Source organism: uncultured Kordia sp., from assembly GCF_947489565.1.
In the GTDB taxonomy this organism is placed as follows: domain Bacteria; phylum Bacteroidota; class Bacteroidia; order Flavobacteriales; family Flavobacteriaceae; genus Kordia.
Map to the genome: position 1 here is coordinate 173,015 of NZ_CANLEA010000006.1, position 57,671 is coordinate 230,685.

49 protein-coding genes and 1 tRNA gene (1 of these 50 cut by a window edge) are annotated in these 57,671 nt (G+C 34.7%); 30 read left to right on the plus strand and 20 right to left on the minus strand.

Annotated elements, in window-relative coordinates:
* Together Q0845_RS09960 and pruA are read right to left on the minus strand one after the other, a co-directional pair.
* Nucleotides 1–1,776, minus strand: partial view of a T9SS type A sorting domain-containing protein gene (locus Q0845_RS09960; RefSeq protein ID WP_298512370.1) — the 5' portion only. Its footprint begins 642 nt before the window's first position; only the first 1,776 of its 2,418 coding nucleotides appear in the window; it begins with the start codon at nt 1,774–1,776; the stop codon falls past the left edge of the window.
* Between the two features lie 163 nt (nt 1,777–1,939).
* Complete coding sequence (pruA, locus tag Q0845_RS09965; protein ID WP_298512372.1) at nt 1,940–3,565, minus strand: L-glutamate gamma-semialdehyde dehydrogenase; 1,626 nt, start codon at nt 3,563–3,565, stop codon at nt 1,940–1,942.
* A gap of 210 nt (nt 3,566–3,775) precedes the next feature.
* On the opposite strand from pruA, the gene Q0845_RS09970 reads away from it, so the two are divergent.
* Both Q0845_RS09970 and Q0845_RS09975 read left to right on the plus strand, forming a co-directional pair.
* Nucleotides 3,776–4,504 (plus strand): NRDE family protein, encoded by a 729-nt coding sequence (locus Q0845_RS09970; protein WP_298512374.1) that lies wholly within the window; start codon nt 3,776–3,778, stop codon nt 4,502–4,504.
* Nucleotides 4,497–5,510 carry a DUF6695 family protein gene (locus Q0845_RS09975; protein ID WP_298512376.1) on the plus strand — a complete coding sequence of 338 codons (1,014 nt, stop codon included), beginning with the start codon at nt 4,497–4,499 and terminating at the stop codon, nt 5,508–5,510. The genes Q0845_RS09970 and Q0845_RS09975 overlap by 8 nt, the downstream gene beginning before the upstream one ends.
* Nucleotides 5,511–5,531: 21 nt before the next feature.
* Here the strand turns inward: Q0845_RS09975 and Q0845_RS09980 are convergent, their stop codons facing one another.
* Nucleotides 5,532–6,116, minus strand: a complete 585-nt coding sequence (locus Q0845_RS09980) for a hypothetical protein (RefSeq protein ID WP_298512378.1) — start codon at nt 6,114–6,116, stop codon at nt 5,532–5,534.
* An 89-nt stretch (nt 6,117–6,205) separates the two neighbouring features.
* Between Q0845_RS09980 and Q0845_RS09985 the strand changes: the two genes are divergently transcribed.
* A complete protein-coding gene (locus Q0845_RS09985; RefSeq protein WP_298512380.1) occupies nt 6,206–7,186 on the plus strand; it encodes a hypothetical protein in 981 nt (326 codons plus the stop codon).
* On the opposite strand, the gene Q0845_RS09990 is transcribed toward Q0845_RS09985, so the two are convergent.
* From Q0845_RS09990 to Q0845_RS10010, 6 genes are all read right to left on the minus strand, one after another.
* Nucleotides 7,147–7,665, minus strand: a complete 519-nt coding sequence (locus Q0845_RS09990) for a hypothetical protein (protein ID WP_298512383.1) — start codon at nt 7,663–7,665, stop codon at nt 7,147–7,149. The genes Q0845_RS09985 and Q0845_RS09990 overlap by 40 nt on opposite strands.
* A gap of 216 nt (nt 7,666–7,881) precedes the next feature.
* Nucleotides 7,882–8,145, minus strand: a complete 264-nt coding sequence (locus Q0845_RS27900) for a helix-turn-helix transcriptional regulator (protein WP_367180655.1) — start codon at nt 8,143–8,145, stop codon at nt 7,882–7,884.
* A 48-nt stretch (nt 8,146–8,193) separates the two neighbouring features.
* Entirely contained in the window at nt 8,194–8,538 is a 345-nt protein-coding gene (locus Q0845_RS09995; protein ID WP_298512385.1) for a hypothetical protein, read from the minus strand.
* A 98-nt stretch (nt 8,539–8,636) separates the two neighbouring features.
* Nucleotides 8,637–9,479, minus strand: a complete 843-nt coding sequence (locus tag Q0845_RS10000; protein WP_298512388.1) for a hypothetical protein — start codon at nt 9,477–9,479, stop codon at nt 8,637–8,639.
* Nucleotides 9,480–9,741: 262 nt separating this feature from the next.
* Entirely contained in the window at nt 9,742–10,128 is a 387-nt protein-coding gene (apaG, locus tag Q0845_RS10005) for a Co2+/Mg2+ efflux protein ApaG (RefSeq protein WP_298512391.1), read from the minus strand.
* Nucleotides 10,129–10,265: 137 nt separating this feature from the next.
* Nucleotides 10,266–11,525: a DUF5103 domain-containing protein gene (locus Q0845_RS10010; protein WP_298512393.1), complete on the minus strand. Its 1,260-nt coding sequence runs from the start codon at nt 11,523–11,525 to the stop codon at nt 10,266–10,268.
* 192 nt (nt 11,526–11,717) lie between these two features.
* Between Q0845_RS10010 and Q0845_RS10015 the strand changes: the two genes are divergently transcribed.
* From Q0845_RS10015 to Q0845_RS10095, 17 genes are all read left to right on the plus strand, one after another.
* Nucleotides 11,718–13,067 (plus strand): Na(+)-translocating NADH-quinone reductase subunit A, encoded by a 1,350-nt coding sequence (locus tag Q0845_RS10015; protein ID WP_298512395.1) that lies wholly within the window; start codon nt 11,718–11,720, stop codon nt 13,065–13,067.
* 4 nt (nt 13,068–13,071) lie between these two features.
* Nucleotides 13,072–14,280 (plus strand): NADH:ubiquinone reductase (Na(+)-transporting) subunit B, encoded by a 1,209-nt coding sequence (locus Q0845_RS10020; protein ID WP_298512398.1) that lies wholly within the window; start codon nt 13,072–13,074, stop codon nt 14,278–14,280.
* 2 nt (nt 14,281–14,282) lie between these two features.
* Nucleotides 14,283–15,068, plus strand: a complete 786-nt coding sequence (locus Q0845_RS10025) for a Na(+)-translocating NADH-quinone reductase subunit C (RefSeq protein ID WP_298512401.1) — start codon at nt 14,283–14,285, stop codon at nt 15,066–15,068.
* 10 nt (nt 15,069–15,078) lie between these two features.
* Complete coding sequence (locus Q0845_RS10030; RefSeq protein ID WP_298512404.1) at nt 15,079–15,711, plus strand: NADH:ubiquinone reductase (Na(+)-transporting) subunit D; 633 nt, start codon at nt 15,079–15,081, stop codon at nt 15,709–15,711.
* Between the two features lie 75 nt (nt 15,712–15,786).
* Nucleotides 15,787–16,506, plus strand: a complete 720-nt coding sequence (nqrE, locus tag Q0845_RS10035; protein ID WP_298512406.1) for an NADH:ubiquinone reductase (Na(+)-transporting) subunit E — start codon at nt 15,787–15,789, stop codon at nt 16,504–16,506.
* A 1-nt stretch (nt 16,507) separates the two neighbouring features.
* Nucleotides 16,508–17,818 (plus strand): NADH:ubiquinone reductase (Na(+)-transporting) subunit F, encoded by a 1,311-nt coding sequence (gene nqrF, locus Q0845_RS10040; protein ID WP_298512408.1) that lies wholly within the window; start codon nt 16,508–16,510, stop codon nt 17,816–17,818.
* 133 nt (nt 17,819–17,951) lie between these two features.
* Nucleotides 17,952–20,720, plus strand: coding sequence for a prolyl oligopeptidase family serine peptidase (locus tag Q0845_RS10045; protein WP_298512410.1), 2,769 nt, complete (start codon nt 17,952–17,954; stop codon nt 20,718–20,720).
* Between the two features lie 221 nt (nt 20,721–20,941).
* Nucleotides 20,942–21,304 (plus strand): Na(+)-translocating NADH-quinone reductase subunit F, encoded by a 363-nt coding sequence (locus Q0845_RS10050; RefSeq protein WP_298512412.1) that lies wholly within the window; start codon nt 20,942–20,944, stop codon nt 21,302–21,304.
* Between the two features lie 85 nt (nt 21,305–21,389).
* On the plus strand, nt 21,390–22,343 hold the full coding sequence (locus tag Q0845_RS10055; protein ID WP_298512413.1) for an FAD:protein FMN transferase: 954 nt from the start codon (nt 21,390–21,392) through the stop codon (nt 22,341–22,343).
* Between the two features lie 110 nt (nt 22,344–22,453).
* On the plus strand, nt 22,454–22,726 hold the full coding sequence (locus Q0845_RS10060) for a hypothetical protein (RefSeq protein WP_298512415.1): 273 nt from the start codon (nt 22,454–22,456) through the stop codon (nt 22,724–22,726).
* Nucleotides 22,727–22,899: 173 nt separating this feature from the next.
* Nucleotides 22,900–25,839, plus strand: a complete 2,940-nt coding sequence (locus tag Q0845_RS10065; RefSeq protein ID WP_298512417.1) for a histidine kinase — start codon at nt 22,900–22,902, stop codon at nt 25,837–25,839.
* Nucleotides 25,839–26,591: a LytTR family DNA-binding domain-containing protein gene (locus tag Q0845_RS10070; RefSeq protein ID WP_298512419.1), complete on the plus strand. Its 753-nt coding sequence runs from the start codon at nt 25,839–25,841 to the stop codon at nt 26,589–26,591. Before Q0845_RS10065 ends, Q0845_RS10070 begins: the two co-directional genes overlap by 1 nt.
* A 172-nt stretch (nt 26,592–26,763) precedes the next feature.
* Nucleotides 26,764–31,257, plus strand: a complete 4,494-nt coding sequence (locus Q0845_RS10075) for a choice-of-anchor Q domain-containing protein (protein WP_298512421.1) — start codon at nt 26,764–26,766, stop codon at nt 31,255–31,257.
* Between the two features lie 4 nt (nt 31,258–31,261).
* Nucleotides 31,262–32,080, plus strand: a complete 819-nt coding sequence (locus Q0845_RS10080; protein ID WP_298512423.1) for a T9SS type A sorting domain-containing protein — start codon at nt 31,262–31,264, stop codon at nt 32,078–32,080.
* A 328-nt stretch (nt 32,081–32,408) separates the two neighbouring features.
* On the plus strand, nt 32,409–32,729 hold the full coding sequence (locus tag Q0845_RS10085) for a hypothetical protein (RefSeq protein ID WP_298512425.1): 321 nt from the start codon (nt 32,409–32,411) through the stop codon (nt 32,727–32,729).
* Between the two features lie 356 nt (nt 32,730–33,085).
* Nucleotides 33,086–34,204: a hypothetical protein gene (locus Q0845_RS10090; RefSeq protein WP_298512427.1), complete on the plus strand. Its 1,119-nt coding sequence runs from the start codon at nt 33,086–33,088 to the stop codon at nt 34,202–34,204.
* Between the two features lie 182 nt (nt 34,205–34,386).
* The gene (locus tag Q0845_RS10095; protein ID WP_298512429.1) at nt 34,387–37,419 is read left to right on the plus strand and encodes a BspA family leucine-rich repeat surface protein; all 3,033 of its coding nucleotides are present in this window, start codon (nt 34,387–34,389) and stop codon (nt 37,417–37,419) included.
* A gap of 468 nt (nt 37,420–37,887) precedes the next feature.
* On the opposite strand, the gene Q0845_RS10100 is transcribed toward Q0845_RS10095, so the two are convergent.
* From Q0845_RS10100 to gpmI, 5 genes are read right to left on the minus strand one after another with little or no spacing between them, the layout of a single operon-like run.
* Entirely contained in the window at nt 37,888–38,652 is a 765-nt protein-coding gene (locus Q0845_RS10100) for a class I SAM-dependent methyltransferase (protein ID WP_298512431.1), read from the minus strand.
* A gap of 12 nt (nt 38,653–38,664) precedes the next feature.
* Entirely contained in the window at nt 38,665–39,471 is an 807-nt protein-coding gene (gene map / locus Q0845_RS10105; RefSeq protein WP_298512433.1) for a type I methionyl aminopeptidase, read from the minus strand.
* On the minus strand, nt 39,468–39,878 hold the full coding sequence (locus tag Q0845_RS10110) for a BT0820 family HAD-type phosphatase (RefSeq protein ID WP_298512435.1): 411 nt from the start codon (nt 39,876–39,878) through the stop codon (nt 39,468–39,470). Before Q0845_RS10110 ends, map begins: the two co-directional genes overlap by 4 nt.
* A gap of 44 nt (nt 39,879–39,922) precedes the next feature.
* Complete coding sequence (locus tag Q0845_RS10115) at nt 39,923–40,492, minus strand: thioredoxin family protein (RefSeq protein WP_298512437.1); 570 nt, start codon at nt 40,490–40,492, stop codon at nt 39,923–39,925.
* A complete protein-coding gene (gene gpmI / locus Q0845_RS10120) occupies nt 40,492–42,009 on the minus strand; it encodes a 2,3-bisphosphoglycerate-independent phosphoglycerate mutase (RefSeq protein ID WP_298512439.1) in 1,518 nt (505 codons plus the stop codon). The genes Q0845_RS10115 and gpmI overlap by 1 nt, the downstream gene beginning before the upstream one ends.
* A 345-nt stretch (nt 42,010–42,354) precedes the next feature.
* Here gpmI and Q0845_RS10125 point away from each other — a divergent pair, with 345 nt between their 5' ends.
* Nucleotides 42,355–42,750, plus strand: a complete 396-nt coding sequence (locus tag Q0845_RS10125; RefSeq protein WP_298512441.1) for an ankyrin repeat domain-containing protein — start codon at nt 42,355–42,357, stop codon at nt 42,748–42,750.
* 77 nt (nt 42,751–42,827) lie between these two features.
* Here the strand turns inward: Q0845_RS10125 and Q0845_RS10130 are convergent, their stop codons facing one another.
* The 5 genes from Q0845_RS10130 to Q0845_RS10150 form a co-directional block, all read right to left on the minus strand.
* Nucleotides 42,828–42,995 carry a hypothetical protein gene (locus Q0845_RS10130; RefSeq protein WP_298512444.1) on the minus strand — a complete coding sequence of 56 codons (168 nt, stop codon included), beginning with the start codon at nt 42,993–42,995 and terminating at the stop codon, nt 42,828–42,830.
* A gap of 286 nt (nt 42,996–43,281) precedes the next feature.
* On the minus strand, nt 43,282–44,040 hold the full coding sequence (locus tag Q0845_RS10135; protein ID WP_298512446.1) for a M48 family metalloprotease: 759 nt from the start codon (nt 44,038–44,040) through the stop codon (nt 43,282–43,284).
* Nucleotides 44,041–44,060: 20 nt separating this feature from the next.
* Nucleotides 44,061–44,771, minus strand: coding sequence for a M15 family metallopeptidase (locus Q0845_RS10140; protein WP_298512448.1), 711 nt, complete (start codon nt 44,769–44,771; stop codon nt 44,061–44,063).
* 10 nt (nt 44,772–44,781) lie between these two features.
* Nucleotides 44,782–45,750, minus strand: a complete 969-nt coding sequence (locus Q0845_RS10145) for a hypothetical protein (RefSeq protein WP_298512450.1) — start codon at nt 45,748–45,750, stop codon at nt 44,782–44,784.
* Nucleotides 45,751–45,836: 86 nt separating this feature from the next.
* Nucleotides 45,837–46,286 carry a GNAT family N-acetyltransferase gene (locus tag Q0845_RS10150; RefSeq protein ID WP_298512452.1) on the minus strand — a complete coding sequence of 150 codons (450 nt, stop codon included), beginning with the start codon at nt 46,284–46,286 and terminating at the stop codon, nt 45,837–45,839.
* A gap of 73 nt (nt 46,287–46,359) precedes the next feature.
* Between Q0845_RS10150 and Q0845_RS10155 the strand changes: the two genes are divergently transcribed.
* Together Q0845_RS10155 and Q0845_RS10160 are read left to right on the plus strand one after the other, a co-directional pair.
* A complete protein-coding gene (locus Q0845_RS10155; protein WP_367180656.1) occupies nt 46,360–46,803 on the plus strand; it encodes a GNAT family N-acetyltransferase in 444 nt (147 codons plus the stop codon).
* A 51-nt stretch (nt 46,804–46,854) separates the two neighbouring features.
* Nucleotides 46,855–46,927: transfer RNA gene (locus tag Q0845_RS10160), tRNA-Gly, on the plus strand.
* A 125-nt stretch (nt 46,928–47,052) separates the two neighbouring features.
* On the opposite strand, the gene pepE is transcribed toward Q0845_RS10160, so the two are convergent.
* Complete coding sequence (gene pepE / locus Q0845_RS10165) at nt 47,053–47,754, minus strand: dipeptidase PepE (RefSeq protein ID WP_298512454.1); 702 nt, start codon at nt 47,752–47,754, stop codon at nt 47,053–47,055.
* Nucleotides 47,755–47,909: 155 nt separating this feature from the next.
* Between pepE and Q0845_RS10170 the strand changes: the two genes are divergently transcribed.
* The 7 genes from Q0845_RS10170 to Q0845_RS10200 all read left to right on the plus strand — a co-directional run bounded on the left by Q0845_RS10170 (nt 47,910) and on the right by Q0845_RS10200 (nt 57,518).
* A complete protein-coding gene (locus Q0845_RS10170) occupies nt 47,910–48,674 on the plus strand; it encodes a carboxypeptidase-like regulatory domain-containing protein (RefSeq protein WP_298512456.1) in 765 nt (254 codons plus the stop codon).
* An 81-nt stretch (nt 48,675–48,755) separates the two neighbouring features.
* Nucleotides 48,756–49,256, plus strand: a complete 501-nt coding sequence (locus Q0845_RS10175) for a DUF6702 family protein (protein ID WP_298512458.1) — start codon at nt 48,756–48,758, stop codon at nt 49,254–49,256.
* A 62-nt stretch (nt 49,257–49,318) separates the two neighbouring features.
* A complete protein-coding gene (locus tag Q0845_RS10180; RefSeq protein WP_298512460.1) occupies nt 49,319–51,595 on the plus strand; it encodes a M1 family metallopeptidase in 2,277 nt (758 codons plus the stop codon).
* 100 nt (nt 51,596–51,695) lie between these two features.
* A complete protein-coding gene (locus Q0845_RS10185) occupies nt 51,696–51,968 on the plus strand; it encodes a twin-arginine translocase TatA/TatE family subunit (RefSeq protein WP_290678006.1) in 273 nt (90 codons plus the stop codon).
* Nucleotides 51,968–52,531, plus strand: coding sequence for a phosphatase PAP2 family protein (locus Q0845_RS10190; protein ID WP_298512464.1), 564 nt, complete (start codon nt 51,968–51,970; stop codon nt 52,529–52,531). Before Q0845_RS10185 ends, Q0845_RS10190 begins: the two co-directional genes overlap by 1 nt.
* 37 nt (nt 52,532–52,568) lie before the next feature.
* Complete coding sequence (locus Q0845_RS10195; RefSeq protein ID WP_298512467.1) at nt 52,569–54,083, plus strand: S8 family serine peptidase; 1,515 nt, start codon at nt 52,569–52,571, stop codon at nt 54,081–54,083.
* 273 nt (nt 54,084–54,356) lie between these two features.
* On the plus strand, nt 54,357–57,518 hold the full coding sequence (locus Q0845_RS10200) for a GEVED domain-containing protein (RefSeq protein ID WP_298512470.1): 3,162 nt from the start codon (nt 54,357–54,359) through the stop codon (nt 57,516–57,518).
* Nucleotides 57,519–57,671 lie beyond the last annotated feature (153 nt).

Consider the following 57,671-nt stretch of genomic DNA (forward strand, 5'->3'; position numbering starts at 1 on the left):
AATCCAAATATTGCTTACTTCATCATTTACATTTGCATCGTGCGTATACCAAACCTTTAAATGTGCATCAGTGAGTAATGCAACGCCATTTATAGTTACATCCAAAACTTGTCTTCCAGGTAACACATTTGCTCCGTTTTTATCTTGATAATAAGCTCCATTTCCACTTCCATTAATGATGGAAATTTTACGTAAACTTTCTGGGTAACCGGAAGTTGTGAGCCCATTAATGCGATTAAAAAATAATCCACTAAAAGGATGTGCTGTAGGCAATACAATACTATTATCAAACTCTGCAATTTGACCACTTTGTAAATGCGCTTCCATATGATCGGTTAGCATTTGTCTGGCTGCTGGCGATTTTAACATGCCATCTACAATTGGACGTAGAGATTCTACGCTAAAATCTCCTACCCAAGTATCCAATCCGTAAGCGAGATAGTTGAACAAATGTTGAAATCCAATCGGAACATTCGCGCCCAAATGAGGAGAATCAAACGAAATCCACAAGCGAGTATCATGATCTAAAGTTGGTGCATTCTCCATATAATTTAAAGCATATCTCGAAATCAACCCGCCCATGCTTGGACCAATAATCACATTTTGTTCAGTGCCTACTTTTTGACTGTTTATAGTGTTAATGAGTTCTACTAAAATCATAGCATTGCGCTCAATATAATCGGCGCCACCATCAACCAATGTACTTCCAGCAGGATAATCATTTTCGTCAATAATCATGTCGTTATTAGTATCAGTGACATCGCTGAGTAGTTGTAATGTATTATCCGCCAATCGTAAATATTGCGGTAGGTTTAAAACAATGACATCAAAGTTTTCTTCAGCTCTAATTCTATCGGCTAAATTTTGCGTCATTCCGTTGTTGTCTGTATAGGTAAGTAAGTCATAAACATCGCTAATGCCTCTTGTGTCAGAAGGATCAAAACCATCAATCACAATAATTGGTTTAATAATGTCGGTATTGCCAGCGCCTAAAAAGACTTGATATTCGCCCAAGCCTGCAAAACTGGTAGCGCCAGTATAAATTGACAAATCGGGACTTATAGAAGCTTGAATTCCTTGAGAGTTTTCTGGATTCTCAGCTTGTGAGTTTCCATGAACAATAAGTTGTGCACTCGTAATTTTCTGTTCACCAGAAGTCAAACGTACTTTAAATTGGAGTTGCTTTTTTCCTGCTGAATTGTAATTGATCAATATCGGGGCATCAAAGTCAATCAATTGAAAACCGTCTCCATTGTCAAAATCAATAAAAAACTGAGCAAAATTTTCGATAGCTTCTGTATTGAATAAATTACGATCCACATAAAAAGTAGTAAACATACCATGTTTATGAGTACTCAATGGTGAAATAATAAGTTCCTCTTTTTTGGTAAAGACAGTTTCAGAAGCACTTTGACGCACTTTATAGGTGTTACCTTCTAAAATGACATCGTTGTTTGTAATGGCTTCCGGATTTACCATTTCATATTCAGCATACAATCCTCCAATTTTGATGGTTTCATTGTACGAAGTAATGCGCATGTTGTTTTCTATGGATAGAAAAGGTGTCGTTTTTCCGGCATGCGATAACTCTTTTGCGGCTTGCAACAAACTATGCATGCTTTGATAGTCCGCATGATTTTTTAAAACAGAAAAAGGCGCGGTTTCTGTAACGAGTGTTTCGGTTTGTTTAGGAATGGAATTTAATTCTACATAATTACTATTTACTTGCGCCAAAAGACAGAGCGGAAATAGAAATACAAGTAACTTCAACTTCATATATTTTGATTTAGGGGTTAAAAAAACGCAGAAAATTAACATAATTATTGTTAAATATGAATTTTTAGACCTCTAAATATTAGAATTAAGTAAAATTGACTGTTGTTTGAAACAAAAAAAGCTGAAGTCAAACTTCAGCTTTTCTAATATGATGTGTGATTAATTATCCTAAAAATGGATATCTGTAATCTGTTGGTGTTACGAATGTTTCCTTGATCAATCTTGGAGAAACCCAACGCAATAAGTTTTGTGCAGAACCTGCTTTGTCATTTGTTCCAGAAGCTCTAGCGCCTCCAAATGGCTGCTGCCCTACAACGGCTCCAGTTGGTTTGTCGTTTACGTAGAAGTTTCCAGCGCAGTTTTCCAATGCTTTCGTAGCTTCATCAATTGCATAACGATCTCCAGAAAATACAGCTCCAGTTAATGCGTACTCAGAAGTTCCATCAACTAATTGTAATGTTTCTGTCCAATCAGCATCTTCATATACATATATAGTTACTACAGGACCAAATAATTCAGTTTCCATAGTTGTATATTTTGGATCTGTAGTTACAATCACTGTTGGCTCAATAAAGTATCCTTTTGATTTGTCATAGTTTCCACCAGCAAATACTTCTGCATTTGCGTCAGCTTTCGCTTGATCGATATAAGAAGCTAATTTGTGAAATGAACCTTCGTGAATTACCGCAGTAATAAAATTGCTTAAATCGCCAGGAGAACCCATTTTGAAAGAAGCAATATCTTCTTTTACATAGTTTAATACTTCATTAGCGATTGACTTTGGTAAGTATACTCTTGAAGCAGCACTACATTTTTGACCTTGGAATTCAAAAGCTCCACGCGAAATTCCTGTAGCAACTTGCTTAGGATTTGCACTTGGATGCGCAACGATGAAATCTTTTCCTCCAGTTTCACCTACAATTTTTGGATAAGTTTTATAAGTGTGAATATTGTTTCCGATTTTCTTCCAAAGTTCTTTAAATACATATGTAGAACCTGTAAAGTGAACTCCTGCAAAATCAGGACTTTCTAAAATAGTATCTGTAATCATTACTGGATCACCATACACAACGTTAATTACGCCATCTGGTACACCAGCTTCTTTAAAGATATCTACAATTACTTTTGCTGAGAAAATTTGACTATCACTTGGTTTCCAAACAACAGTATTTCCCATCATCGCTGCACTTGCAGGTAAGTTGGCTGCGATAGCTGTGAAGTTAAAAGGTGTAATTGCATAAATAAAACCTTCTAGTGGTCTGTATTCAACACGATTCCAAATTCCTTCCGCAGAATCTGGTTGCTCTTCATAAATCTGAGACATGAATTCTACGTTAAAACGTAAAAAGTCAATCAGTTCACAAGCGGCATCAATTTCTGCTTGGTGCACTGTTTTCGATTGTGCAATCATAGTAGCAGCATTGATTTTTGCTCTGTATGGTCCAGCGATTAATTCAGCAGCTTTTAAAAAGATTGCTGCACGTTGTTCCCATGTCAATTGCGCCCACTTTTTTCTAGCTTCTAAAGCACTCTCAATTGCTTGAGTTACGTGACTCTTTTCGGCTAAATGGTAGGTTCCAACCACATGTTTGTGATCGTGTGGAGGAGACATTGTATTAGTGTTTCCTGTTTTTATTTCGTCACTTCCAATATACATTGGCACATCTACATTTCCATTAAAATATGCTTCGTATTGAGCAGTAACAGCAGCTCTTTCTGGAGTTCCAGGAGCGTATGACTTTACTGGCTCATTGATGGCTGTCGGAACTTGAAAAAATCCTTTTCCCATAGGTGTTATATTTAATAGTGTTTTGATTAGAATTTTAAGCTGCAAAGATACAAAAAAAAAGCACCTTCGCATTGAAAACCATTTTTGATATTTTTATGGTTTCGTAAATATTTGTGAGTTATCTTATTTGAAATTATACTATTGATAGTTTATACTGCTATCTGATGAAAATTTTGTAAGTTGTCAACCTAAAGACAGACCAAAGCTACTATGTGTACAGTTAGTTTTTTTTATAAAGGAAATGATGAGTTTGTGCTCACTTCCAATCGTGATGAATCGCCCAACAGGGAAACAAAAAAACCTGAAATTTATCAGGCTTCTAATACAAAATTAGTGTTTCCAAAAGATGTTGTTGGTGGTGGAACTTGGATTGGAATGAGCGACCAAAAACGAGTGGTTTGCCTGTTAAATGGTGGTTTTGAAAAACACAGACGCTTGCCAAAATATCGTCACAGTCGTGGAATTGTGGTGAATGACTTTTTAACGACTTCAAATATTGAAGAAACAGTTGTAGACTATAATCTTGATATGATTGAACCTTTTACGGTTGTGATTGTCGATTGGAATACATCATTACAACTTTTTGAACTGGTTTGGGATGGTACACAAAAACATTTTCAAAAACTACCGTTGTCTACACCGCATATTTGGTCTTCTTCAACCTTGTATACGCAACCGATGAAGGAATTGCGTCGCGATTGGTTTGCAAAGTTTCAGCAAAAAGAAAATTTGAATGCGACTTCTTTGCTTCAATTTCATAAAACAGCTGGTATTGGCGATCCAAATGTGGATGTGATTATGGATAGAGTTGTGGTGAAAACAATTAGCATCACACAAATAGAAAAAACAAATGATGCGCTGGCAATGCATTATCACGATTTCACAAAAGATGCCGAAAGTATTATTGAATTCAATCCGGTAGAAGTATTGCATGAATAATTCTGGAATAATATTAGTCCTTGCATATCCTGATACCATTGTAAGAACTTCTGAAGAATGGTATTCTCCCTATTTGCGATATATGGGAATGGGCACCAAAAACTATATCCGTGCAGGTCATGCGGCTTTAGTCCTCATTGAAAAATCTACAGGAAAACTTGATTATTATGATTTTGGACGTTATGTGACGAAGCTGTCTTACGGACGTGTGCGTTCTAAAGAGCGCGATCGTGAATTGGATTTTCCGCTAAAAGCGATACTACGCAATGGCGAAATAGTCAATTTGGATGAATTGTTACATTTCTTAGGAAACAATCCAAAATTAACACACGGTGAAGGAAAAATGGTGGCTTCTGTCTGTGATCAAATCGATTATGAAATTGCCAATCAGTATATTCAATATTGTTTGCGTCAAGGTTCGTTCAATTATGCAGCTTTTGTGAAAAATGCTTCCAATTGTGCACGATTTGTGACCGATACTTTAATTGCATCAGTGACCAATCCGAAAATAAAAAAACGACTTAAAAAATCGAAAAGATTTACGCCAAGTACCGTTAGTAACGTAGTTTTAGCAAGTACTACTAAAAATAGTTACGAGGTTTTGGGCGATGATATTCGTGTTTTCAATTCGACTTCACGCAAAGAAACGGTGCGTTGTTTTTTAGATCGTTTAAAAGAACATCAACCTAATTTACAAGGAAATATTGAGCCTAAAAAACTTTCTACACTTTCAGAAAATGCACAATGGCTTTCAGGAATTGGTTCTGGAGTCTGGTTTGAAATCTTTGGATTACCCGCACAACCTTTTTGTTACCGAATTCGACGCATTTCTCCTTATGGAACGATAGATGTAGATGGTGTTTTTAAAGTCAACGATCCGCAATTTGATTTAGCACAATCATATAAATTTGTGTACGATTCTAATTGTGCTTTTTGTTCTATTCTTCAGCGTGAAAAGGTGTATTATTTTACGTTTTTGGAAGATTACAAGTTATCTATTGAATAATTTAATGCGTTTGAATATGTTTTATAGTGACGGATTTATTCTTTTGTAAAAATGAAAACGGTTGAAACCTCTACTTGCTACAAAAAAAATGAAAGAGCCAAAGCTGTCATGAGCGTAATTTAATAAAAGATCATCATTTTTTGAGATGCCAATGCGCATTTTGTCACTTGTAATGCCTCCTACAAGAAGCGGAATGCCTTTTACTTTTACATGTTTATTTTTTAAATGAAGAAAACCGTTTGATCTCAATTTCATTTTGATTGTTCTTTCAGAAACAAATACGTCATTACGTTTAAAGGTAAAAGATATTTTGTCTTTTGATACAATTTTTACTTCTACAGTATGTTTAATTGGGTTTAATGATAGTCTTGTGCCTAAAATATAATAATCTAAGTTTTCGATATCATTATCAACATCATACATTGATTTTCTATTTGCTTCAAATGTTCTAAAAGCTTGATACTCGTAGACTCCTTCTATTTTTTGAATATTATTTTTAGTTAGCTTAAGGCGTTCTTTTTTTGAAATTTTGTTTGAATATGAAGCACAACTTGTGAAACTAAATGCTGAAATAATCAATAATAATATGAGTTGTATTTTTTTCATGATAACTGATTGTTTTAATGTTTAGATCAAAATTATTGCAATAATTACAATATAAAACGTAGGAATAACAATTGAGAATATTTATTTTTGTGAAAATCACAAATGGCATGCAGGAGTTTTTTCTATCAAAAATTAAAGAAGTCTTACCCAAAAATATTTCATTGATTGATACTGTTGCCGAGGTTTTGGATATTAGTTATGACGCTGCACACAGACGAACAAGTTTGAAAAGTAAGTTGTCGCTAGAAGAAGCTATCAAATTGTCACGTCATTTTAATATGTCTATTGATAAACTATATGAAGTTGGGTTGCAAAATGTAGTTGCAGTTGAAAAGACCTTGATTATTTCCTCGCAAGAAGATTTAGAAATTTACTTCAAAGCTTCGTATGAAAATTTAAAGCAAATCTTGGTAATGAAAGATTCAGAAATCATTTATTCAGCGAAAGATTTGCCAATATTTTATACTTCGTCAGATAATATATTGTCGCGTTTTAAAATGTATGTGTGGTTGCAGTTATTGAGTGAAAATCAAAATGCAGTTGCTTTTGAAAACTTTGCGCCATCTGTATCTTTGGTGACTGCGGCTTCTAGTTTGGGCGAGTTGTATGCAAATTTGAAAGTGACCGAAATTTGGGATGTTACTACTATAAACAGTACGTTGAAACAGATTCATTTTTATTATAAATCCGCCTTATTAACGGAAACAATGGCGTTGCAGTTGTGTGATGATTTGCGGGAATTGATAGAATCTATAGAAATGAAAGTGGTAAATGATCCGCAATATCAATTGTTTTACAACGAATTGTTGTTAATGAATAACACAGTATTGGTGAAAACGCCTGTTATAAAAACTTTGTTTGTTCCGTATACCATACTATCATATTACAAAACCAGTGATACGGAAACATTAGTACAAGTGGATAAGCATTTGAAGCGACAAATGCGAAATTCCAAATTACTATCTACCGCAGGAAAAAAAGAGCAGCGTATCTTTTTCAATAAAATGTACAAAAAGATTGATGCGTTACGCTATTTGATTGAAGCTGAAAATGTGTTGGATTTTGAGTAGTTTTTAATTTTTTTAAATGTCGTTTTTGTAATATGATTTTCAGCTAGACTAATATTTAATACCATTTCAGAAGTGCTTAATAGTCCTTCAAATTTGAGGCCTGTTTTATAATCTTTAAACGATATTTTGTTTTTTTCGTGCTTAAAATCACTTACCCAATAGGTTCCGAGCATAGGATACACAGTATAGCTGCTATTTACTTCTTTCATTGATAGTTTTAAATCATTTGGATTTAAATGACGATATCCCGATAAGTTCCAATTTCCAACATAAAATTTCCCTTTTTTGTATAGCTTTATTGGGTAAAAATCTCTTTTTGATCCCATAAATCCAGTTATTATCGATTTGTCCTGATTAACTACCCCATTAAATCTAAGATTGTCATCTAGTACAAGATTAATTTTATTGCTGAATTTGAACTTGTTAGTTATGATGTCTTTGTTTTTTGAAAGTTTGAAAACTGCATTTTCTTCTTTCAATTCAATGGTTAGTTCTAAGTTGAGATCATTGACATTTGTTAGATTTCCTTCCTATTCGCCTATATAGTCATCTATACTTGTTTGTTGGGCGCAACTAGAAAAAGAAGACAATAAAAGGAATAACAAAAAGGCTACATTTTTAAACATAATTTAAGTTTTGATTGAGTTCAAAATTAACATAACAATGTTACTAAAAATTGTATCAGATTAACATTGCTATTTTTTGTTGAATTCTTTTCTATATAAACTGGGATTCATATTAAAATAAGAATTAAAAACACGGTTAAAATGACTTTGGTCTGAAAAACCTGTTTGATATGCAATTTTAGTCAACGAATTATTAGGGTCAAGTAATAGTGGAATCGCTTTTTTTAATTTATGTTGTCTAATATACTCTCCAAGACTTGTAGAGAGATATTTTGGTGCTGCCCTTGAGATATGAACAGGATGGACTCCAAGTTGATCTGAAATGTATTGCAAGCTAAGATTTGAATTATCGAAATGTAGTAATTCTTTTAGACCATTTACCTAGTTAGGAACATTCTTGATATTAGTTTCTATTAAGTCACCTAATGCTTCGCTAATTTGCAATAATAGAACTTCTACAGTGAGCTCACTGTATTGATCTGAGTTTATAAATTCATAGTATAACTTTGCGAAAAGAAAATGCACTTGAGGATTTTGAATTAATTGACTCCCTTCAAGTAAATTCAAATCTATTCCGTTAGTATCAAACCATTCTTTTTGAAACTCTAAATGGAAGCCATTAGCATTTTTAGAATGTTTAGAACCATAATGAGCTTCTTGCCAATTATTAAACATTAAACTTCCCGATGGGCATAAGGTTTTTACTTTCTTATTGCAATCCATCATATCTCCATTTAGAACAAACCAGAAATAAGGATTATCGCATATACATTGTTGTAAGCAGTTATATTTTAATTAACTTGAAGTCTCTCTTCAATTCTTGTCTAAGGAGTGCAGGAACTAACATCAATTTCACTGTATAAATTTGGGTCTTGGTTTGGGTCTTCGACCGTGTTAGCCATCATTGAAATTTTAACAATTTCATCACTTGTAGAAAAACAAAGTTGGTGAAAGTTGTCGTTGTCATTTATATCTGCTATCGAAATAGGTACATGTGGAATTAGAACTCCTGAACTATCAGAATAACCAATATAGTATTGAAATAAGTCAGATTCGGTATCACCACTTATAAATGGTGTAATGCCACCATTCCAAGCAACTTGAATCGTTTGTGTTCCTGAACTACACTCATTCAGAGTACCATCAATTTTTTGGGCAAAAAATAGACTTGGACCATCAGCGAGCGGAATAACATTCGTGGTAGTGATTCCATTTAGATTTAGGATTTCTGAACAAGCGGACTCTCCTGAAAAAGTATCAGTTGTAAATAAATCCCCCACAATTCTTACCTCAACGGGTGGATTTGTAACAGCGGTTCCAAACTCACCTATCAATAGCACTGTTCGATTTTCTCCATTTTCATTAGCTGGTGCTAAAAGAGCACACATTGGGATGTGATTATTTCCAAGGCTATCTACAACTTCAAAATCAGTTTCCGATAAACTGGATGCATCTAATGGAAATTTAAAATTAACAGGCATACCATCTAACAGGCTTCCTAGTTGATTACACAATAGACTTGGTAGTGCATTATCAAGTCCAAAAAAAGCTGACACAAGAGCATCTTGATTAACCTGTTCTTGAGGAGTATCTGGGTTAATCTGTTCTTCATTTTTGCTACATGAAAACAAGAGGATTACTGTAAATAATTTAAATAGATTTCTCATATTTTATTAATTTATTTTTAGCTTAGACTCTTTTTATCTGGTTTGGTTTAATTGCTTACAACGTATGTATAACAGGAATTCCTGTTATTTCTATTATAACCAAACCTGTTTTCCTTTAAAAATTTAGTAATTGATAAAGCTATGGTATTCTTGTTAAAATCAAAAACCTCCAAAGGGTTTAAAATAAGAGTTTGAGAAATAGAAGTATTGTTTAAAAATATTGTGTGGAGTTATCTAATGCCTAATTCCCAGGACCTAATACCTAATTAAGCGCAAAAGGAGCACTCAGCTTAAAAGTAGGAATAAAAACTCTGAATTTCTTTGTAGTTGTGAAATTCACCATATTGTAATGTCCGCGCATAGCACCAATAGGAGAAGCAAGTAAACAACCTGATTGATACGTATGTGATTCTCCTGGCTTTAATACAGGTTTTTTACCAATAACACCTTCGCCATCTACAATCTCAATACTATTTAAAGCATCAAAAATTTGCCAATGTCTTGAGGTGAGTTGTACGGAATCTTTGCTTTGGTTTTCAATCGTGATTTTATAACCAAAAGCAAAATGCATCTTGTAGTTTTTGAAGAAAGTGCCTTCAAAACTAGTCTCTACGGAAATTTTTATGCCTCTAGTTACCTGTTGAATCATCTGTTGTATTTAGCGTGTTTAAAGCGTTTATAATTAAAACGTCACATAATCACATTACAATCAAAAATACGAATTTTATATATATGATCTTAAAAGTCGTTAAAATTTTAACGATTTTTAAGGAAAAATAAGCTTTTCTAGTTTTTTATCACGCTTGAGTTTGTAGAACCAATACCAATAATACGATCGTAGATTTCTCCAAATTTTCTAAAATATACAATGATCAAATATTCGTTTTCTGTCTCAAAATTAGAACCGCTAATCTTTACAGGATCAACTTCTCCCTTTTCATTCACTACTACATATCTATAATTATAAAACCCTTGTTTTAGTAATAGTGGTGCTTCGTACAAATCTGTCTCTTCGTTATAAAATAACTGATTCTCTTCATTAATAGCGTAATTATTAAAGCGTCCTTGAACATATATTTTACTTCCTGTCAAATTCATATAATTGGCTAGTGAGAAGTGGATTACTGCATAATCGGCTTCTATAGAAGGATCGTCTCCTTGAATGGTATTGATTAAAAAATCTCCATTAATATCTGGATTAAAAGTATAAGGTTCGCCAGCGCGAGTAGCATTAGTATGTAAATAATTATGGTATAGATCTTTGAGTTCAATGCTAGCGATACTTACATTTCCACCACGAATTTCTTTATTATCAAAATTATAATACTCATTTCCGCCGGGGAAACTGGTCTCTGTATTGTAGCGATACACAAACCGTGTACCCAATGTGTATTGTGGCTTAATGTCGGTAATGGCAGTTTTCCATTGATAGTTCTGTAAAATAGCTACTTTCAACTCGCGTTCTGGGTTGCGAAGTCGCATACTAGAAGTGTTGATTTCAAATTGAATCAGTTGATCTTGTTGAATTGTACTCAAGTCACGTGTTCTATGAACAGCGGCAGCAACACCTACAGAATTCTCATATACAATGAACTTTCTTGAGAACATTAGCTCGTCTTCATCATTATAAATAGAAAGCATATAATTTCCTGAAAGCAATAATGTTGTAAAGCGATTCGGAATTGTTAATCGGTAATTTGAATACAATTGAAGCGTATTAAACGAATTTTCATAATTGATGATACGCTGATTGTCCATGCCTCGCATATATTGTGCTTTCGCTAGATTGGAAGGTGTCCAATCATAATTGCAATGCACTATTTTATAATAATAATCAGCTTCATCACCATTGATATCGTCAAAATTAACTTTCAAAGGTTCACCTAATTTCAATATTGGAAACTGATCTCCGTTGTTGGTTCCGGCAAGTTCAATACTTTTAATAAAATAAGGCGGATCAACTTCTTCTAGTGGCGCTTTTTGTGCATGTATAAAAAAACTTACAAGCGCAAAGAGTGCTGAGATATAGAAAGTGCGAGATATCATTCGTTTAGATTTTTTACAAAGATATGCAAAATACGTGCCCAAATGCAGGACTCGTCTATGGAGTAACAAAACATACATGGAAAGTATTAATTTAGAATCAGTATAAATAAATTTTATAGTGCTCTATTGGCTTTTAGATGAGTGTATAAATGTTTAAATTTGCACGATTTTTAGATAAAAATTCCATAAACTATGTCAAAAGACATTCGCATAAAAAAAGGCTTAGATATTAAGCTTGTGGGCGAAGCAGAAAAAACTACGGTCGCTGCTAAAGCAAGTAGTTATTATGCAGTCAAGCCCGAAGATTTTCACAGTATCATTCCTAAAATGTTAGTGAAAGTTGGTCACAAAGTCAAAGCCGGTCAGGCACTATTCCATTCTAAACTAGACGAAACATTACTATTTCCTTCTCCTGTAAGCGGAGAGATTTCAGAGATTGTTCGTGGAGCAAAACGTAAAATTTTAGAGATTAGAATTTTAGCAGATGCAACACAAGCTCATGAAGATTTCGGGAAAAAGGATGCTGCAAAAATGTCTGGTGATGAGGTAAAAACACACTTGCTTGCTGCAGGATGTTGGCCTTTCATCAAACAACGTCCATATGACGTTATTGCAAATCCATCGAAGTCGCCAAAAGCGATTTTTGTTTCAGGTCACGATAGTTCGCCATTAGCGGCAGATTTGGATTATGTGTTAACAGGGAAAGAAGCTGAGTTGACTGCTGCTTTAACAGCATTGACAAAACTTACTGAAGGAAGCGTTCATGTAGTTACAAAGAAAGGTGGAAATTCTCCACTTGCCAATGTAGCAGGAACTACTTCTCATACAGTTTCTGGACCGCATCCAGCAGGAAATGTTGGAACGCACATCAACAAGATTGATCCTGTAAATAAAGGAGAAGTGGTTTGGACAGTCGCTGCAAAAGATTTGATAATTATCGGAGAAGTTTTACTTACGGGTAAATTCAACGCTACCAGAACAATTGCAGTAACAGGATCGCAAATTACAAAACCTCAATACATCACAGCTATTGCAGGAGCAAGCATGAAAGACGTACTTGCTGGCAATGTAAATCTTGATAATACAAGAATTATTAGTGGTAATGTATTGTCTGGAAGACAAGAAAGTGAAGATGGTGTATTAGGTTACTACGACAATCAAATTACTGCAATTCCAGAAGGAGACGATTACGAATTTTTCGGATGGAATAAGCCAATCTTTAACAAGATAAGTGTATCAAGAGCATTTACGTTCTCATGGTTAAATCCAAATAAAAAATACGATCTAAACACAAATACAAATGGAGAGCACCGTGCATTCGTAACAACAGGAACGTACGAGGAAGTTTTTCCATTAGATATTTATCCAATGCAAACCTTGAAGGCATGTATGTATGCTGATTTAGATGAAATGGAAGCTTTAGGAATGTATGAAGTAGCTCCTGAAGATTTTGCATTGACAGAATTTGTGTGTGTGTCTAAACAACCACATCAAAAGATTATTAGAGAAGGTTTAGATTTAATGCTTAAAGAAATAGGATAGTGCTATGAGCTTAAAAAATAAATTACACAATATAAAGGAGAAGTATAAAGGGAAAAAAATGGCGCCTGCATTCAATGCATTGCATACATTTTTATACTTACCTAACGAAACAACACACAATGGAACGCATGTTAAGGCAGCAGATGACTTAAAGCGTACCATGAATACTGTGATTATGGCATTGGTTCCATGTTTAATTTTTGGAATCTTTAATGCAGGATATCAACATTACTTAGCTACGGGAGCCATAGAAGCTTCTCACGGATTTTTGGGAGGTACATTTTGGACATTCGACAATCTAATTCACGGAGCATGGAAAGTATTGCCTTTGGTAATCGTTTCCTATGGTGTTGGTTTGGCTGTTGAATTCTTATTCGCAGTAATTAAAGGACATGAAGTAGAAGAAGGATACTTAGTAACGGGAATGTTAGTTCCATTAATTGTTCCAATTGATATTCCATTATGGATGTTAGCAGTAGCCGTTATTTTCGGTGTTGTGATTGGAAAAGAAGTATTTGGAGGAACAGGAATGAATATCTTAAATCCAGCATTAACTATCAGAGCCTTTTTATTCTTCGCCTATCCAACTTGGATGTCAGGAGATAAGGTTTGGGTAAGTGAAGCTGTAGAAAGAGCAGGAACTGCAGATGCAATTTCAGGAGAAACCATCTTAGGAGCCTACGCGCAAAACAATACCTTGCCCGGAATAGATCAATGGGATATGTTTTGGGGATTAATTCCAGGTTCTATTGGAGAGACTTCAAAATTCTTAATCATCATTGGAGCATTATTCTTAATCTTTACCAAAATTGGAAGTTGGAGAATTATGTTGAGTACTGTTATTGGTGCTTTGGTAATGGGATTAATATTCAACGGAGTGGTAAGTGCAGAAATTATTGGAGAATCTAGTAAATTTTACGGATTAATGAATGTGCCGTTCTGGCAACACTTAATCATAGGAAGTGTACTATTTGGAGCTGTATATATGGCGACCGATCCAGTAACAGCAGCTCAAACAAATAAAGGGAAATGGATTTACGGTTTCTTAATTGGTTTCATATCAATTATGATTCGTGTATTTAACCCAGCATATCCAGAAGGTGTATTCTTAGCTATTCTATTAATGAATGTGTTTGCACCAACAATTGATCACTACGTGGTACAAGGAAATGTAAAGAAAAGAATGAAACGTCTAAAAGTAAAAACAGCTTAACGATGGAAAAAAGAACAGATAAAAACTCGTACACCATCCTATTCGCTGTCGGAATGGTATTAGTAGTTGGTTCCTTATTAGCCTTTTTAGCAGGATTCCTAAAACCAACAATCGAAGAAAACAAACGTTTGGAAAAGCAGCAAAACATTTTGTACACCATGGGTGTAAACAACAATGAAGCTGGAAGTGCTGTTTTTGTTTCTACTGATGAAGCACCAGCATTATTTGAGAAATACATCACAAAACAACTTGTACTTGAAGTTGAAAATGGAGAAGTTACTTCAGAAGTAGGTAGAGAGGAATATATCAAAACGAATGGTAAAGAGCCTTATTTGATAGATGTAAAAAAACAACAAACAAGAGCTAAAGCTGGGAAAGCTAGAAAACTGCCTTTGTTTATTGGAGAAAAAGAAGGAAAAACATTCTACATCGCACCAATTCGTGGAAAAGGACTTTGGGATGCTATATGGGGATATGTAGCGATGGATGAAAATATGGTAATTCAAGGAGTATACTTTGATCACAAAGGAGAAACTCCAGGGTTAGGAGCAAACATCAAGCAACGTTATTTCATGGATGACTTTACAGGAGAGTATTTGTTGAAAGAATCTGGGGAATTCGCAGGAATTACAGTTTCAAAATCAAATGCAGATCCTATCAATGAAGACAAGAAAGATTTCGAAATTGATGCAATAGCAGGAGCAACCATTACAGGTGACGGAGTTTCAGCCATGATCAAAAAAGATTTAAGGTTGTACGTGCCATATTTTAAAAAATTAAAAAAATAAAGGATAAGCCATGGCAAAAGATAGTAAGTTAATATTAGATCCATTAACAGATAACAACCCAATTACAATTCAGGTATTGGGAATCTGTTCGGCATTGGCAATTACGGCAGAATTAGAAGCTTCTATAGTAATGTCTATCTCAGTACTTTTTGTAATGGGTATTGGAAATGTTGTAATATCATTGATGCGAAATATTATTCCATCAAAAATTAGAATTATTGCACAGTTAATTGTAGTAGCAACACTTGTAATTATTGTAGATCAAGTACTAAAAGCATACGCTTATGAATTAAGTAAAACACTTGGAGCGTTTGTAGGATTGATTATTACAAACTGTATTATTATGGGACGTTTTGAAGCCTTCGCTTTAGGAAATGGACCATGGAGATCATTCTTAGATGGAATTGGAAATGCATTAGGATATGCAATCATCTTAATCATTGTAGGTTTCTTTAGAGAATTACTAGGTTCAGGAACATTACTTGGAATTGAAATATTGGGAGATCCAGTGGCAAAAACAGGTTTATACGCATACGGATATGAAAACAACGGTTTCATGTTATTGTCACCAATGGCATTAATCGTAGTAGGAATTATTATTTGGGTACAACGTTCAAGAAATAAAGCTTTAATAGAAGACTAAAAGTAGTAGTGAGCTATTAGATATGAGAATTGAGAAATCTCAATACTAACTACTCAAAACTCAATACTAAAAAATATGGAACATATAGAATTATTTTTCAAATCAATATTCATAGACAACATGGTATTTGCTACGTTCTTAGGAATGTGTTCGTACCTAGCTGTATCTAAAAAAGTGACGACAGCTGTTGGACTAGGAGCCGCAGTTATTTTCGTACTTGCAATTACGGTACCTTTAAACTGGTTGTTAGATCAATATTTATTACAACCTGGAGCTTTATCTTGGTTAGGAGAAGAGTATGTAGATTACGATTTAAGTTTCTTATCATTCATCATGTTTATTGCAACCATTGCAACCATGGTACAATTGGTAGAAATTATTGTAGAGAAGTTTTCTCCATCATTATACAACTCATTAGGAATCTTTTTACCATTAATTGCAGTAAACTGTGCCATCTTAGGAGGATCTTTATTCATGCAGTCTAGAGAGATTGCTACCTTAGGATTGGCTACTACATATGGAGTTGGTTCAGGAATCGGATGGTTCTTAGCAATTTTAGCAATTGCAGCTATTCGTGAAAAAATTAGATACTCTGCCGTGCCTGCACCTTTAAGAGGTTTAGGAATTACATTCATCATCACAGGATTAATGGCAATCGGATTTATGAGTTTTGGAGGAATGCTAACTGGAGGAGATGAAGAATCATCAGATAAAAAAGCATCAGCTCAGATAGAAAAAGTACAAGACAATAGTACTACAAATGAAATCGCTAACAATACAAAAGTAATTGAGTAATATGATATTAGCACCAACAACAGCGGGAACGATAATAGCAACAGTTGCAGCCTTTTTACTAATTACATTAGTATTGGTTTCGTTATTGTTATATGTAAAGCAAAAGCTATCACCATCTGGACCAGTAAAAATTACGATCAATGGTGAACGTGAAATTGAAGTAGCTTCAGGAAGTACTTTATTAACAACCTTAGGAGCAGAAAAAATATTTTTACCATCAGCTTGTGGTGGTGGAGGAACTTGTATTCAGTGTGAGTGCCACGTACTAGAAGGTGGAGGAGAAGCATTGCCAACAGAAGTTCCTCACTTTACAAGAAAAGAATTGCAACACGGAGCACGTTTAGCTTGTCAGGTAAAAGTAAAACAAGACATGAATATCACAATTCCAGAAGAAGTATTTGGAATTAAAAAGTGGGAAGCTGTCGTAGTTCGTAATTATAATGTAGCATCATTTATTAAGGAATTTGTAGTAGAAATTCCAGAAGATATGGGGTATAAAGCAGGTGGATATATTCAGATTGAAATTCCTCCTTGTGAAATCAATTACAAAGACATGGACATTACTGCGCATCCTGAAGAGCATGAAACACCAGATAAGTTTCAAGCAGAATGGGATAAGTTTGGTTTATGGCCTTTAGTAATGAAAAACAATGAAACTGTAGAGCGTGCATATTCTATGGCTTCTTACCCAGCAGAAGGACGCGAAATCATGTTAAATGTGCGTATTGCTACGCCACCATGGGATAGAGCTAAAAACCAATGGATGAATGTAAATCCAGGGATTGCTTCTTCATACATTTTTGCACAAAAACCAGGAGATAAAGTAACAATTTCAGGACCTTATGGTGAATTCTTCATCAACGAGTCAGAAGCAGAAATGTTATATGTTGGTGGTGGAGCAGGAATGGCACCAATGCGTTCACACTTATACCATTTATTCAAAACAATTAAGACAGGAAGAACAGTTACTTATTGGTATGGAGGTCGTTCTAAGCGTGAGTTGTTCTATATTGAGCACTTTAGAGCATTAGAAAGAGATTTTCCAAACTTTAAATTCTACATGGCACTTTCTGAACCATTAGAAGAGGATAACTGGAAGATCAAAAAAGATATCAGTGACGAAGCAGGAGATGGTTTCGTAGGTTTCATTCACAATTGTGTAATTGATAACTACTTAAATCATCACGAAGCACCAGAAGATATAGAATTATATTTCTGTGGACCACCATTAATGAACCAAGCTGTTCAAAAAATGGGAGAAGACTTCGGTATTCCAGACGAGAACATTCGATTTGATGACTTCGGAGGATAAAATCATTTCATATTATAAAAAAGGATCGCACAACAGCGATCCTTTTTTTTTGTTCAAAACATTATGAAAGTAAATTTTGTATTTAATGACAAATAATCTCTGTATATTTAAAGACCAATATTTACTTTACAAAATGACTCAAAAAATACTCTCGCTTGTATTCCTTTTTACCATTGGAATTTCTACCGCTCAAAAAAGAGCAATTACTCATGATGATTATGATCTCTGGAAATTAGTTAGTGACACTAAGATTTCAAAAAATGGAAAAATAGTAGTTACTAAAATGACGACACGCACAGGTCGCGGGGATGGATATATTGAAATATACAATACAGATACTCAACAAAAAGTTAATTACTTTAATGGAAACAGTACTTCTATTACAGATGATGAGAAGTTTGTAATCTTTACTGAAAAAGTAAAGTATGCTACTACAAGGCTAGAAAAAAAGAAGAAAACGAAAGATGCTGATAAGGAAAAAGAAACGCTTTACATTTATGATGTAGCAAATAATGCTATATATGATTCTATAACAAGCGTAAAAAAATATAAAATCGCTAAAAAAAATAGTGAATACTTAGTTATTGAAAAATTTAAAAATAAAAAAGACTCTATCAAAGGAGATAGTTTGCCAGCTTGGAAAAATAATTATGCACTTGTATACGATTTAAAAAGTAAGCGACAAGACACCATCTTTAATATCAAAAACTTTGTTCTTCCAGAAGAAGGTAATTCGTTTTATTACACAACAAAAAATAAAAAACGAAAAAAGAAAGCCAAAGGTGTCTACACATATAATACAGCTACAAATAGTAAAAAAGTGATAGATACTTCGCTATTTGATTATAAAAGTTTAAGTGTGAATAAATTAGGGAATCAGCTCACATACATAGCAGAAAGAGACTCTGTAGAAACCGATTCAGTTCCTTTTAAATTATTTCTATATAAAGACAATGCCTTAAAAGCGTTAGTTACTACTGAAGAAACGCAACTAGGAACAACTGAAACCTTAAGCGGCAAGAAATCACCTTCCTTTTCCGAAAATGGAAAGCGATTGTATTTTTACACTAAGAAGAAAAGTGTACACAAAAAAGATACGACATTATTAGATAGTGAAATTCCTGAAGTAGATGTTTGGCATTGGAATGATGAAATAACACAGCCTAGACAAAAAGCAAATAGCGATTTTTTTAAAGAAGATAATCGACTCTACTATTATGATGTAGAAAAAGAACGTTATATAAAACTGCAAGACGATGCTCTAGAGATTGTAATGCTTTCGGATAAATTTGCTTCAAAATATGTACTAGGAATCGATTATACGCCGTATGCGGTTGAAACTTGGAAATCTCCTTGGGAAATGGATTACTATGTAATTGATTTAGAAACAGGAAACAAACGATTGCTTATAAAACGAGCAACTTCTACAGTTGACATTACACTACACGGAAAGTATGGACTCTATTTTGATTTATCTACAAAAGATTGGATTTCGATCGATTTAGAAACACTTCAAAAGTATAATTTGACAAAAAATATCAACGCTACTTTCGAAGATAAAGAAAATGATGTCCCTGCCCCAGCAGGTCCTTATGGCTTAGGAGGTTTTGATAAAGATGAAAATTTGTTGATTTATAGCGAGTATGATATCTGGAAAGTATCTTTAGATGGTACAGTAAAACCTAAAAATATTACCAAAAAAGGACAAAGGAAAAAAATCATATTCACCACAAAACGACAACGTGAAAATAATTGGTTAGCAGAATATGTAGATGGGAAATTATTAATCATAGGTTTTGATAAAATAAATAAAGCAAAAGGTATTTACTTATTGGAAGATTCAGGAAGATTGAAAGAAAAAATTAAACCTGATTCATATGAGATATTAGATGTTACAAAGGCATTAGAAAGCGATGTGGTTACCTTTACAAAGCAAAACTTTGAAACATTTGAAGATGTGCATATAACTACTGATAATTTTAAAACACATACGCAAATTACAGATGTAAATCCGCATCAGAAAGATTTTAAATGGGGAACAGCAGAACTAGTTTCTTGGAAAGCATATGACGGTACAAAATTAGAAGGAATAGTACACAAACCTGAAGATTTTGATCCAAAGAAAAAGTATCCGTTAATTATATATTTCTACGAAAGAAATGCTAACGGACTTCACAATCACTATTCGCCAAGACCTAGCGCTTCTACGGTTGACAAAACATATTTGGTAAGCAATGATTATATTGTTTTTACTCCAGATATTGTATACAAAACAGGACAGCCAGGAGAAGATGCATACAATTGCGTGATGTCTGGTGCTGAGATGATGGAAAAGAAAGGATATATCGACAGCAGTCGTATGGCAATTCAAGGACAAAGTTGGGGAGGCTATCAAGTTGCCTACTTGGTTACAAAAACAAATAAATTTAGAGCGGCAATGGCTGGAGCTCCTGTGAGTAATATGACATCTGCATATGGAGGAATTCGTTGGGGAAGCGGAATTAGTAGAATGTTCCAGTATGAAAAAACACAAAGTCGCTTAGGAAAAAATCTATGGGACGGCTTTGATATATATATCAAAAACTCTCCGTTATTCAGTTTGCCAAATGTAGAAACACCTTTACTCATTATGCATAATGATAATGATGGTGCTGTTCCTTACTATCAAGGAATTGAACTATTCATGGGAATGCGACGCTTAAAAAAACCTGCTTGGATGCTGGTTTACAATAATGAAGCGCATAATTTACGAAGAATGAAAAATAAGCAAGATTTATCCATCAGGATGATGCAATTTTTTGATCATTATCTAAAAGATGCACCAGCTCCTATGTGGATGACCAAAGGAGTACCGAGAAATCAAAAAGGTATTAATTTTGGGTATGAACTAGACAAAGAATAAAAAAATAAAAATACATTCACAAAGGATCGCACAACTGCGGTCCTTTTTTATATAATATACTTCATAATATTATATCGGATCAAATTAAAGTATCTTTGCAAATAATTCATTTGTAGATGAAAAGTGCTTTTTATCGATTGATTATTTAATAATAACTAAAAAATAAGCATAGCTGTTTGTAAACCAATATTTTCGCAGCTGTTTAAGTCAGACCATATACTATGGAAAAGCTAACAAAACAAGAGTTACATAATCTTGCGATGAACATCGTAGGAAAAGAATTGGAAGGAAAAGGATATGAATTCTTGGCAGTAAATAGTAAACTTAACAAGCACCCACAATTTGTGTGTATTGATAAGGATAATAACAAAAAATTTGTGCTTGTCAAAGCCGTTTTGTATCCCGAAGATCCAAAAGAATATGATGCCATATGGATGGAAACTTTTAAGCAACACGTAGAAAAGTTTGAAGCAGAACTTTATTTTGCGGGTGTTGGACTTGGAAATGCAGAGAATCCATTGGAAGAAGTTATGAAGAACCAGCCATACATACTCGATTATGATGGCTTAATCCAAATAATATAAACAACAAATGAAAGCAATTACATTACCCCTATACGTGTGCATAGCTTTTTTACTGACATCTTGTGTTGAAAAACCAAAAGATGTCATGATGCTCAAAAACTCAGGCTACGCATTGGGAACTACGTATAATATCCAATATGAAATTCAGAATGCGCAAGAAGATTACCAGCAGGATATTGAAAACGTATTTCATGATGTAAATAAATCAATGTCTGCCTATATCCCAACATCCGATATTTCCCGAATCAACAGAGGTGAAAAGGATGTAATCATTGATAAATACTTTAGAGTTGTCTACGATTTTTCAAGAGAAGTATACCAAAAAACAGATGGTTTTTTTGACCCAAGCGTTGGTGCATTAGTCAATGCGTGGGGATTTGGTCCTGAAAAACCCATCAATAATTTAACAAACCAACAAGTAGACAGCATTATGGCGTTTACAGGTTTTGATAAAGTGCGAATTTCAAATGAAGGAAAGGTATACAAAGAACATCCATCGCTTACGTTCGACTTTAACGCATTAGGAAAAGGATATGCCATTGATCTTATTGGTGAAATGTTCGATAAAAAAGGAATTAAAAACTATATTATTGAAGTTGGTGGCGAAATCTTAACCAAAGGAAAAAACACCAAGAAAGTAAAAAAATGGACAGTTGCTATTGACAGTCCTGTACAAGAATCAGAAGAACGTCAATATATTGAATTCATCACGCTTGAAAATAAAGCAATGGCAACTTCTGGAAATTACAGAAAATACAGAGTCGATCCGGAAACCGGAGATCATTACGTACATATCCTAAATGCAAAAACGGGATATCCAATGAAGAATAATGTATTAAGTGTATCGGTAATAGCTGATAACTGTATGAAGGCAGATGCGTATGCTACAGCGTTTATGGTAATGCCATATGAAAAAACAAAAAAGCTTTTAAGTGAGTTAAAAGATGTTGATGCTTATATCGTAAGTAAAGATCAATATGGAAACATTCAAAAATACACTACAAACGGTTTTCAAAATTTGATTATGACTGAATTCTAAAGGTTTAAAAATGTTAAATAAGGTTTCAAAGTAACCTTAGTGTGGTTTTTATTGAGTTAAAACCATTGACTTTCATGTAATTTTAATGTCAACCATAAAATTACATACCCATGAAAAAAAAGAACTTAAATCACCAAGGACTCAAATTAAACAAGCACAGTATTTCTAGTTTAGCGTCAGAAAATGTAATAGGAGGAGCTACAAATTCCTGTTTTATTTTTGTAGACACAGCTTGTGCTAACACGGTAGGATGCAACTTTACAGAAAATTGTCCGCCATCAAATGGATGTCCATCTAACGGATGTCCTACAAACAATTGTCCTCCGCAAACAAACCTTGACTGTCCATTTTCACTATCCTGTCCTGTGAACGGAATTTGCTAAAAAAGGAATAAAAAGATATACTGCAAACGATCATTAGAACATTTCTAATGATCGTTTTTTTCTATGTTCAAAATATAGATGCATGCTTTTAGAAACTCAGAAAGCACTTTTAGAAAGAAATCTATAAATCGATCATATAAAATTGTAGTTTTGGTAGTTATAATTTGATAAAATTGGCAAAAAAACTACATAAGCTACTATTCCTACTTCTATGTTGTAGTATGTATGGTCAGCATCCTATATACACACAATTCTCAGAAAAAGACGATTTGCCCGATATTGAATTCTACAATATGATGGAAGACAGTCAGGGATTTGTATGGCTTGCAGCCGATAAAGGTTTCTATCGATATGACGGAAACCAATTTAAACTATATTCAAATAAAGAAAAAAGAGGACTCTCAGTCTTTGAGCCCAAAGAAGATCATAAAGGACGCATTTGGTGCTGCAATATTTCAGGTCAATTTTTTTATGTAGAAAATGATACACTGGTCACGTTTGTAGACTTAGGACAAGAAATGGGATGGAGACTTGGAAACTTTTTAGTAACGGAAACACATCTACTAATATTCACCAGTACAACACTCTACAAAGTTTCTCTAGCAACCAAGCAGATTGAAGAACAAATAAAGCTGAGTAAAATAGGACTAGGAAATCCCTATCAATCAGGAGATGAAATTTATATGTCTATTGAGAATAGTATCGCAACGCTAAACTTGGAAGGGGAAATTATAAAACAAATTACATCAGAAGAAATACACAATGATTTAGTGTATCGATGTTTGGGGAAATCTTTAATTTCTGGATATAATGGAAAAACGTATATGTCATTTAAAGATGCAGACGAATTTTTAAATCTGTACCTTTTTGATGTAAATACAGGACAATATGATAAAGTCAAACTAGAAAAAACCTTAGAAAAAAGTTATATCGTATCAATCGATTTTTATGAAGGAACCATGTTTTTATCTACTTCCAGTGGACTTTGGCTATATACTGTACAAGAAGACGGTAAAATCACGTATAAAAATAGATACTTTAAAGATCAGTACGTTACTAAAGTAATCATTGATAAAAGCGAAAATTTTTGGGTAACTACTTTAAGAGCTGGAGTATTTGTTATTCCTAATATTCATAATTTCTCCTATAGTTTTCCTAAAGACATGGAAAACTTTAAGTGTGTTGAAAAAATAAATGACGATGTGTTTTTCTTTGGAACTTCAAGCGGAAAAGCAGGACTTTATAACATCAAAACAAATAAAATAGAATTTATTGAATTAGATACCGATACAAATGTAACGGCTGTTTCGTATAACAAAAAGCAGCAATTATTGTATATAAGTCAAAAAACAGTCGCGGGAGTATATAATCTTAAAAGTAAAAAATATACTGTTGTTACGAACGTTGCACAAAATGCAAACAGTATCTCTAGTATTGGTGACAATGGTTTTCTCTTCACCAATTATAAAGGCGCTATCAAAGTAAAAAATGGAAAAGAAGTATTGCGCATAGGAACAACACGTGCGCATGTTGTATTTTATGATACCATTACTAAAAATACCTATGTTTCTTATGTTGATGAATTGATAAAATACAATGCTGAATTTCAAAGCAAAATAATGCGCTATCAAGGCAAAAGAATCAACTCCAAAGGAATTGTAAAAACAAATGACGGTACAGTTTGGGTAGCTTCACTCAAAGATGGTGTGTATGGAATTAAAAATGATAGCATCATAGTTAATTACAATACGAAAAACGGATTGGTATCTAACTTTATACAACAAATCAAAAATGATGGAGACGAACTTTGGATTGTAACAAGCAAAGGAATTCAATCATTCAATACCAAAACCAAAACTTTTAAAACATTGACCAAAAGTGATGGCGTAAGTACATATTTGGTAAGTGGAATTGTTCCTTTTGATGATCGTGTTTTGTTTTCAACCAACAAAGGAATGTTTACCATTGATCGTGAAACATCTTTTGAACCTAGACCAAAACCAGGTATTTACTTCACGGGAATTCAAATTAACGAAAAAGACACCTTACTTCAAGAAAAATATACGCTGCCGCATTCTCAAAACACCATAAAACTAAGCTTTAACTCTAATGGTTTTCGCTCTAAAGAACACATTCAATATTACAGTCGTTTGTTAGGATTTAATGAAAATTGGATTGCTGTTGATGAAGGAATCGATTTTGTAAAATACAATAGCTTACCAGTTGGAAACTATACGTTTCAAGTAAAAGCTACATCCAGATCATTGGCGGGAGAATCAGAAGTAAAATCTATTAAAATTTCTGTAAAAAGTCCATTCTGGAAACGTCCTTGGTTTATATTAAGTATTGTATTTGCCAGTCTAGCAATAGTTATTATATACTATAGAAACATTCTTAAAAAGCGAGAACGTCAAAAAAATAAAGAACTCGAAAAGCTTGAACAAGAACGCGAACTGGTGTTTTTAAAACTGGAAAACTTGCGTTCGCAGATGAATCCGCATTTTATATTCAATGCATTGAATTCGATTCAGGAATACATCATTCTCAACAAAAAAAATCTGGCAAGTGATTATTTAGGAAAATTTGCCGATCTCATCCGAACCTATCTCAATCACAGTAACAGAGGTGTTATTTCTTTGCAAGACGAGATTGATTGTTTAGAAATGTATCTAGAACTAGAAGAATTACGCTTTGAGGATAAACTAATGTATTCGTTTGATATTGACACTGCGGTAGATACAGAATCAATTTCCATTCCTACAATGCTAATTCAACCGTATGTAGAAAATGCATTAAAACATGGTTTATTACACAAAAAAGACAACAGAAAACTAAGTATTACCTTGAAAGCTTCTCCACAGGATAAAACTATTTCTTGTATCATAGAAGACAATGGTGTTGGGCGAGAAAAAGCATTACTTATCAAAGAGAAAAAAGCCAAAATGCACAAATCTTTTGGAACTAAAGCTACTCAAGATCGATTGTATTTACTCAATTACGGAAAAACAAAACGAATAGGCGTTTCCATAGAAGATTTACACGATCCTATCACTCAAAAACCAACAGGAACAAAAGTTTTTATCACAATTCCAATCACAAAACAAAGCCACTGATGAAAGTAATTATTATTGATGACGAACGAAAAGCAAGGAATTTATTGCAAGTCCTAATCTCTGAAAACTGCCCAAAAATCACAGAAATTTTTGAAGCAGAAGATTTGCCTTCTGGTGTTGAATTGATCAAAAAAGAACAGCCGCAAATTGTGTTTCTAGACATCGAAATGCCCGAACATTCAGGCTTAGAAATCATGCAATTTCTGGATAAAGACAAACTCAACTTCGAAATAATATTTACCACAGCTTACAGTGAATATGCAATCAAAGCGTTTCAACTCTCAGCAATTGATTACCTATTAAAACCTGTGCGAGCGACACAAATACAAGAGGCAGTTGAAAAAGCAATAAAACTTATCGGAAAATCACAAATCAATATAAAACTAGAAGAACTCAAAAAAAGCTTAGCTTCCTCTAATTTCAATAAAATAGGTTTGCCGTTTTCAGATGGTTTCAAATTTGTAGACTTCAATGAAATTGTTCTGTTAGAAGCAGACGGAATGTATACAAAAATCACAACCGTAAACGATTCGGAAATCCTAGTAAGCAAACCATTAAAACATTTTGTGTCGTTACTCGATAAAATAAAAACCTTTTACAAGCCACATCGTTCTTACTTAATCAATCTTAAATTCATCAAAGAATACATCAAAAAAGATGGCGGTTATATTGTCATGGACAACAATGAAACAGTTTCCATTTCCAAAGATAAAAAAGAAGAATTTTTAGCCATAGTTCAAAACATTGGATAATTTATTTTGAAAGAAAAAACAGTAATAGCTTGTTGGTGAATTATTTAAAAAAACTCATTTTAAAATACACGAAAAAGCGTTTAGCAATTCAAAACGAACTTTCAGAAGATAACACATAACGCGCGCAAGTAGAAAAATACTTTTGCCTTCATAAACTATAAATTATAAAACAATGAAGGCAAAAGTATTTTCCCTATTTCTCTTTGTGGTCAGTATGTCATTTGCGCAAGCTCCAACGAATGGATTAACGCATGAATATTTATTTACAAATGGAAGTTACAACACCACTGTCGGATCTGACAACTTAACTCAATCTGGTGGAACCATTACAACTGTAGCCGATCGTGAAGGTGCGCCAACAAACGCATTACGATTAAATAGTTCTTATCTATATAGTCCATCCATACTTTCTGGCTATAGAGTTTCGGTAAGTTTTTGGATTAAAACTAGTGTAAATGATACGTATGACCGTGCCATCTTTGACTATCATGAACGTACCGTGCGAATTCCAACAAGTACGCAAACAGGTTTTTTTCTAACCTTAGACGAAGGAAAAATTGATTTAACAGCGAATTATAAATATGGTTATAACTATATGCAAGCATCTGAAACAAGGTTCTATACAGGAGCGCATGGTTTTAGAAGTAATGCTTTTGTGGCTGATAATGATTGGCATCATATTACATTAACGATAGATACAGGATCATTTTCAGGAGATATATTTTATGAGTACAACTTGTACGTTGATGGAGTATTGGACAATACATTAAGAAGAACAAGCACGCCGCCAGCACAAGCAGGACAAATTTATGCAATCCTATTTCCTAATGATCGTATTACGATAGGAAATAACAAAAATGGAAACTTAATAGCAACGCGTGTCTATCCAGGCATTATTGATGATGTTCGTATGTATAACCGAACACTAAATATTACCGAAGTTAATGCGCTATACACAGATGTAGATAGTTGTATTCCTTCACAATTTACAGCTGCAAATGTGCAATCAAATTCAGCCGATTTATCGTGGACAGCAACGCCCGATCAAACTTCTTGGGATGTATCATATACCACACCTGGAGGCGACCCAAGTACAGGAACTATTGTGTCAAATGTTGGAGCAAGTCCGTATACGCTTTCAGGACTCATGCCAACAACTTCATATGATGTATATGTAAGAAGCACCTGTAATGGTGTTATTTCAGGTTGGTCTGAAGTGCAATCAATTACAACTACAGCAGTGCAAGAAAGAGTATATGTAGATATTGATGCAACGGGAGCAAATGATGGTTCTAGCTGGGCAAATGCCTATACCGATTTAAATGATGCATTAACCGGAATCGCCACAGGAACGGAACGTACCATTTGGATAGCAGATGGAACTTATACGCCAACAACGACAAATACAGATCCAAGAACCGCTACATATACCGTTCCAACACTTGTGAAAATTTATGGAGGATTTATTGGAACTGAAACCATGTTGTCACAACGGAATCCTTCAGTGAATATCACAAAACTGAGTGGAGATGTTTTAGGAAATGATAATGGAACATTAAACACAACTGAAAGTACACGAACAGATAATATATATCATATCATATCTCTAAGAGAAGATATGACCGATGTTTTGGTGGATGGAATTACCATTTCTGATGCCAATCCTTCTGGTGGAGGAACCTTTACAGGACCAGTGGCTAATAGAATTAATAATGGTACTGGTGGAGCTGTTTATGTAGCTTTAGCAAACAATTCTGATAGAGTAGAAGCAATATTTAACAATTGTATTATAGAAAACAATACCGCAAATGATGGAGGAGCTGCTTTTGGATCTTATGTGCAAAATTCAGGAGCTTCAGTCAGTTATAATGTAGACTTTACAAATTCTAAAATCCGTTCAAATTATGGGCGATTAGGATCTATAGTTGTCTACTTTGGATTAAATGGAGCAACAGGTTCAGGTAAAATTGTAAACTGTGTATTTACAGACAATGTGACGCCAGTTTCAAGAAATACAAGCTCATGTATATGGATAGCGCGTTTAAACGGACCTGCAAGTGTAGTACAATTAGATATTATCAATTCAACATTTACAAACAATTCAGCGCAAAGCGGACAAGTAATTACAACCACAGGAGCACCAGAATTATCTAATATTAATAACTGTATCATTTTTGGAAACGGAAGCAATACACCACTCGATTTTAATACAGCACCATTTCCGGCAGTAAACAACTCTATTGTAGAAGGCGGACAAGAAGGAGGAATCAATTTAGATCCTTTATTTACGAGTGCAACCGATTTAACATTGCAACTCACTTCACCAGCAATCAATGCAGGAAACAATGCTTTTGTACCAGTAGATATCACAGAAGATATTGATGGAAATCAACGTATTTTTAACACTACGGTAGATTTGGGAGCGTATGAATTCAATGCGGATTGTGGAGAATTTTTTAATGTAGTATTAACGCCAAGTACAACGGTTGCAACAGAAGCTACACTAACTTGGGAACATCCTTTTGATACAGGTGATACATTCGATTTGGTATATGTTATAAGCGGAATGCCTATTGGGAACGGAACGGCCATCAATGGAATCTCAGGAAACAGTCAGCTACTAACAGGATTAAGCTCTAACTTTTATGATATTTATTTAAAAGCGAACTGTTCAGGAAATCCAAGTGCATTTGAATTACATACAGTAGGATTTAAAGTGCCAATATTTGTAGATGTCAATGCAACAGGATTGAACAATGGAAGCGGCTGGACAAACGCCTATACTTCTCTAGAAACTGCTTTGTCCGTTGCAAGTGATGATGATACAATATGGATTGCTTCCGGAACCTACAAACCCGCAGGTACAAGTCGTTTAAATTCATTCAATATCACAAATAACAACATCACTATTTATGGAGGATTTAACGGAACGGAAACACAACTTTCTGAGCGTAATTTTGTGACGAATGAAACCATTCTATCAGGAGATTTAAATGGAGATGATACTGTAGTGACTTTTAGCGGCGGCGGACGTAATGAAAATATATACCACGTAGTTGAGGTTACAGGACAAAATGTAACTATAGACGGAATTGTGGTTTCTGGAGGACAGGCTACGGCAAGTTCGGGAGACGATCGTTTTGGTGCAGGAATCTATAAAAATTCAGGTGTAAACAATCTTCTAATCATGAATAGTAAATTCCGCGAAAATGTATCTATTGGAGGTTCAGGAATCTTTGCACGTTGTGCTACAGGAGAAAATGTGAGTGTATTAAATAGTATATTTCATGACAATTTAGGAACCTATGGAGCAGGATTCTATACCGTAAATAGCAATAATGTGAGTTATACGGTTACACTTGCAAACAGCTTATTTTATAAGAATACAACAAGGAATTCAGGGTCTATTTTAGGATTTACAGGAAGTTCAGTTTGGTTGCGAGCTAATGGAAGTGGAAGTTCGTTAACATCAACGGTAGCCAACTGTACTTTTGCAGATAACACAGATATTGGAACACAGTCCGTATCGTTGCGAGGAACGTTTAGTGTGAGTCGTGGCTTTACAGGATCACATGCACTATCATTAGCAAACTGTATTTTTTATGGCAACAGAGGCGCGAGTAATAGTGTCACAAGAGCTATTACCAATGGACATACCGTAGCGGTATCTTCGCTAACAGCTAACAGTATCATTGCTGAAAGTACAACAGGTTTGTCTGGAACTAATATTTCAAGCGCAAATCCTTTGTTTACAAATGCAGCTTCAGGAGATTATACACTAACAGCTTCGTCACCAGCAATCAATACAGGAAATAATGCTTTTGTCATTGGGACAACAGATGTTGTGGCAAACAATCGTATTGAAAACACTACTGTAGATTTAGGAGCTTACGAATATTCAGCATCACTTTCAGTAGCACCAAGAGCATATTTGCAAGGAGCATACACAAATACTTCCACATTAATGCGAGATGATTTGCGTACAGCAGGATATTTGCCAACAACAACTCCTTACACAGATGCTGTTTCATGCGATGCTTCTGTATTTGCCGTTACCGGAAATGATGCGATTGTAGATTGGGTATTTGTAGAACTTCGCGATAAAAATGATAATACAGCTGTTCTATACAGTCAATCTGCGTTACTACAACGCGATGGAGATATCGTTGCTTTAGATGGGATTTCAGATTTAGTTTTTGCTGCTGCTGCAGATGATTATTATGTAGCAATTCGTCATCGAAATCATTTAAGTGTCATGTCAGCAAATGTACTTTCTCTTTCAGGAGTGGCAACCACGGTAGATTTTACCAATCCAACAACACAGACTTATGGAACGAATGCCCAAGCTACTTCAGGAACGCCAACAGGAATGGTAGGAATGTGGTCTGGAAATACAAATGGAGATGCAATAGTACAATACTCTGGAACAACACCAGATGCACCAAGCATCTTATCGCAAGTGCTAAATGATGCTGGAAACTTCTTAAATTTCCCTACCTATGTTGTTACAGGTTACAATGGTTTTGATATCAACATGGATGGCGATACACAGTATACAGGAACTACGCCTGACACGCCTTTTATTCTACAAAATGTACTAGCGCATCCAGGAAACTTTTTGAACTTTAGTACGTATCAAATTCAAGAACAACTTCCAGAAAACTAAAAACATGATGAAAAAATATACATTACTAAGTCTATTAATGTTCACATTGATGTGCTTTACAAATAAAGCGCTAGCACAAGATGGCTATACATATACTTTACAGCACAATGGCGGCTATAGTTTTACAGTACAAGCAGTACCGAATACAAGTGCTAATAATTTTGCTACTTCTGTACAGAGTTACGGATTTACAATAATACTTCCAGATGGTGTTACTATTACAACAGCATCTTCACTAGGTGGAGCGGCTAGCGCTACATTTTTTGATGGAACTAATGTTGCAATGCCAACTATTGACGGATACTTAATTACGGAAACCTTAGGAAGTCCTGCAACCTTATCAGCGCCATCTACGGCTATGAATTCTGATATGTTTACATTTACAGTCAATGGAAATCCGACAAATGGAGATTTGAAAATTTTAGAAAACAATTCTTCATTAGCAACGACGGTCACGCCTTTAAAATCGTTCATGCAAGCAGATATGATAGATAATGGATCGGCACAATTTACAAACGTAGTAGATCCGAATGCAGCGGCTGTTTCTGGAATGAGCATATTTAATTTTTCAACCTTAAGTGTCACTGAGGTGCAACTTTTAGAAAATGAATTGAATGTGTATCCAAATCCAACATCAAATACGATCAACATTCAAACAAACAGTACGATTAAAAATGTAGCAATTTATACCTTACTAGGAAAGAAAGTGATACAAACTGATGCTATTAAGATTCATGTAGCAGATCTTTCGCAAGGAATATATCTTCTAAAAATCATAACGGATTCAGGTGCGGAAATCACCAAACGTTTTATCAAGCAATAATTTATAGTTTTATATTATTGTATAAATCCTGCAAGGGCCTTTTTAGCTTGCAGGATTTTCTTTTTAGAAATTGAAACGAGCTACTCAGAAACTTTCCATCAATCTCCCAAAAAAAATAATGCATCTTGGTGTCATTAAAAAAAATATCAAAAAATAAAACCCAACCAACCAGCCAAATGGTTTATGATCGGATTGTAAAACGGCTTCAATCCGATCGTTGCCTCAAAATGACATTTTAGAAACTCAAAGCTACATTTGAGCAAATATATGTTCGCTTTGGTAAGGATCTCATCTATATTTATAACGAAACAAAAAATAGAAGCTTTTTATGAAAATCACAATCATTACTATTAGTTTACTGTCTGTACTTTCATTTTCGACACTTTCAGAAGTCGCTACAACCGAAATTGAAAATACAGTAGAAGTCTACGGAAGCAGCTTTTCGCTTGTAAACGATACAAAAAATAAAGTATCTATCTATACAGGAAGCGGTTATGTAACCTTAAATAAAGGAAGCAAAACCAGCATTTCTTGTAAAGTTGGTAAAACAGTACACTGGGCAAACAGTGGTAAAAAAGGGGACGTTATTTTTAAAATCACAAGTGATATGTGTGGTGAAACTGTAAAACTATCTAAAGTGATGGACTAATAATGTGTGGTATTGTTTTCTAAAAGTAACACAAAACTACCGATGTAAAAATCTAGTTTTTAAAAAGAAAGCTGATTAACTTTCTTTAATGGTAAAAGAGAATTTTCAATAGAAAATTCTCTTTTTTTTTTGCTTCATACAGACTTCGTATTCGTCAGTACACTTGTAAAAACAGCATAAGTGACTTCATGTATAATTTTATTGAAATTGGATGATTGATTGAGAACTACAGTTCATCGATTTGTATACACTGATCCTATAATAGCACTTTCTTTTTCTTCGATTTCGTTTGAATTTTACATTAAACACGGAAGCTGAAAAGTGAATAGAGTAGGCAACATAATAATAACAAAACAATGAAATATTCAAAACAAACGTTACCAGTGCTTTGCTGCATATTGATGTCTCTCATGACTTCATGTTGGTTAGTAAAAGATACAAATACAGATGTGCAATTAGTTGGAAATACCTTCAGTCAAAATCGGACAATCATTTCTGGCGTAAGTATTAAAAAAAGAGGCAAAAAAATAGCCTATAGTGATAAGAAAGGAATGTTTAAACTTGAAGAGAAAAGTGTCGCAGAAGGTGATGTTTTACTATTTGAAAAAGATGGATATGTTACCGTTTCAAGAATTTTTAAAAAAAACATGAAACTCGATATCTTTATGAAAAGTAGAGATGGATTTATAAGTGTGAATTCTAAAGAAGCACAAAAACTAACATTTACATCAGGAATTACGCTAAATATTCCTAAAAACGCTTTCCTGCTAAATGCTAAACCATATACAGGAAAAGTACAGATTGCAGCTACCTATTTTGATGCAGAACGTCAAATAGATTTGATCAGTGCTCCAAGCTTATTTATAGCGCAAGAAAGAAAATCACAAAAATTGATTCCATTGCAAACTTTTGGAGTTGCTGAAATAGTTGCTACTACACCAAATAATGAAAAATTAGCACTAAGAAATGACACTGGAATAGAAATCATATTACCATCTAGAGAAAGAGAAACACCTAATGTTGTTAATTTTTATTCCTTAAACACAGAAACAGGATATTGGAATTTAGAAAGTAGGCTAAAAATAAATGACAGAAATGAACTTAGGGGAGTTGTGACTACTGTTAATAGTGCTTGGAATGCAGATGAACCATGCTCTGAGACACCTGTATGTATTAAACTTAAAGTGATATATCAAAATGGAAATCCAGGATGTGGTGTTGCTGCTTCAGGTGTTTCATACCAAGGATCTGATGGAATCTACACTCCTGATCAAAATAATGAAGTTCAATTTTGGGTTTGTCCAGATAGTGTCATCGAATTAGGTACTTGTTTTTTAGTTTGCTGTGGTCCAGGAGTACCACCAACGGATCCATGTTGTAATGGAGCAATTTATAAAAAAGTGATTGATTTGTCAACAATAACAATGAACCCTTCCGGATGTACAGACATAGGTACATGGATAGTTCAAAACTAAAACGGATGAAAGAAACGCTATATATTGTGAGTTCTCAGTAATGACAAGCATTTTGAAAGTGAAAATAAGACAATTCGCGGAATTGTAGTTACTCTTAATATTTTATAAAACAATCATTTGGTTACTTTGTACAAGAAAACTTAAATTGTAGAAAATCACTACACATTATAAAACCGATTGAAATGAAATTAAAATTACTATTCCTTTTTTTACTATTCACTATCAAAAGTGTTTTTGCACAAGCTCCTTTCATTACCACTTGGGAAGTAACTGCAGACGATTTAGACATCCGAATTCCAGCCAATACATTTGATGGTAGAGTATTTGACTATACCATCAATTTTGGAGATGGTACCATCGTCAACAATGTAGATGGCTGGATAACGCATACATACACCACACCAGGAATATATACGGTTGAAATATCAGGTGTATTTCCAGGAATCATAACTTGGGCGTTAGACTCTGGCGAGGCAAATCAACTAAAAAGTATAGAACAATGGGGAGATATTGAGTGGGAAACCATGTCTACAGCGTTTGCATTTTGTAGAAATATGGTCATCAACGCCACAGACGCTCCCGATTTAAGTCAGACAACAAGTTTAAGTTCTATGTTTTGGGAAGCAGAAAGCATGAACAGCGATATCAATCACTGGGATGTTTCTACCATCACAAACATGTCTGGGTTGTTTTACAGTGCTTCTAGTTTTAATCAACCGTTAAACAATTGGAATGTTAGCAATGTAGTGTCAATGGCAAGAATGTTTGGAAGAGATGATGTTTCTAGTAGTAATGACGATGGTATGTTCAATCAGCCACTTAACAATTGGAATGTAACGAATGTAACGGACATGGAAAAAATGTTCTATGGAAATGCAACATTCAATCAAGATATAAGCATGTGGAATGTAATTAATGTACAAAACATGGGAGAAATGTTTGCAGATACAGGTGCGTTCGATCAACCGCTAAATAGTTGGAATGTAATGAATGTCACAAACATGGAACGTATGTTTGGCAATGCAACAGCATTCAATCAGTCGTTGAACTCTTGGAATGTGTCAAACGTTCAAAATATGCGATACATGTTTTCGTATACCGATGCATTTAATGGCGAAATAGGAAACTGGGACGTATCTGGCATTACAACTATGATCGGAATGTTTCAAGAAGCACTAGCGTTCAATCAACCTATTGGAGACTGGAATGTTATCAATGTACTTTCTATGGAATCTACTTTTAGTGGTGCTGTCGCGTTCAATCAACCTATAGACAATTGGGATGTTGACAATGTAACAACCATGTCTAAAATGTTTCAAGAAGCCGCCGCGTTCAATCAATCATTAAACTCATGGAATATTGAAAATGTAACCTTAATATCGCGTATGTTCAAAGATGCCACTTCGTTCAATGGCGCTATTGATAATTGGACATTTACAAGTACCTCAAGTCTGTCAAGTCTATTTGAAAATGCAAGCTCGTTCAATCAACCTTTAAACAATTGGGATGTAACCAACATCACGTCTATGTCAAGTATGTTTAGAGGCGCAAGTGCTTTCAATCAACCTTTGCCAAATTGGAATGTGACCAATTTACAATCAGCTTCATTCATGTTTCGCGATGCAACAAGTTTCAATCAACCGCTCGATTCATGGAATTTAGTAACCGTAAGTTCACTCGGTTCTTTTTTGAGCAACACAAACATGAGTGTAGACAACTACGATTTGTTTCTAACACATTTGGTCACGTTAAACAGAAGCAACCTTTCATTAGGCGCAACAGGATTAGAATACTGTAATGAAGGCGCTAGAATGGTTTTAGTTGATGATTTAGGTTGGAATATTAGTGGAGATTCATTAGCCGAAGCCTGTAATACACTTTCAGGAACAATTTTGTATGATGCAAACGGAAATGGTTGTGATGCTTCTGAAATTATAAACGCAAATATTTTTGTAGATGTAAATAACAATGACAACAGTTTTAATTATGCAAGTTTAGTGACAAACGGAAGCTATTCAATTCCGCTTAGTGGAGAAAGTTTTTCGGTAAGTTTGCTCAATCTGCCAAGTTATTTCTCCGTAACACCTGATCCGGCAACGATTTCATTCTCAGGAACCGACATGCAAGAAGTAGATTTTTGTATTACGCCAACGCAGATGGTAGAAGATCTAAACATTGTACTCATACCTGTTGAAGCAGCACGACCTGGTTTTACTGCAAATTACAGACTCGTCGTAGAAAACATGGGAACTACTACGATAAATAATATTACCGCTACACTGAGTTTTGACGATGCAATGCAATCATTTGTGAGTGCCGCTCCAACCGCTGTAAACACAACTTCAAACACTTTAGAATTTACAATACCAACATTACAACCTTTAGACAATACAAGTATTGAAATTACGATGCAAACATTGCCGCCGCCAACGGTAAATAGTGACGATATTTTAAATTTTACGGCAACAGTACTGCCTACAGCAAATGAAAACACGCCAAGTGACAATACATATCAACTCGCACAAACAGTCGTAAATTCGTTTGATCCGAATGACAAACAAGTACTAGAAGGCGCTACCATTACCATTGTTGAAGCAGGCGAATATTTAAACTATCTCATTCGTTTTCAAAACACAGGAACGGCAAGTGCAATCAATGTGCGTATTGTTGATGTTTTGGATGCGAAATTAGATTGGGATACGATGAGAATAACCAGCGCAAGTCATCCGTATACAGCCAGAATTGAAGACGAGTACTTTGCGGTATTTGAATTTGAAAATATAAACTTACCTGCACAAGTTGTAGATGAAGAAGGAAGCAACGGATTTATTTCATTTAAAATAAAACCGAGAACCAATGTGCAAATTGGAGATATCATCTCAGGAAATGCATATATCTTTTTTGATTTTAACGCGCCAATAATTACAAACACTGTAAACACCGAAATTGTACAAGATGACTTGTCAGTAGCTGAAAACACGGCTGCTTTGTTTACAATATATCCAAGTATTGCTACGACAGAAATTGTTGTTCAAGGAAAAACACCGATCAATTTTGTTACTATATGCGATATCAATGGAAGATTGTTGCACACAATACAAGAAACAGGAAATTTCAATACGAACGTAAATGTGAGTCACTTAGCAAAAGGAATGTATTTTATGAAAATACTATCAGAAAAAGGGAAGCAGACGTTTAAATTTATTAAAAAATAAGTGGATTTTTAAGTTGGAAAGCTTAATGTTTGAAACTAATTAGGCATTAGTTTTTGGGTATTAGGGATTAGTATGGATCAAAGACAATTTTGTGACTTTAAATACGATATCAGTAAATAAACAAACCACGAATTGACAAGAAATGAAGTTTATAAGTTCATTAGTTTATGCTATGAAACTAAATTTAGAAAAACAAATCAACAGTTTAGGCATTAGTTTTTGGGTATTAGGGATTAGTATGGTTCAAAGACAATTTTGTGACTTTAAATACGATATCAGCAAACAAACAAACCACGAATTGACAAGAAATGAAGTTTATAAGTTCATTAGTTTATGCTATGAAACTAAATGTAGAAAAACAAATCAACAGATTAACAAATAATCAAATCAACAAATAAGAAGCTCGCATGTTTGTAAGTGTACAAGTTTAGTCTTTGAAAAAAGAATAGCGTATCATATTATCAACAATCATTTAAAACAAACAGGAATAATTTCACCTTTCATCAAGCAATACTTTTCAATTTCTTTTGGAGAGAATGTTGCAGTATAATCTTCTTCTTTTACAGTAAATCCGATGCTTCGGAGTTTGTCAAAATAATCGCGACCGTACACACGTACATGATCGTACTGACCAAAGATTTTAGTACGTTCTTTCGGATCAGTGATAGAATCATCTTCAAAAGTAACTTCGCGGTTTAAATCTTGTGGAATTTGTAAAATGGCCATTCCATTCGGTTTTAATACACGATACAATTCTTGCATGGCTTTTGTGTCATCAGGAATGTGTTCCAATACATGATTGCACAAAATAGTATCAAACGAATCATCTTCAAAAGGCAAATCGCAAATATCAGCTTTCACATCAGCCAAAGGTGAAAACAAGTCAGTTGTCGTATACTCTAGATTCTTCTGATTGCGAAAACGCTTGTAAAAAGCTTGTTCTGGTGCAAAGTGTAATACCTTTTGAGGTTTGGTGAAGAAATCTGTTTCACGCTGTAAATACAACCATAACAATCGATGGCGTTCTAATGAAAGTGTACTTGGCGATAGCGCATTATCACGATTTTTAGCATAACCATACGATAAAAAAGAACGGAAACTCTTTCCATCAATCGGATCAGTGAATCTGCTGCCTTTCATCGCAAAAGCAATCAATGGACGTACCCAATAACTCATCTTAATTAAAAGCGGTCTTGGAATGGTATTTAGGATATATTTAAAGAGTTTTTTCAAGTACAGATGACTTTATGCTTGTCTAAATTCGTCTTCTTCATCACTTTTAATGCCCAAAGCTTCATACACATATTTGAAAGTTGATAATAATTCTGGTTTTCCGTTTACCAAAGCAACATCATGTTCAAAATGGGCACTAGGTTTTCCATCTTTAGTCAACACAGTCCAGCCATCACGTAAAAACTTAATTTCTTTTACGCCCATATTAATCATGGGTTCAATGGCAACCACCATACCTTCTATGAATTTTTTTCCACGTCCGCGGCGTCCATAATTAGGCATATTTGGATCTTCGTGCATCTTTTTTCCTAAACCATGACCTACCAAATCACGTACGACACCATATCCATGCGCTTCACAATATTTTTGAATGGCAAAACCTACATCGCCAACACGATTTCCTGCTTTGAATTCGCGAATTCCAACATACAAGGATTCTTTGGTTACTTGCAATAACTTTTCTGTCTCAGGATCAATTTCTCCAATAGCAAAAGTATACGCATGATCTCCGTAAAATTCATTTTTAATAGCGCCACAATCTACCGAAATAATATCGCCTTCTTCCAAAGGTGTGCTATTTGGAATTCCGTGTACAACTTGTGCATTCGGACTCATACAAAGCGTATTTGGGAAATTATACAATCCTAAAAAACCAGGAATAGCATCATGATCACGGATGAATTCTTCTGCCAATTTATCTAAATATAAAGTTGTTACACCAGGTTTAATTTCACTGGCGATCATTCCTAAAGTTTTGGAAACAATCAATGCACTTTCACGCATCAACTCAATTTCTTCTCGTGTTTTTGGTATAATCATTTTTTGAGAAAGGAAAACAATCCTTTTTTCTTTTTTAATGTTAAGTCTGGCGCTCCGTTGGTAAGCAGTTGATATATTTCTCCCCAACCAATAAAACCGCCAATATTTCTATCGTCAATAAAATAGTCAGCGTTGATCTTTCGGCTTACTTTTCCTTCAAAAACTTCTTCTGGATAACTATTGTTTACAGCGTAAAAATCAATGCCATTTTCTTTGCAAAATGCTACAGCTTCCTCCAATTTCTTTCCGCTTCTGTACGTCCATAAAATCAAGCGATGTCCATCTTGTTCCAATCTTTTCATCGTTTCAAACGCAAAGATTTTTGGAGCACCAATTTTAGGATATGCATCCTCTACGATAGTTCCATCAAAATCTACTGCAATGAGTAAGCTTTCTTTCATAATCATTCCACTTCCTATTTTGTGCTTGCAAAGCTACAAAGAATTACGCTTTATTCCGCATACGTATGTTTATAGTCTTCGCCCGATAAAATGCTGAGCATGTCTTTTTCTAAAGAAGTTACAGGAGACTCTACAATTCGGTTGATTTCTTTTCCGTCTTTATAGAAGATAAAAGTTGGAACGTTTGTAATGTCAAAACCATCTTCCAAATGTTCTGGTGTCATTTTGTCTTCATCAACCGTAATTAATTCTACTTTCTTTTCGTTGATTTTCAATACATCTAAAATTCGGTAGAAATGTGGTACTTCTCGTTGACTGTCTTCACACCAAGTTCCCATAAATACTTTAATATTTACATCCGCTAGTAAAGGCAGTACTTTTTCTCCAGTTTCCTTGTCTACAGGATATGTTGAGTAATTTGGAGAAAACCAAACATCATAAGGAGCAGCCGCAACGGTAGTTCGAGTTTGCACACCTGTTAAAATGGGCAGTTCTTTTTCCTCTTCATCGATGATTTCTTTACTAATAGTAACTTCTTTTTTTTCGGTAGGAGTTGTCTTTTTTTCGTCTTTACAAGCAAAAAATGCAAGCACAAGAACGATATAGCATATTTTTTTCATTAGATAAGTGATTTTTGAGTCATTAATTCAGGTTGTGGAATTCCGATCATTTCCAAAATAGTAGGCGCAATATCACCTAAAACTCCATCTTTAATTTGTGTGATGTCTTCATCTACTAAAATGATAGGTACAGGATTTGTAGTATGTGCTGTGTTTGGACTTCCATCAGGATTGATCATGGTATCGCAATTTCCATGATCGGCAATGACAATCGTACTATAATCGTGTTTTTGAGCGACTTCAATAATAGCTTTGGCACATTCGTCCACAACTTCGCAAGCTTTTACGGCTGCTGCAAAATCTCCCGTATGACCTACCATATCTGGATTGGCAAAGTTTAAGCAAACAAAATCTGTAGTAGCTTTTTCGAGTTCTGGAATTATTTTATCGCGAATATCATACGCGCTCATTTCTGGTTGTAAATCGTAAGTAGCTACTTTTGGAGAAGGACATAATAAGCGTTCTTCACCTTCAAAAGGTATTTCTTGTCCGCCATTAAAAAAGAAGGTTACATGCGGATATTTTTCAGTTTCCGCGATGCGAATTTGCTTCTTTCCATGTTTGGACAACACTTCTCCAAGTGTGTCTTTTATATTTTCTTTATTGAATACGACCTGTACATTTTTGTAAGAAGCGTCATAATTTGTCAAGGTTACATAATAGAGTGGAAGCGGTTTCATGCCAAACTCAAAGAATTCTTTTTGAGATAATACTTCGGTTAATTCTCGACCACGATCGGTTCTAAAATTAAAAAAGATCACAACATCATCGGCTTGAATTTTTGCAACTGGATTGTTTGCAGCATCCATCATCACAATCGGTTTGATAAATTCGTCAGTAACATCAGCATCATAACTCTCTTGAATGCTTTGTGTCGCATTGGTACTGTGTGTTCCTTTTCCATGAACCAGCGCGTCATATGCCAACTGTACGCGTTCCCAACGTTTATCTCTATCCATTGCATAATAGCGACCTGTAATAGTGGCTAGTTTTGCATTTGCCTTACGGCAGAAGGTTTCTGTGCGGGCAATAAAGTCTTTTCCCGATTTCGGATCTACATCTCTACCATCAGTAAACGCATGAACAAATACATTATTTAGCGAATAACTATTGGTTAGATTGACCAAACCTTCTAAATGATTGATATGTGAATGTACGCCTCCGTCAGAAACTAATCCTAATAGATGAACGTTTTTGTTGTGGTCTTTGGCGTGTTGCAATGCATCTTTTAGCACAACTTCATCTTTTAAAGTATCATTTTGTATAGCTAAGTTAATTTTGGCTAAATCTTGATATACAATACGTCCTGCGCCCAAATTCATATGACCAACTTCGCTATTTCCCATTTGACCTTCTGGCAAACCGACGTTCATTCCGTCCGTAAGTAAATTGGCATTCGGGTATTTAGTATATAAACTATTAATAAAGGGAACATTTGCGTTTGCAATTGCAGAAACTTCAGGGTTTGGTGATTTTCCCCATCCATCTAAAATCATTAAAATGACTTTCTTATTCATGCGAGATAATTTTTAAAAAAAATAAAAATAAGTGTATTTGATTACATAACACAACACAAATTCAAAAAACGCAGCTTTTTGGTAAAGGTTTATCAAATTCGCAGAAAAAGACTGTTTTTTCTGTAAAAGCGTCAAAAAATATTTATTAAGGAATTCTTAAGAATATCTGTACAAAATCTTAATGTCTTTACAGTTTTTAAGAGGGCTTTAACATATTTGATAGCGAATGGTTAAGGAAGTGTTATAATTGAAAAAATGTTGCAACAAATTCTTCTACCTGTCGTCTCTTTAGCATAATCAAATTATAAAAATCGACAATCATCAATTAAAAAAACAACAAACATTATGAGAAAAACAATCTTTATGATCGCTCTTATAGTAGGAGCTTCATTCACTACGGCTAACGCAACTGAAGGAAACAACGAATCAGTAAACTTAACAAACAAAGTTACAGTAACAAAAATCGCAAAAGTAAATTCTTTTTGTATTGCAATTGCAAAAGGTGACTTTGATACCGTTAAAAAAATGATTCAGTTTGGAGAAAATGTAAACAAAACATCTAACGGAAAAACACCATTAATGTATGCAGCTCGTTACAACAGAGTTGAAATCATCAATTTATTATTAGAAAATGGTGCAAAAGTAGATGCAAAAGATAACGATGGACGTACTGCTGTAGATTATGCAAAGATTTCGAAAGCATTACAAGCTAAAAAAGTTTTAGAGAACGCTTCAAAATAATCACTAGATTAAGTTCTTACACTGGAAAGCCGTTTCTGTACAGAAACGGCTTTTAATTTTTTATAGCTATCTAGATGTTAACCTGGCCATTTTTGACACTGATTGGCTCCATAACATCTAGTAATATTAATAGTTTCCACAGGACATTGTCTTGAAAACATAGGTCTTCCTCCTGTAACTACAAATTGATTGAGAATACTAACTTGCTTTTTGTTTAAACGTAATTGATTTCTCTTTTTTTTCATGATTGTTTCATTATAAGGTTAATAGCCAGAAATATAAAGAGAAAAAGAAAAGTGTTGTTACTGTTTTACCATCATTTTTGGTAGTGTCTTTTTTTGAAATTATAAATGTCAAATGCTAAATTTCAAATGTAAACCCACAAATCAACAAAGACAAATCTAGAAAGAGAGATTGACAAATCAACAAAAAGACAAATCAACAAAGAAACAGCGCATAGCACAATCTAATAGCGAAGCGGTCTAAAATCTAACAGCAAAGCGGTCTAACAGCGAAGCGATCTAATATCAACTATCGATACGAAGCAATCACTTCTTTAATTTTCTGAATTCGGTTTTCAGGATCAGGATGTGTACTTTGAAACTCTGGAACTCTATTAGGACCAGCGGCAGCTTTTAATATTTGCATTACTTCAATCATAGCTTCTGGATTATACCCAGCATACATCATCAATTCTACGCCAAGTTTATCGCTTTCAAGCTCGTCATTACGTCCATTTTTCATAAGTTTTTGCTGTCCAATACTGCCTACCATATTTCCCATATCGGCACCAACGGAAGCACCAGTAGTAATCGTTTGCCAAAAATCAGATTCAGCAATGCGTTCTGCGGAATGTCTGCCCAATACATGACCAATTTCATGTCCAAGTACACCTGCCAATTGTGAATCGTTCAATTTGCTATACAAAGCATTCGTAATAAAAATTTGTCCGCCAGGCAATGCAAAAGCGTTGATAGATCTATTATCGGCAAGTAAATGAAATTCAAAACGATATCCAGATTCTTTGGCCATGCTCATATCTACAAGCTTTTTTCCAATCATATCTACACGAGCTTGTGCGCCAGGATCAGGATACAATCCACCATACTGATGCGCCATGGCATCTCTATTTTGAAAACCTAAAGCAATTTCTTCATCGGTAGACATGCTAATGGTTTGTGTGCGGCCTGTGTACTGATTTGTTTGGCTATTGGCGCATTTCTTCAAAAAAGCAAAAGCAACAATGGCAAGTCCAATAAGCAGTCTAATTTTTACATTATTTCCTCTCATGATGTATTAAATATGATTTTTCATAAAAGTTCTGGATTGATATCGAGAATATTTTCTTTAATATATGAATTGATAAATGCTTCGTTAAAATGCTCGCTTCCCATCAATTTTTCTGCTTGAAGCATCTCTTTTATTTGCAACTTTCTATATTCTTTCAACATTGGTTTGGAAAGTGGCGCGTATGTATAATGCCAAGGTTCGTATTTAAAACCTTTACGATTTGCATGATCTGTATACACAATATAAAAACCATAGGTATTGGCATTTTGTTCTAACCATTCACGAAGTTTACAAAATGGACCATCGCCATGAAACTTTTTCGGAACTAATACATCGCCACTATAGCTGGCATTTTTATCAATAATATCAATATCGGTAGCCCAATGATGTCTGGAAGTTCCGGGAATAGTAGAATACGTAATGATTTTTTTAATTGCTTTTATAGGTGACAAACCTTGTTTGGTAAAACGTTTATACTTGCGTTCCCAAATTCTATTTTGATGTGCATAAGTGCGATAACTAGAGACTACATGCATGGAAATACCATCTTTTGCAGCTGCAGCGCGCATTTTTACAAAAGCATCATACGCTTCTTTTCGCAATGAAAATCCTTTTCCATACACAGTTGGATTTCCTTTACCAATGAGTTCTAGTGTATCTGTGTTCTTCTTGTTGAATGCCATGCTTGGAAAACTGTGCAATGCAACAGCGCCCAATCCGAGTAGCTTCATGAAGTTTTTTCTATTCAAGCTGAAGTGATTTTAATAATTTATCAAACGAAAGATAGTAAATTTTTGAAGTTCCATTACTGCCACTATTGATAACTTCTTTTAATTTTTTCATCGTCATATTTTTGTACGTTGGCTGAATGGCGCTTTTTTCACTTGTGTAGAAAAAATACTGCTTGTCAAAACTAACAAACGGACAATAATCAATCTGATTAGAATTTACAGCGTTTCCTAAATGAACAGCTTCTTTCCAAACTCCATTTTCGCGAAAGCTAATATATAAATCGCCACGACCTAAACTACCTTTTCGTCCATACGAACCAAAAATAATAAAGGATTCATCTGGACTTACATATGCGTTGTATTCATAGGTTTTGGTATTTACGCCAGCGCCTAAACTTACGGGTGTTTGATAGCTTCCGTTTTTAAATTCACTCTTATAAATATCTTCTTTCCCTTTGGCATCATCGCGTTCTGCGGTAAAATAAATAGTTCCATTATTTGCTATAGAAGGATAGTATTCATTTTTAACAGTATTGATGGTTTCAGGCAAGCGAGTAGGGCTTTTCCATGTGCCATTTTCTTTGGTAACACCCCATAAATCATAATCTTTCTTTGGATTTGTTTCATCTCCAATTGGTCGCTTAGAGGCAAAAAACAACTGTGTTCCATCTGGAGAAAAAGCAGGTTCAATATCATGATACGTTCCCGAAAAAGAAGCAATCGTAAAAGCGGACCATTTTCCATTTACTTTTTTAGAAGTCAAAATCGTTCTAAAAGCACTTTTAGGCGCGTCTAGTGTAAAGAAAATTTCGTCATATGTAGGTGAAATCGCCATGTCACGCACATTGATATTTTTAAATTCTGGCAATTGTAAAAAAACTGTAGGCGTAGAGACGTCTTTTTCAAAAGTAAATTTCGGCTGATTTTGCGCAACTAAATGCACACTCGTTAGCACGAATAAAAAAATAATTTTTTTCATAGGGAATACCGTTTCGATTGATGATTGAATGCAAAAAATACTCTTTTTATATATCGAGCCACGTTAAAAAGTCGTTAATCTTTTCGTTACAACGTTTTAACCATTACAAAATGCAAGCCAATTTTAGGAATGGTAAAGGGTTCACCATGTTTTTGATAGTGTAACTTTTCATAAAAACGAACTGCAATTTCACGCGCATTCATCCAAATAAGAGTTCCGCCACGAGCAAGAATCATTTCTTCTGCTTTTTTGACCAAAGCATCGCCAATACCACGTTTTTGAAAGTTTGATAATACAGCCATACCGCGCAATTGAAAAGCGGTTTCTATGTTTAGCGTTGCATGTGTATTCTTCATTAAAGTTACAACACCAACCAATTGCTCATTGATATAATATCCTAAGTGAAATGTGGTAGGTAAATCGTCACCTTGAAAATGACAAGATTCCAGCGGTTTCCCTGTTCGCAACACTGGATGGCGTACGTCAAAAGCAGTTTTTGCGGTAATTTCTTTAATGATAAAATGTGGAGTTTCCATAATCACAAAATTTAACTAATTCATCAAAAGTATAACTAATTTGGGAGTTGCTTTTGGATGAAATAAATTATTTTTGAAGAAAAATTACAACATGCAAATTACGTTTAAATTACTCACTAACGAAGAAGCGCATATCATTATACCATATCTTGATATTATGAATAGTCAAAAAGTTCCGATGGACTTGCTAAAAGCACGTTTTGAAGAAATGTTGTCTCAAAACTATGAAGCATTCGGAATTTATGATAAAGATGAATTGGTTGGTTGTTTTGGATTGTGGCATATGACGCGTCACTACTGTGGGAAAAGTTTAGAACCCGATCATGTGTATATTGAAGATGCGTATCGAAGCAAAGGAATTGGAGCACAATTATTTTCATGGATTGAAGATTATGGGAAAGAAAAAGGTGTTACAGCGGTTGAATTGAATACATATGTGGAAAATTTTCCATCACATAAGTTCTATTATAATCAGGGATTTATAGCTAGGGGCTATCATTTTTTAAAAAAAATCTAAAAAAACATTTGGAAATAGAATTCATATTTCTCTATATTTGCATCCGCTAATGCGAGAGTAGCTCAGTTGGTAGAGCGTCAGCCTTCCAAGCTGAATGTCGCCGGTTCGAACCCGGTCTCTCGCTCAACGAAAAGCCGATTCAGTCCGAATCGGCTTTTTTTATGACAAAAATTCTATCTAAGTATTATAAAAAATCAAAAAGAAAAACGGCTGTTTAGAAAATAATTCCAAACAGCCGTTTTTATATGATTAAAATTGAACTTCGGAGCCTATTGGAAGTTCGTAAGGTGTTTTGTCTTGTTCAAAAATGCGAGCGCTGTGTGGACCTTCTAAGGTAATTTGATCGCTTTGGACACGCAGCCAACTTCCTTCGCGAATTCCTACCACGGGAAGTGTGTTGAATTTGTGAAACTCTTTGATACGTGTTTCGCGTGTTTCTCCCATATGTGTGCTGCCTTCTATAGGATCTAAATAATGCGGATTGATATTGAAAGGAATCACACCTAAGGTTTTAAAACTTGGTGGATAGATAATAGGCATATCGTTCGTAGTTTGCATTGTAAGTCCGCAAATATTACTTCCTGCACTGGTGCCTAAATAGGGTGTTCCTTCAAAAATAGCTTCTCTCAAAGGTTGCATTACTTCATGCACGTACAATTGAGAAACTAATAAAAACGTATTTCCGCCACCAGTAAAAATTCCTTTAGCATCGGCAATAGCTTGTATTGGGTTTTCAAACTCATGAATACCACGTACTTTTTTTCCAATTGCCTCAAAAGCTTTTGCAGCAGCAGCAGTATATTCGTCATGTGTAATTCCTCCTGGACGCGCATAGGGAATAAATAAAATTTCTTCCGTATCTTTATAAAACGAAGTAAGGTTGTCAAGAAGATAAGCTAAATAACCGCTTCCATGTACTGTAGAAGTGCTAGCGACAATAATGTTTTTCATACGTTGTAAAGCTAAAATTTATACTAAAATGTAAAAGTAATCATTAAAAGGTTTTAACAAAAGTTTAATGTCTGTTGACATTTTTTTAAGGACAAAAAGCAAGTACTTTATGCACTAAACAAAACAACGCTATTTTAACCAATAATACCATTCCTATGAAACTAAAATTACTCATATTTTCTCTCCTTATTTCTACTGTAATGCTTGCGCAAGACACGGAACGCAAAATCTTACGTGGCGCTGTTATTTACAGAAATGTACAAGTTGTTGGAGTTAATATTGTGAATAATACTTCTAGTAAAGGAACCACCACAAATCAAAAAGGAGAGTTTGAAATTGCTGTAAAAAAAGATGATATTTTGGTGTTTTCTTCAGTTCAGTATACCATCAGAGAAATTGTAATTACAGATAAAATTATCAACAATAATCGCTTGGTCGTTGAGGTGAAAGAAAAAATAGAAGCACTTGATGAAGTTGTAATTAGTCCAGAAAATAAAGAGAAGTTTTTAGACTTTCAAGAAAAACAAATCGTAAAATATAAAGATTATCAATTTGCTGATGACCGCTATTCAGAAGTAAAAAATACAGCATTGGGACAAACAAATTTTCAAGGAGCAAATATTCTTGGCTTGGTTGGAATGCTAGTAAATGCCATATTTAAAGGAGATAAGAAAAAGAAAGAAAAAGCAAAACCTATATACGAACGTACAAGTTTTAATGAAATTCGCTATCGTTATAAAGATGAATTCTTCACAAAAAACTTAGGAATCCCGCTAGATAAAATTAGTGCCTTTTTATATTATTGTGACGATCAAATGCCATCAGAAGATATTTTCTTGGACAAAAATGAATTTTTGATGATTGATTTTATGGTGAAACAAAGCAAAAACTATCTCGATACTATCAAAACAAAAAACTAAAAAGGAGCTTACCGCACAAAAATCATAATTTGGAATGCTTTTTGGATATCTTTGTGGCAACACCTAAACGTCTTTAGATTCATGAAAATTCGTAATATCTTTTTTTTATTTATAGCAATTCCATTATTCGCATTTACAACGGTACATAAGTTTTATGTAAGTGTAACGAATATTGAACACAGTACAACTGACAAAGCATTGCAGATTACTACTCGAATTTTTATTGATGATTTTCAGCGTGTGCTCAAAGAACGTTATGACTTAAAAGAAGAGTTGGCATCAGAAAAAGATGAACAGCTTGTAGATGGCATGATGCAGAAATATTTGTCCAAAAAGTTGAAAATTTGGGTCAATGGAGAATTAAAGACTTTTAAATTTCTCGGAAAAAAATACGAAGAAGATGTTACCGTATGCTATCTTGAAATCGAAGGAGTTGAACAGGTAAGTTCACTCGAAATTGAAAACGCCCTTCTCTACGAAATCGAAGAACAACAACAGAATTTAGTGCATGTAAAAATTAATAATACGCGTAAAAGCTTGTTGTTAGTGAAGGAAAACGATAAAGGTTTGTTAAATTTTTAACAAAAAATTTTCAAAATGGTTACTTTTAAGGTTTGAAAGTACAAACCTATTTAAAAAACCTAATGAAACGCATACATTTCTACATTCTAGCTTTCGCTTTTATGGGAGCTAATCTTGTCGTAGCACAAGATAACCAGGAAGACAAAAAACCTCAGGGACATATTAACAATAATAAGTTTAGACAGCTGTATCAAGAGTTTGCCACACCAAACATGTACAGAACAGCTTCTGGAGCTCCGGGGAAAGCATATTACCAACAACAAGCTGACTATGAAATGGAGATTGAGTTGGATGATAAAAATCAAAAAATATATGGAGTTGAAACGATTACATATACCAACAATTCTCCAGACGATTTAGAGTACCTTTGGGTTCAATTAGATCAAAATGTTCGTGCTAAAAATTCACCAGCTAGACTAAAAAACGGAGCGAAGATTCCACGTTTAGAAAGAACTTCTAAGTTTGTTGGTAGTTATGTAGCCGATCCTTTTGATGGAGGATTCAACATTGATTATGTGAAAAACTCAAAAGGGAAACCAATGTCGTTTACCATCAATCAAACGATGATGCGTATTGATTTACCTCAAGCATTAGAGTCAGGAGATAAAGTTTCATTCTCAATCAAATGGAGGTACAACGTCAACAATCACGTTAAAAAAAGAGGTCGTTCTGGATATGAGTTTTTTGAAAAAGATGGAAATCGTGCTTATGTAATAGCACAATTCTTCCCACGCATGGCAGTCTATAATGATGTAGAAGGTTGGCAAAACTATCAATTTTGGGGGAATGGTGAATTTGCATTGCCATTCGGAAATTATAAAGTAAGCATTACGGTACCTGCAGATCATATTTTAGATGCTACAGGGAAATTACAGAATAGAAAAAATGTATATTCAAAAGAAATGATGAAGCGTTACGAGCGTGCTTTAAACTCGTATGACGAACCTGTAATTATTGTAACACAAGAAGAAGCAGAAGCTGCTGAAAAAGATTTTTCTAACAAGAAGAAAACTTGGAAATTTTATGCTGAGAATGTAAGAGACTTTGCCTTTGCATCTTCACGTAAGTTTATCTGGGACATGCAAGCTGTAGATATTAATGGTAAAAAAGTAATGGCAGTTTCTATGTATCCAAAAGAAGGAAATCCTCTTTGGGAACAATACTCAACAAAAGCAGTAGTAAGTACATTAAAAACATATTCAAACCATACGTTCGATTATCCATATCACAAAGCAATTTCTGTACATGCCAAAAATCAAGGAATGGAATATCCTATGATTTGCTGGAATTACGGACGACCAAGTGAAGACGGAAGCTATTCAGAACGTACAAAATTCGGAATGATCAGTGTAATTATTCACGAAGTTGGACATAACTTTTTCCCTATGATTGTAAACTCAGATGAGCGTCAATGGGGATGGATGGATGAAGGATTAGATACATTCATGCAATTCTTGGCTGAACAAGATTTTGCAAAAGCACATCCAGAATCGGTTGAATCAACAGGTGGAAAATATCCTTCACGTAGAGGAGAACCTTCTAAAATAGTTCCGTATATGAAAGGTGGACAAGATCGTTTGTCTCCAATCATGTCGAATCCAGAAAATGTATATCAACTAGGACCAAACGCTTACGGAAAACCTGCTACAGGATTAAATATCTTACGTGAAACTATTATGGGACACGAAGCTTTTGATCACGCATTCAAAACCTATGCGCAACGATGGAAATTCAAGCATCCAACTCCAGAAGATTTCTTCAGAACAATGGAAGATGCTTCAGGATATGATTTAGATTGGTTTTGGAGAGGTTGGTTCTATACTACTGATTTTGTAGACATCGGGATTGAAAGTGTAAAGAAATTTCAAGTGAGAACGCGTAAAGCTGGAGGAGGAAGTTTTGTGTATTTTGTAGGAGAAGACGATGATCGCTACAGCAAAGAATACGAAGGGAAATCTGTGGTAAAGAATGATGAAAACTTAAAAGAATATCTAATGGATAACTTTTCTGCTGAACAAAGAGCTACGATGAACGATCCGAAATATTTTTATGAAGTAGCATTCAACAAGCCGGGAGGTTTAGTAATGCCAATCATTGTAGAGTGTACGTATGAAGATGGAACTACAGAAATGATGGAATATCCTGTTCAAATTTGGAGAAAGAATGATAATCTTGCGAAAGTTGTAATTGCATCAGAGAAGAAAATCAAAAATTTGCAATTAGATCCAAAATTAGAAACTGCTGATATTGATACTTCAAATAATATGTGGCCAAACGAAGAAGGTCAATCAGACTTCAATCAGTTTAAAGAAAAGAAGACCATCAAACAGAAAAAATAACTGTTACAACACATAAAACAATAAAAAAACCAGCTTCGTTGCTGGTTTTTTTATATCATACTATTTACTTGATTATATTTGTATAATAATTCAACGAGATATGGCATTATTTATTAGTGGTGGAGAAATATTTGTAATCATGCTGATTGTGGTAATGGTATTTGGTGCAGATAAAATTCCTGAAATTGCCCGTGGTTTAGGAAAAGGAATGCGTCAACTAAAAGATGCAACCAACGAAATAAAGCACGAAATCCAAAAAAGTGCAGAAGATAACGGATTAGATACTGACATTGCTAGCGATGTTCAAAACGAAATAAACAAAGTAAAGGAAGATATCGAAGACATGTCAGGACCTATCAAAAGGCAATTTTAATGCTCGATAGCTTATTGACATACGATAAAGAACTACTCATCTACCTAAACAATTTAGGAAATATGAAATTTGAAGCCTTCTGGCTTTTTATTACGAAATTCATTTATTGGATTCCACTTATACTTTTCATATTCTATAAAGTCTATAAGAAATATACTAAAGAGCAAGCAAAGTACATCATTGGGTGCGGAATTTTGATATTGCTTTTTTCGCTTCTCATTGTAGAAGCCGTAAAAATTGGCGTAGAACGCATGCGTCCATGTAATGATCCTACAGTAGCACCATTTCTTACTATCATTATTCAGCCTGAAAATTATAGTTTCTTTTCAGGACATGCCACGGTTTCTGTAGCATTCACCACTTTTTTAATCTTATCACTAAAACATGTATTCTTCTGGATACGACTCTTATGTATTTGGCCAATTCTCTTTATGTATAGCCGATTATATTTCGGAGTGCATTACCCTTCAGACATCCTTACGGGAATTATTGTTGGAATTTTAATTGGATTTGCATTTCATCGAATTTGCAATGCGCGCATAGTAAAATTACGAATTTATTAATATATTGGTTAAAATTTTAACCAATCAATAATAAAGTATGAAAAACCTTAACCTGAAATTAGCCGTTCTTATGGCTGCTTTCGGCGTGATTTCTTGTTCTAAAGATGCTAACATCGAAACCATAGAAGAAGAAAGCAATGTTGTTACTTTGCAACGTACGCCACTTACTCCAACTCAAATTAATGCTAAAATCAACGAGACTGTTTCTAGTCGTGAACGATTTGAATGGACAAATATGGATGCACATACCATATGGAGTGCTACTGTTCATGGAGATCAAATCCTAACTATTGGATATGGAAATGATGAAAATGATTTTAATAAAGAAAATTCGAGTGCAGATGGAATTAGAGATCGACTCATTCAACGCATTGCAGCTATAGATGGCAATGGACAAAAGAAAACGAGCGATTTTTTAATTGAAGAGGATGATAAACTCAACATCATTGATGTCAAAGTTGAAAATTTAGAAACCGTAGTAGATTTACTATCGCAAAAAGGAATTCGTTATATTGAACCAACAGGCTACAGATATTTAGAATATGAAGTAACGGCTAAATCTGGCGCAGGTTGCGGATATGATGCCGAAACATTGAATTCTGCAGATTATACCACCATTGCACCTGGCGCAAAAGTTCCGTGGGGATTTTACGAACATAACATTCCTGCAGCATGGAGCTACAGTACGGGAGCTGGTGTTGGAATTGGTGTGATTGACACTGGTTTAACACCAAACAATTCATTAATGAACGGAAACTTCAATGATGGATATTCTTCTGGAAGGTTCGTTCAAAAATTTGGAACATATGTAGATTCATGGTGGCCATGGTCCAGAAGAACCGATGGTCCAAATGATCGTTGTGGTCATGGAACAAGCATGACAGCAGTGGCTACAGCACCAAGAAATAACAACGGAATGCCTGTTGGAGTTGCATATAATGCAAATTTAATTAGCTATCGTGGAACAAAAAATGTACTTTTAGACGGTTATCACGAACAAAGAGGTGTAGCAAATGCATTAACAGCTTTAGGAAATAGAAGCGATGTAAAGGTAATTTCAATGTCAATTGGACACATCTTTTCTGTAGGTAGAATCAAGGATGCGGTGCGATATGCAAATAATCGTGGAAAATTAATCTTCGCAGCGGGTGGAACTTCAACAAGTTTCACTAACTTTGTAGGTGTAATATTTCCAGCATGGATGGATGAAACAGTAGCTGTAACAGGTGTAACTGATGCAAACTACTATGAAGAATGCGATATTTGCCACAAAGGAAACAAAATTGATTTCACAGTTGTAATGCAACGTGATGGCAACGGAAGTAGAACAATGCCGGTATTAAGTTACTATAACAACCAAACAGATTATGTAGGTGGTTCATCAGTAGCAACGGCAACAACAGCAGGAATTGCGGCTTTAGTATGGTCAAGACATCCTAGCTGGTCAAAAACACAGGTATTAAACAGATTGAAACAATCTGCAGATTTCTATCCAAACAGAAACTCTCAGTATGGATATGGAAATATAGACGCATTGCAAGCAGTTCAATAGAACAGTTGGCATATTTAGTTTAGTAAATAGGGAGAAACTCTCGTCGTAATGGCGAGAGTTTTTTTATGGTTTCTAATGAACTGTATTGTGTGTTTTTATTTGGCAAGTGTTTTAAAATAAACATTTTACGTAATTTTTGTTACGTTTTGACCCTACTTTTTGTACAAGAAAAACCGTGTCTCTTGCCAAAAAAAATATTTACCTTGAAAGATCAATTGGTAAAACAATTAAATAGCCCTACAAATTAACCATAACCAAATTAACCCAGTATTTATGAAAACAAACTATTTTTTGTTGTTGTTTTTCATGAGTGTGTTTAGTGTTCAAGCACAAAAACCAGGCTCATTAAAAGCATCATCTACATCAAAGGCTGCTTACATGGTGGAAGTTCCAGCGTTATCCAAAATGGATAATATTATTGCAGCTAAAGGACAAGAACATGTGGCACCTCCGAAACGGAGAGGAAGTAATACCACAATTGAGGGCAAAGGTCTTCCTATGGGACGCGATCCATTACTTCAACGACAATCAAGTGTGCCAAAATCTGCGGGTAGAGCACCAGTAATCGATTTTCCTGCACACACAGGAACAGTACTTAACGATCCCACGGGTGCTATTGGTCCAAATCATTATGTGTATGCATTCAACTCAGGATTTGGTATTTTAGACAGATCAGGAAATGTATTAGTTCCAGAAGCTTCCTTAGCAACCTTATTTCCTAATGAAGATTTAGGAGATCCAGTAGTAGTGTATGATCGCTATGCAGATCGTTTTGTTATTATGCAATTTAGTGATACGCCTAATGGTATTTTAATAGCCGTTTGTCAAGGACCAGATCCAGTAAATGATGGATGGTATACGTATCGTTTCAATACAGGCTCTTTTCCAGATTATGAAAAAATGTCTGTATGGAGTGATGGTTATTATATAACAGCAAACAAAGATTCTGGAAATGTTAGCAATAGTGATGTTGTATATGCATTGGAAAGAGATGAAATGCTGACAGGAAATCCAAATGCACAAATCGTAGGATTTCCACTCCCAAATGCAGCTACGAGTGGTTTTTACAGTCCAGGAGGATTTAACTGTATTGGACCAAACTTACCGCCCGTTGGAACACCACAACCAATTGTATATTTACAAGATGATGCTTGGTCAGGTATTTCACAAGATCATTTAAAAGTATGGAATGTAAGTGTAAACTGGAGCAATCCAGGAAGTTCTTCTATATCGTCTCCACAAGTAATTAATACAGCTCCTTTCGATTCCGTATTTGATAATGGATCGTTCCAAAATCTAGACGAGCCTGGAAATGGACCTGATATTGATGCTTTACAAGCAACCATGATGTATATGACAAATTACAGACGATTTGGTTCGTACAATTCTGCAGTATTAAACTTTGCAGTCGATGTAAGCGGAAATGATAGTAAATCAGGAATTAGATGGTATGAATTAAGACAAACTGCAGATGGACAACCTTGGACAATTTATCAAGAAGGAACCTATTCTCAACCAAACTACAGTACTTTTTGTGGTAGTATCAGTATGGATGCTCAAGGAAACATTGGACTTGCATATACGATTGTAAGTAGTACCGTATTTACGTCCTTACGTTATACGGGACGTCAAGTATCCGATCCTTTAGGTACCATGACCATCGCAGAACAAAATATTGTAGATGGTGATGCACAAAACAATAGATTTGACGGACGTTATGGAGATTATGCTCAATTAACGGTCGATCCTGTGGATGATATGACGTTCTGGCACATTGCCGAATATATGAAAGGACCAGGAAGCAATGTTCGAAAAAGTCACGTAGCAGCATTCAAAGTAGAAGCAGGACCACCAGATACAGAAGCACCATCAACACCAACAAATCTATCTGCGTCTAATACAACAGATACAACAACAGACTTGTCATGGACAGCTTCTACAGATAATGTAGCTGTAAATGGATATGATGTATATCAAGATGGTAACTTAATTGGTACAGCTTCTGGAAATTCGTATACAGTAACAGGATTAACTGCGTTAACAAGTTATGATTTTTATGTAGTAGCGAGAGATGGTGCAGGAAATACTTCTGGAAATAGTAATACTGTGACTGTACTAACATTAGATGTTCAAATAACATATTGCGACTCGCAAAGTCAAGATATTAGTGATGAATTTATTGGTCGTGTACAGTTAAATACGATCGACAATGCTTCAGGAGGTCAGTTTTACACTGATTTTACAGGAATTTCAACAACACTTGATAAAGATTCACAATACACCATAACAGTGACGCCAACTTGGACAGGAACTGTTTTTAGTGAAGGATATTCAGTATGGATTGATTACAATCAAGATGGAGATTTTGCAGATTCAGGCGAGCAAGTTTGGACACAAGCAGCAACAACAAATACACCTGTTAGTGGAAGCTTTACAGTTCCAAGTTCTGCCATTAATGGAGCAACAAGAATGCGAGTATCTATGAAGTACAATGGCATTCCAACAGCTTGTGAAACCTTTACCTATGGTGAAGTAGAAGATTATACGGTTATTTTACAAGATGGTACTGGAGGACCAACTTGTGATGATGGAATTCAAAATGGAGACGAAGAAGGAGTTGATTGTGGAGGTTCGTTCTGTGATCCATGTTCTACAGGAAGTGTAATACTTACGCAAGGATTCTTTGAAACAGGTTGGGATAACTGGATTGATGGTGGAAGCGATAGTTTCCGTTACCAAGGAACACGTTCATACGAAGGATTGTATTCAATTAGATTAAGAGACAATACTAACAGTTCTACAATGACGTCGGAAGCATTTGATTTGACAAGTTTCCAAACAGTTGATGTTGAATTCTTCTTCTTCCCAAATAGTATGGAAAATAACGAAGATTTCTGGCTTCAATACAACGATGGTTCTGGATGGCAAACAGTAGCTACTTGGGCTCGTGGATCAGAATTTGAAAATGATTTATTCTATACGTCTACGGTAACACTAGATGTAGCTCAACTCAACTTTACTACTGATGCACGATTCAGATTTAGATGTGATGCAAGTGGTAATGGAGATCGCGTTTATATAGATGCAGTGACAATTACTGGAAATACAGGTCGTAGCCGAGTTGTTAATGGTACGCGACAAGTGGATAAGAAAACACCAGAACCGCAAGCCATCAGTACACATGATTTAAGTACGGAAGATGACGAAGGATTTACAGTATATCCAAATCCAGCACAAGACATTCTTAAAGTGAATACGTTAGACTTACCAGTCGATAACATCAAAATATTCTCTGCGTTTGGAATGTTAGTGAAAGAAATGTCAAAACTTGAAAATGGTTCAAGCATTAATGTTTCCAATTTCACAACGGGTACTTACTTTATAAGATTTGTTTCAGGAGAAACCATCGTGACAAGGAAGTTTATTAAAAAATAATAAGCTCTAAAAACAAAATCATAAAATTTAAAATAAAGCCGTTTCAATACGTATTGAAACGGCTTTTATATATTTTGTCAGATGTTATTGAAATGAATACACAGGCAAAAACTCTAAAAATCAAAACAAAGAAAATGCTATTATAAAAGAAAC

Coding starts and splice junctions, on each gene's coding strand:
- Q0845_RS10050 (WP_298512412.1), top strand. CDS start 20,942: ATGGAAAAGCTAACAAAACAAGAGTTACATAATCTTGCGATGAACATC.
- Q0845_RS10185 (WP_290678006.1), top strand. CDS start 51,696: ATGGCATTATTTATTAGTGGTGGAGAAATATTTGTAATCATGCTGATT.
- Q0845_RS10020 (WP_298512398.1), top strand. CDS start 13,072: ATGAGCTTAAAAAATAAATTACACAATATAAAGGAGAAGTATAAAGGG.
- map (WP_298512433.1), bottom strand. CDS start 39,471: ATGATTATACCAAAAACACGAGAAGAAATTGAGTTGATGCGTGAAAGT.
- Q0845_RS10140 (WP_298512448.1), bottom strand. CDS start 44,771: ATGAAGCTACTCGGATTGGGCGCTGTTGCATTGCACAGTTTTCCAAGC.
- Q0845_RS10060 (WP_298512415.1), top strand. CDS start 22,454: ATGAAAAAAAAGAACTTAAATCACCAAGGACTCAAATTAAACAAGCAC.
- Q0845_RS10000 (WP_298512388.1), bottom strand. CDS start 9,479: ATGAGAAATCTATTTAAATTATTTACAGTAATCCTCTTGTTTTCATGT.
- Q0845_RS10135 (WP_298512446.1), bottom strand. CDS start 44,040: ATGAGAGGAAATAATGTAAAAATTAGACTGCTTATTGGACTTGCCATT.
- Q0845_RS10075 (WP_298512421.1), top strand. CDS start 26,764: ATGAAGGCAAAAGTATTTTCCCTATTTCTCTTTGTGGTCAGTATGTCA.
- Q0845_RS10145 (WP_298512450.1), bottom strand. CDS start 45,750: ATGAAAAAAATTATTTTTTTATTCGTGCTAACGAGTGTGCATTTAGTT.
- Q0845_RS10015 (WP_298512395.1), top strand. CDS start 11,718: ATGTCAAAAGACATTCGCATAAAAAAAGGCTTAGATATTAAGCTTGTG.
- Q0845_RS10190 (WP_298512464.1), top strand. CDS start 51,968: ATGCTCGATAGCTTATTGACATACGATAAAGAACTACTCATCTACCTA.
- Q0845_RS10025 (WP_298512401.1), top strand. CDS start 14,283: ATGGAAAAAAGAACAGATAAAAACTCGTACACCATCCTATTCGCTGTC.
- Q0845_RS10110 (WP_298512435.1), bottom strand. CDS start 39,878: ATGATTATGAAAGAAAGCTTACTCATTGCAGTAGATTTTGATGGAACT.
- Q0845_RS10080 (WP_298512423.1), top strand. CDS start 31,262: ATGATGAAAAAATATACATTACTAAGTCTATTAATGTTCACATTGATG.
- pepE (WP_298512454.1), bottom strand. CDS start 47,754: ATGAAAAACATTATTGTCGCTAGCACTTCTACAGTACATGGAAGCGGT.
- Q0845_RS10010 (WP_298512393.1), bottom strand. CDS start 11,525: ATGATATCTCGCACTTTCTATATCTCAGCACTCTTTGCGCTTGTAAGT.
- Q0845_RS10130 (WP_298512444.1), bottom strand. CDS start 42,995: ATGAAAAAAAAGAGAAATCAATTACGTTTAAACAAAAAGCAAGTTAGT.
- Q0845_RS10030 (WP_298512404.1), top strand. CDS start 15,079: ATGGCAAAAGATAGTAAGTTAATATTAGATCCATTAACAGATAACAAC.
- nqrF (WP_298512408.1), top strand. CDS start 16,508: ATGATATTAGCACCAACAACAGCGGGAACGATAATAGCAACAGTTGCA.
- Q0845_RS10180 (WP_298512460.1), top strand. CDS start 49,319: ATGAAACGCATACATTTCTACATTCTAGCTTTCGCTTTTATGGGAGCT.
- Q0845_RS10200 (WP_298512470.1), top strand. CDS start 54,357: ATGAAAACAAACTATTTTTTGTTGTTGTTTTTCATGAGTGTGTTTAGT.
- Q0845_RS10090 (WP_298512427.1), top strand. CDS start 33,086: ATGAAATATTCAAAACAAACGTTACCAGTGCTTTGCTGCATATTGATG.
- Q0845_RS10125 (WP_298512441.1), top strand. CDS start 42,355: ATGAGAAAAACAATCTTTATGATCGCTCTTATAGTAGGAGCTTCATTC.
- nqrE (WP_298512406.1), top strand. CDS start 15,787: ATGGAACATATAGAATTATTTTTCAAATCAATATTCATAGACAACATG.
- Q0845_RS10175 (WP_298512458.1), top strand. CDS start 48,756: ATGAAAATTCGTAATATCTTTTTTTTATTTATAGCAATTCCATTATTC.
- Q0845_RS10170 (WP_298512456.1), top strand. CDS start 47,910: ATGAAACTAAAATTACTCATATTTTCTCTCCTTATTTCTACTGTAATG.
- Q0845_RS10045 (WP_298512410.1), top strand. CDS start 17,952: ATGACTCAAAAAATACTCTCGCTTGTATTCCTTTTTACCATTGGAATT.
- Q0845_RS09975 (WP_298512376.1), top strand. CDS start 4,497: ATGAATAATTCTGGAATAATATTAGTCCTTGCATATCCTGATACCATT.
- Q0845_RS10195 (WP_298512467.1), top strand. CDS start 52,569: ATGAAAAACCTTAACCTGAAATTAGCCGTTCTTATGGCTGCTTTCGGC.
- Q0845_RS10085 (WP_298512425.1), top strand. CDS start 32,409: ATGAAAATCACAATCATTACTATTAGTTTACTGTCTGTACTTTCATTT.
- Q0845_RS10150 (WP_298512452.1), bottom strand. CDS start 46,286: ATGGAAACTCCACATTTTATCATTAAAGAAATTACCGCAAAAACTGCT.
- Q0845_RS09995 (WP_298512385.1), bottom strand. CDS start 8,538: ATGATGGATTGCAATAAGAAAGTAAAAACCTTATGCCCATCGGGAAGT.
- Q0845_RS09980 (WP_298512378.1), bottom strand. CDS start 6,116: ATGAAAAAAATACAACTCATATTATTATTGATTATTTCAGCATTTAGT.
- apaG (WP_298512391.1), bottom strand. CDS start 10,128: ATGATTCAACAGGTAACTAGAGGCATAAAAATTTCCGTAGAGACTAGT.
- pruA (WP_298512372.1), bottom strand. CDS start 3,565: ATGGGAAAAGGATTTTTTCAAGTTCCGACAGCCATCAATGAGCCAGTA.
- Q0845_RS09970 (WP_298512374.1), top strand. CDS start 3,776: ATGTGTACAGTTAGTTTTTTTTATAAAGGAAATGATGAGTTTGTGCTC.
- Q0845_RS10115 (WP_298512437.1), bottom strand. CDS start 40,492: ATGAAAAAAATATGCTATATCGTTCTTGTGCTTGCATTTTTTGCTTGT.
- Q0845_RS10070 (WP_298512419.1), top strand. CDS start 25,839: ATGAAAGTAATTATTATTGATGACGAACGAAAAGCAAGGAATTTATTG.
- gpmI (WP_298512439.1), bottom strand. CDS start 42,009: ATGAATAAGAAAGTCATTTTAATGATTTTAGATGGATGGGGAAAATCA.
- Q0845_RS10095 (WP_298512429.1), top strand. CDS start 34,387: ATGAAATTAAAATTACTATTCCTTTTTTTACTATTCACTATCAAAAGT.
- Q0845_RS10055 (WP_298512413.1), top strand. CDS start 21,390: ATGATGCTCAAAAACTCAGGCTACGCATTGGGAACTACGTATAATATC.